The sequence below is a fragment of the Teichococcus coralli genome, from assembly GCF_009829925.1.
GTDB classification, from domain to species: Bacteria; Pseudomonadota; Alphaproteobacteria; order Acetobacterales; family Acetobacteraceae; genus Pseudoroseomonas; species Pseudoroseomonas coralli.
In genome coordinates this window covers 1-47,633 of record NZ_SNVJ01000027.1, presented here as the reverse complement: position 1 = coordinate 47,633, position 47,633 = coordinate 1, and the positions used below count along the sequence as shown (strand labels likewise).

Genomic DNA, 47,633 nt, shown 5'->3' with positions numbered 1-47,633 from the left:
AAAACACCTGAAACCCACAACGCACGGCGGCGCTTGGCAGGATTACGCGGAGGCGTTTACGCTGCGATGCAGCAAGACGCGCCCGTATCTTTCCCTGCCGAGATCTCCTGCCGCCGATGTCCAGGACCAGCCGCGCCCACACCGAGCTCCTTGCCCGCCGCTACCTCGCCAGCCGTGGCGCCGCCCCGATGGTGGAGGACCCGCTGCACCTCGCCCTGCCGCGCCTGCGCCAGGAAGTCGCGCTGGCGATGCGCCTCGCTCGGCTGGACCTCACCATCGCGGCCGGGCTGATCGTCTCGGGCATGACGGTGGCGGCCACCGCCTGGCTCGCGCCGTTGCATGGCGGCATTGTCATGGTTTTGCTCTACCTGCACCTGATGCCGCTGGCCGGCCTGGCCATGGCCATCTGGGCGGCCGTGGTGCTGGAGAAGTCCGGGCTGCGGCTATTCACCGCGCGGCGGATCACCCGCGCGTTGCAGGCCGGCGCCTGGATGGAGGCGCTGGACCTCGCCTTGCGAAGCCTGCCGGGGCCCGCCGCCGGCTGAAGGCGGCGGGCCGGGGCAGGGGCGCTGATATCCTGATCGCGAAGTCCTTCCGACCTCGGGACCAGGGCACCAGGGTTTTGCTTTCAGTCGCTTTCTGACCCCCTGCGTTCGTAGATAGGCCCACAAACGCAGCGATCAGGACGCCAGAGCGCTTTCCGTGCGCCTCAGCTCACTTCGAGCGCTCCAGCCTTCCGTTCAAAGAGCATCTTCACCCGGCCAGGTGGCTTCACCGGACCGGGATCTGCTCTAGATCCGCCCCATCAGCAGCAGCACCAGCAGCACAACCAGGATCAGGCCCAGCACGCCCGAGGGGCCGTAGCCCCAGGCGGAGCTGTACCCCCAGGTCGGCAGAGCGCCGATCAGCAGCAGCACAACAATAACAAGAAGGATCGTGCTCATCGCGTTCTCCAACGAGCGGGCGGCCCCACGGCCGCGGCAAAGGTTGAACGTGGCAACTGCCCGAAGTGTTGCGCTCAGGTTTCAGAGAGAGCTTGCGGCGGGTGGGCTGACACCGCCGCCCACCGGACCTAACTTTCCGGCACCACGAGGCCCGCCGCCACTGGCGGAGAGGCCCGAACCGGGAAGGAGCCCGTTCATGCTCGACGCCATCGCCAAGCTGCCCCTGAAGGACCCCGACCTGCTGCGGCAGGCCAACTACATCAACGGCGAGTGGGTGAAGGCCGACAGCGGCAAGACCCTGGAAGTCCGCAACCCCGCCACCGGCGAGCTGGTCGGCACCGTTCCCGCCATGGGCCAGGCCGAGACGCGCCGCGCCATCGAGGCCGCCAACGCCGCCTGGCCGGCCTGGCGCGCCATGCTGGCGAGCGAGCGCGCCGCCATCCTGAAGAAGCTGGCCGCCTCCATGCTGGCCAATGCGGAGGATCTGGCCGCCATCATGACAGCCGAGCAGGGCAAGCCGCTGGCCGAATCCCGCGGCGAGGTGATCTACTCGGCGAGCTTCATCGAGTGGTTCGCCGAGGAAGCGCGGCGGGTGGATGGCGAGATCATCCCGCAGAACGCCAAGGGCCGCCGCATCCTGGTGACCAAGGAGCCGGTCGGCGTCTTCGCCGCCATCACGCCCTGGAACTTCCCCTCCGCCATGATCACCCGCAAGGCCGGGCCGGGCTGGGCGGCGGGCTGCACCGGCGTGATCCGCCCGGCCAGCCAGACGCCCTTCTCGGCGCTGGCCATCGCCGTGCTGGCCGAGCGCGCGGGCATGCCGAAGGGCGTCTGCAACGTCATCACCGGCCCGTCCTCCGCCACCGGCAAGGAGCTGACCGGCAACCCGCTGGTGCGCAAGCTTTCCTTCACCGGCTCGACCGAGGTCGGCCGCATCCTGCTGGAGCAGTGCGCCGCCACCATCAAGAAGACCTCGATGGAGCTCGGCGGCAACGCGCCCTTCATCGTCTTTGACGACGCCGACCTGGACGCGGCGGTGCAGGGCGCCATCGCATCGAAGTACCGCAACACCGGGCAGACCTGCGTCTGCGCCAACCGCATCCTGGTGCAGGAGGGGGTCTATGACGCCTTCAGCCAGAAGCTGAAGGCGGCGGTGGAGAAGCTGAAGGTTGGCAACGGCATGGAGGAGGGGGTCACCCAGGGCCCGCTGATCAATGCCGACGCGGTGAAGAAGGTGCAGGACCACATCGCCGACGCCCTCTCCAAGGGTGCCAGCATCGTCACCGGCGGCAAGCCACACGACAAGGGCGGCAACTTCTTCCAGCCGACCGTGCTGGCCAACGTGCCGCATGACGCCGTGATCTTCCGCGAGGAAACCTTCGGCCCGGTGGCGCCGCTGTTCCGCTTCAAGACGGAGGAGGAGGCCATCCGGCTCGCGAACGACACCGAGTTCGGCCTCGCCGCCTATTTCTACGCGCGCGACGTCGGCCGGATCTTCCGCGTGGCCGAGGCGCTGGAATACGGCATCATCGGCATCAACGAGGGCATCATCTCCACGGCCGAGGCGCCGTTCGGCGGCTTCAAGCAGTCCGGCCTCGGCCGCGAAGGCAGCAGCCACGGCATCGAGGAATACCTGGAGACCAAGTACCTCGCCCTCGGCGGCATCGGCGGCTGACGGGAGGGGCCAGGGGAGGCGCCGCCTTCCCTGGCGTCCTCCTCTTGGCGTCCTCCTCCTGGCGTCCTCCTCCTGGCGTTCTCCCCTGGCGCGCCCCTGGGTGGCTTGACGGAAGCCTTGCAGCTGCCCTTCTTGCGCTGACCAGCCGCAGAAGGACGCCACGATGCCCGACCATGATTTCGACCTCTTCGTCATCGGCGGCGGCTCGGGCGGCGTCCGGTGCGGGCGCATCGCGGCGACCCACGGCGCGCGCGTCGGCGTCGCGGAGGAGCGCTTCTGGGGCGGCACCTGCGTCAATGTCGGCTGCGTGCCGAAGAAGATCATGGTCCAGGCCGCCGAATACGGGGAATGGGCGAAGGAGGCGCCGGCCTTCGGCTGGAGCGAGATGCAGGCCGGCCCGCATGACTGGGCGAGGCTCGCCGCCGCGCGCGACGCCGAGGTGGCGCGGCTGAACGGCATCTATGGCCGGCTGCTCGGCAATGCCGGCGTCACCACCTTCGAGGCGCGCGCCACCTTCATCGACGACCACACGCTTGATGTCGGCGGCCAGCGCGTCACCGCCGAGCGCATCGTCATCGCGGTTGGCGGCAAGCCGATCCGGCCGGAGATCCCGGGCGCCGAGCTGGGCCTGGTCTCGGACGACCTGTTCACCCTGGAGGCCTGCCCCGACCGCACCGTGGTGGTGGGCGGCGGCTACATCGCGCTGGAATTCGCCTGCCTCCTGCGGGGCCTCGGCGCCGAGGTGGACCTGGTCTACCGCCAGCAACTGCCGTTGCGGGGAATGGATGGCGACCTGCGGGAGGTCATGGCCGAGGCGCTTCTGAACCTCGGCATCAGGCTGCATCCCGGCCACACGCCGGCGCGGCTGGAGAAGCTGGCCGGCGGCCTGAAGGTGACCACCGACGGCGGCCTGGAGCTTGAGACCAGCCAGGTGATGTTCGCCACCGGCCGGGTGCCGAACACTGCCGGCCTGGGGCTGGAACGCCTGGGCATCTCGCTGGGCAGGTCCGGCTGCGTGCCGGTGACGGTCGAGCAGGCCACCACGCTGCCGCACATCTTCGCCATCGGCGACGTGACCGACCAGCTCAACCTGACCCCCGTGGCGACCGCCGTGGGCCATGCCCTGGCCGACAGCCTGTTCGGCGGCAACCCCCGCCGCGCCAGCTTCCAGAACGTGCCCACGGCGATCTTCACCTCGCCGCCCGCCGCCATGGTGGGCCTCACGGAGGAGGCGGCGGCGCAGCAGGGCCCCACCGACATCTACCTGGCCCGCTTCACCCCGATGCGGCACACGATCAGCAAGCAGCCGCGCAAGACGCTGATGAAGCTGGTGGTCTCCGCCCGCACGCGGCGGGTGCTCGGCGCCCATATGCTGGGGGAGGACGCGGCGGAGATCATGCAGGGCATCGCCGTGGCCGTCGTCGCCGGCGCCACCAAGGAGGATTTCGACCGCACCATCGGCATCCATCCGACGGCGGCGGAGGAGTTCGTCACCCTGCGGACGCTGACCCGCCGCGTCGGCTGAGGCGGGATGGACCCGCTGCTCCGCCTCGGCATCCTGATGTGGCGGCTGGTGCACCGGCCGCCCGCCCGCCCGGTGATGGTCGCCATGCTGGTGGCGCTGCTTCTCTCCGTGGCGCTGGTGCTGGTCGAGCGCTTCCTGGGCTGGCCGGAAGCGCTGCAAACCCATCCCGTCCCGCTGCGCCGGCTGGCGCTCTGAGGCCCGCCCGCCGTCCCGCGCCCGGCTGCCGGAGCAGCGTCGCGCGGGCTGGCCGCGGCGGGGGAGGAGGAAAGCCGCCCCGCGTCCCGGCGGGGCGTTAGCGGCCCGGCCCGCCGCCCGGGCTGGTGTCGGCGCCCAGGTTGCCGGCGCCGACCCGGCCGATGTTGCCGAACAGCGCCTGCAGCAGCGTCCGGTCGGTGCCCGGCACCGGGGTGGTGCGGCCGACCATGCCGACGCTGCGCATGTCGTCCTGACCGCGCTGCTCGACGTTCCGCAGCACCCCGTTCTCGTCGAAGTTCAGGGCCACCACCCGCTGGTCCTCGGAGGAGGGGTTGCTGGCCGGCTGCATGCGCGTGACCGAGCTGATGTAGTACCAGGCGTTCCGGTCAAAGGTGCCGGTCGCGGTGGGCGAGCCGAGCAGCGCCTCGACATCGGTCTTGGTCGAGACGCCGGGGGTGAGCTGCGCGACCACCTCCGCCTCGGCCCGGTTGCCGCGCTGGACGGGGGCGGCCTGGAAGAAGGAGCAGCCCGCCAGCGGCGCGGCGAGGGCCACGGCCAGGGCCACCAGCCCGGCGCGCGCGGCGCGGCGCGGTTGCGGGCAGGTCATGCTGCGGGTGGTGCGGCTGAAGCTCACGGGCGCCCCGATTCCTTGCTGGCGAATGTTTCCGCCCGGAACAGGAGCCGGCGCTCCTCGGATTGACCCGGGCGGGGTTGCGGTCCATCTGCACGGTCGATTGCCACCGCCCCGCACCGGGGTCAACCGGCGTGCTCGATCAGGCCGCCGAGGAGCCGCACCGACCATGGGCCTGTTTGGCCTGTTCCGCCGCAAGCCGCACGAGCGGCAGGGCTTCGAGCTGTACACCGCCGCCGTGCAGGCGGCGCGCCATCCGGCCTTCTTCGCCGGCCTCGGCGTGCCGGATACGCTGGATGGCCGCTTCGACCTGGTCGCGCTGCATGTCGGGCTGCTGATCCGCCGCCTCCACCGCGATGCCGATCCCCGTGGCCCCGCCCTGGCCCAGGCGGTCTTCGACGCCATGTTCGCGGACATGGACTTCAACCTGCGGGAGATGGGGGTAGGCGACATGTCCATCGCCCGGCGGGTAAAGAACATGTGGGAAGCCTTCCATGGCCGCGCCCAGGCCTACGAGGCGGCGCTGGCCGCCGGCGACCGCGCGGGGCTGGCCGCGGCGCTGGCCCGCAACGTCTGGCGCGGCGAGCAGCCGGCGGAGGCGCCCGCCCCCCGCCGCCTCGCCGATTTCGCCTTCACGGCCGACGCCGCCCTGGCCGCGCAGGGCCTCGAGGCCATGTCGCGCGGGGTGGCGCAGTTTCCCGCACCCGAGGAGGAGGCCGCATGACCGTCGCCCCTGAATTCTCCCGCACGCTCCCTTGGGCCGCGGTCGGCCAGGAGGGCCGCCGGCAGAGCCTGCGGGCCACGCCGGAGGAATGCGCCGCGCTTGCGGCCCGCTTCGGCATCCCCGCCATCGAGGCCTTCACCGCCGATCTGGAACTGCGCCTGGAAGGCGATGCCGCCATCCGGGCGCGCGGCCATCTTTCGGCCCGGGTTGTGCAGTCCTGCGTGGTGACGCTGGAGCCGGTGCCGCAAAGCGTGGAGGACGAGGTGGACCTGCGCTTCCTGGCGGCGGGCGAGGAGCCGGGCGACGATCCCGAGGGGCCGGACGAGATCCTGGCCGAGCGGGATGTTCTGGAACTGGGCGAGGCGCTGGCCGAGCAGCTTTCCCTGGCGCTCGACCCTTACCCCCGCGCCGTGGGCGCCGAGCTGCCTTCGGAGGTGCGGGAGGAGGTGGAGCCGCCGCGGCGCAACCCCTTCGGCGTGCTGAAGGGCGGCAAGGCCTGAGCTTCCCGGGCTTCCGCAGGACATGGACCTGCCGCAGGAACTGGGCTGCCGCAAAAACAACCCGTTCTGACGGGATGTAACAGCGGCATATCAACCCTGGCGGCTTCATGGTGCCGCCTGTAAGACGGGCCTCATGCGCCGGAGAGACCTGAACGCCCTTCTCCTTGCCGCAGCCCTGCCGCTGCCGGCCATGGCCGGCCCTGCGGAGGTGCCGCCCGTCGCGCGACCCTCGGCGGAGGCACTGCTGCGCCTCGCGGGCCGCCTCCGAGGCCTTGATGCGGATGGCCTGTCGCCGCGCCTCTACGACATCCCGGCCGATGCCCTGGCCGGAACCGATGCCGCCGCCCACGCCAGGGCGCTCCACGCGGCGGCCTCGGCGGCACTGACCGACCTCGTGCTCGGGCGCGTGGCCGAGCCGCCGGGCCGGCCGGACATCCGCCGCCTGCCCGCCGCGCAACGGCTGCCGCCATGGCTGGCCCTGCTGCGCGGCAGCGCCGAACCGGCTGAGGTGATCGAGCGCGCCGCTCTGCAGCACCCCGACATGCCCGCGCTTCGCCTGGCGCTGCAGAATGCGCGCGCCCGTGTCGAGGCCGGCGGCTGGGCCGCCATTCCGCCCGGCGACACGCTGGACCCCGGCATGGAGGACGCGCAGCGCGTGCCCGCCCTGCGCGCGCGCCTTCGCGGCCAGGACCCCGAGCTGGCGGCTGCCGAGGATGCCGGTCCGCTCTACGACCCGGCGCTGGAGGCGGCGGTGCGCCGCTGGCAGCTCGCCTGCGGGCTGGAGCCGGATGGGCGCGTCGGCCCGTCCACCCTGCGGCTGCTGAACCGCCCCGCCGCGGCCTGGATGAACCAGATCCGCGTGGCGATGGACATGCGCCGCGGCGCCGCCCCGGCGCCTGCCGGGCGGCGCGTGGAGGTCAACATCCCGGAATTCCGCCTCTGGGTGGTGGAGGGCACGCGGATCCTGCTGGACATGCCGGTGGCCGTCGGCAAGCCGGAGCGCCAGACGCCGCCGCTGGCGGTGAGGATGACGGCGGTGCAGTTGAACCCGCCCTGGGGCGTGCCCGAGCGCAACGCGCGCGAGGACCTGCTGCCGCGCTTCCGCCGCGACCCCCGCGCGATGATGGAGAAGGGGTTCCGGGTCTATCAGGTGATCGGCGGCGAGCGGGTCGAGATCGACCCCGTGACGGTCAACTGGGCCACGGTGGACCCCAAGCGCTTTCCCTTCCTCGTCCGGCAGGATGCCAGCGACGTCAGCGCCCTCGGCCGGCTGAAATTCGTGATGCCGAACGGCGACGACATCTACCTGCATGACACGCCGGACCGCCACCTGTTCAGCCGGGCCGGCCGCGCGCTCTCCTCCGGCTGCATCCGCCTGAGCCAGCCGATGGAACTGCTCGACCTCGTCCTCGCCACCATCCCGGGCTGGGACCGGGCGAGGGCGGAGAAGGCGCTGGACAGCCGGCAGACCGGCTTCGTCGGCCTGCCGCACGCGCTTCCGGTGCGGCTCGCCTACGAGACGGTGCTGGTCGATCGCGGGCAGGTGCGCATCCTGCCCGACATCTACGGGCTCGACAGCGCCTATCTGCAACTGCTCGACGCACGCCGGGCGCCGTCCCCGCCGCTGGCGCGCGGACCGGCGCCGCCGCCCTCCACCGCCGCGAGCCGCGGGGGCGCGGCGGTGCACACGGCGGCTCCCCAGCGCCCGATCCCGACCTCCTCCACCGCTTCGGTCCAGTGATGCCCTTCCGCTTCAAGTCCGCTTCCTGCCCCTGCTGCGATCCGGCCATGGCGAGCCGGCGCGAGGTGATCTCCGCCGGCCTCGGCCTGCTGGCCTGCGCCGCCGTGCCAGGCAAGGCGCGGGCCATGCCGCCGCTGCCGCCGGTCCGCACGCTGCGCGTCCAGCGCGTGCTGACGGAGGACAGTTTCGACGGCGTCTACTTCCGCGACGGCCGCTACGACCGCGAGGCGCTGCACAAGCTGGACTGGGTGTTCCGCGACCTTTCGGCGGCGGAGGTGACGCCGATGGACCCGCGCCTCTTCGACGTGCTGCACGCCGTGGCGCAGGGCCTGGGCAGCGAGGAGTTCTACCACATCTCCAGCGGCTACCGCACGCCTGAGCGCAACGGCGAGCTGCGCACCAGCCGCGTCTCGCCGGTCAGCCTGCACATGTCGGGCATGGCCGCCGATTTCCGGCTTCCCGGCTCCGACCCCTATGGCGTGGCCCGCCTCGCCGCGCGGATGCAGGTGGGTGGCGTCGGCCTCTACCGACGCGACGGCTTCGTCCATCTGGACTGCGGGCCGCCGCGCCGCTGGTGAGGCGAGGTTCCAGGGCCGGCGCGGCAGCGGGCGCTGAGCGCCCGGCTCAACCCCTCGCCAGGTCCACCAGGGTGGCGGCGAGCACCCGCGTGCCGGCCGCCAGCTGGTCCGGCCGCGAATACTCCGCCGGGTGGTGGCTGACGCCGTCGCGGCACGGCACGAAGATCATGCCCGTCGGGCAGACCGGCACCAGGAACTGCGCGTCGTGGAAGGCGCCGGAGGCCATCCGCAGCGCCTTCAGCCCCTGCGCGGCCGCCGCCCGCTCCACTGCCGCCGGCACCTCCGGCTGGAAGTCGGTGGGCATGGCGTGGAAGCGCTCGGTCACCGCCACCCGGCAGTCGCGCACCGCCGCCTGCACCACGCCGGCGATAGCGTCGCCGCGTGCCAGCAGCACCTCCTTCGCCGGGTGGCGCAGGTCGATGGTGAAGCGCACCCTGTCCGCGACGGTGTTGGAGGTGTTGGGCGAGACCTCGATCCGTCCGACGGTGAAGCGCAGCACGTCCTTGGGGTCGCGCGTCAGCAGGTTCAACGCGTTGATGGCGCGCACCATGTCCTGCACCGCATCGTGCCGCAGCGCCAGCGGCGTGGTGCCGGCATGGTCGGTCTTGCCGGTCAGCTCCACCACGAACCAGCGGCTGCCCTGGATGCCCGTGACGACGCCGATATCCAGCCCTTCCGCCTCCAGCCGCGGCCCCTGCTCGATGTGGCACTCGACATAGGCATGCGGCCTGCCGCCGAGCGGGCGGCGGGGGATGTCCGCCTCGGCCGCGAGATGCTGCTCCAGCGCGGCGCGGAAGGTGGTGCCCTCCGGGTCGATGACCATGTCCCAGGTATCCGGCGCGGCGTGGCCGGACCAGGCCATGCTGCCCATGCAGCCCGGTGCGAAGCGGCCACCTTCCTCATTGGTCCAGGCAACCACCTCGATCGGCCGCCGGGTGGCGATGCCGGCGGCGCGGATGGCCTGCACTGCCTCCAGCCCGGCTAGCACGCCCCAGATGCCGTCGAACCGGCCGCCATTGGGTTGGGTGTCCATGTGGCTGCCGGTCAGCACGGGCTCGGCGGAGGGCTCGGTGCCCTCGTGGCGCAGGAAAAGGTTGCCCATCGCGTCCACCGAGGCGGCGAGGCCGATTTCCGCGCCCCAGCCGATCAGCTTGCGCCGGGCGGCACGGTCGAGCGGCGTCAGGCAGGCCCGGTTGACGCCGGGCTCCTCCGGCGTCGGGCCCGGAATGGCGCCCAGCGCGGCCATTTCCATCAGCCGCGCCCAATGGCGCGCCTCGTCCACGGCGGAGATCAGGTTGGGTGCCACGCGGTCGCTCATCGGTCGCCAGTCCTGCCACTCGGGGAATGAGGACTCATTCCTGGACAGGGGCGGCCGCGAAAGCAACCGCCGGCACGGCTCAGCCGGCCAGCTTCAGGCCGATGATGCCCGCCGCGATCAGCCCGATGGGGATCATCCGCGCGAGGGTGACCGCCTCGCCGAACAGCAGGATGCCGAGCAGCGCCGTGCCCAGCGTGCCGATGCCGGTCCAGACCGCATAGGCCGTGCCGAGCGGAAGGGAGCGCAGCGCCAGCCCCAGCAGCCCAAGGCTGGCGGCCATGCTGGCCACCGTCAGCAGGGTGGCAAGCGGACGGGTGAAGCCGTGAGTGTATTTGAGCCCGACCGCCCAGCCGATCTCGAACAGTCCGGCAAGGAAAAGCACCAGCCACGCCATGGCGACCTCCTGTGATGTGCGAGGTCGTCCACGCGGCGGCCCCTGGCGAACGGAAGGGTCGTCCCTTCAGGGCGCAAGGGAGATGACGGATCGCGGCGCGGAGGGCAAGGGGGCGCATGGCCGCCCCACCCTTCGTGCCGCAGCCCATGGCGGCCAGTTCCAGCGGCCGCCGCGCCCTCAGTCGCGCTGCGGCTCGGCGCGCAGGAAGTCGAGGTCGCAGCCCTCGTCGGCCTGCAGCACCTGATCCTTGTAGAGCCGGGCATAGCCGCGCTTCGGCCGGGCCGGGCCGGGCTCGCCCATCTCGGTGCGCCGCCGCGCCAGCTCGGCATCCTCCACCAGCAGGTCGATGCGGCGGTTCCTCACCGACAGGCGGATGCGGTCGCCGTCGCGCACCAGGCCGAGCGGCCCGCCCGAGGCGGCATCCGGCGAGACGTGCAGCACGATGGTGCCATAGGCGGTGCCGGACATCCGCGCGTCGGAGATGCGCACCATGTCCTTCACCCCCGCCCGCGCCAGCTTGCCCGGGATCGGCAGGTAGCCGGCCTCGGGCATGCCGGAGGGCGAGAGCGGCCCGGCATTCTGCAGCACCAGGAAGTCGTCCGCGGTGACGTCGAGGTCGGGGCTGTCGATGCGCGCCGCGAGGTCCTCCAGCGAGGTGAAGACCACGGCGCGGGCCTCCTTCTCGAACAGCTTCGGGTCGGCGGCGGCGCGCTTCAGGATGGCGCCGCGCGGCGCCAGCGAGCCGAACAGCGCGACGAGGCCGCCCTCCGGCTGCAGCGGCTCCTCCAGCGTGCGGACGACGGCGCGGTCCACGAAGCCCGGCTCGGCGGCCAGCCGCTCGCCCAGCGTCTCGCCGGTGACGGTCAGGGCGTCGAGGTGCAGCAGCGGCTTCAGCTCGCGCAGCACCGCGCCGATGCCGCCCGCCACGTGCAGATCCTCCATGTAGAAGGGGCCGGTCGGCTTCAGGTCCACCAGCACCGGCGTGGTGTCGGAGAGCTCGTTCAGCCGGTTCAGGTCCACTTTGATGCCGGCGCGGCCGGCGATGGCGGTCAGGTGGATGATGGCGTTGGTCGAGCCGCCGATCGCCAGCAGCACGCGCAGCGCGTTCTCCACCGCCTTCTCGGTGATGATCTGATCGGGGCGGAGCTTCTTCGCCGCCAGCATCATCGCGGCGGCGCCGGAGGCCTCGGCAGCGCGGATGCGGTCGGCATGCACGGCGGGGATGGCGGCGGTGCCCGGCAGCATCATGCCCAGCGCCTCGGCCAGCGAGGCCATGGTGCTGGCGGTTCCCATCACCGCGCAGGTGCCGGCGGTGGTGGCCAGGTTGCCCTCGACCTCCTCGATGGTCTCGGCGTCGATCTCGCCGGCGCGGAACTTGGCCCAGAAGCGGCGGCAATCCGTGCAGGCGCCGAGCCGCTCGCCGCGCCAGCGCCCGGTCATCATCGGCCCGGTGACGACCTGGATGGCCGGCACATTGGCCGAGACGGCGCCCATCAGCTGCGCCGGCACCGTCTTGTCGCAGCCGCCGACCAGCACCACCGCGTCCATCGGCTGGCCGCGCACCATCTCCTCGGTGTCCATCGCCATCAGGTTGCGGAACACCAGGCTGGTCGGGTTCAGGAACACCTCGCCGAGCGAGATGGTGGGGAACTCCAGCGGCAGGCCGCCCGCTGCCAGCACGCCGCGCTTCACCGCGGCGACCAGCTCCGGCACCAGCCGGTGGCAGTTGTTGAACTCGGAATAGGTGGCGGCGATGCCCACCACCGGCTTCTTCAGCAGGCTGCCGGAAAGCCCCATGGAACGCGCCATGGAGAGGCGCAGGTAGCGCGCGAAGTCCATGTCGCCATAGTTGGTCAGGCCGCGGGTGAGGCCGTGCGGCTCTGGCTTGGTGTCGTCGTTCATGGCGGGGTTTCCTCCGGGATGCAGGGTATGGGCGGGCTCAGGCGAGAAACGGGCCCTGGGCGCGCAGATAGGCTTCCTTCGAGGGCAGCAGGTGCTCGCCGCAAAGGCGGACCAGCGCCGCGCGGTCGCCGCTCTCCAGGGCGGCCAGCATGGCATGGTGCTCCGCCCGCGCCTGGGCGAGGCGCCGCGGCTCGGTGAGGGACGCGAAGCGGATGCCATGCGCCCGCAGCGCCAGGTCCTCGATGACACCGGCCAGGAAGACGTTGCCGCAGCCGGCGAAGAGCGCGTGGTGGAAAGCGATGTTGGCGCGGAAGGCGGCGCGCGGATCGCCCGCCTCGACGGCGGCGTCGTGGCGCGCCTGGACCTGCCGCAGGGCCGCCAGCGCGGCCGGCGCCAGCGGCAGGGGGATCTGCTGCGCCGCCCGCGTCTCCAACAGGATGCGCAGCGCGTAAAGCTGCTCCACCTCGGCGAGGCTGTAGGCTTTCACCAGGGCGCCACGGTTCGGGATGCGCTCGATGAGCCCCATCCGCTCCAGCTCCGCCAGCGCCTGCCGCACGCTGTGCCGCGTGGCGCCGAACCGGGCGGTCAGCTCCTCCTCGATCAGCCGCTCGCGCGGGTGCAGGCGGCCGAAGACGATGTCCTCCTCCAGCGCCGCGACCATGGCGGGGAGCAGCGCGGCCGGAAGGTCGGTGCGGGCGGGCTCGGCCATGCCTCCGGTCCTCCTGCTGCGGGGCGGCGCCGTTCCGCCCGGGGATTGCTCCCGCAGCATAGGCCGGTTGCGCATTGTCGACAATCTTGTTGACTCAGTTGACGGTGGCAGAAACATTGCAAGCCGGAAACCCAATCATCGGAAACGTCCCATGTCCTGCATCCCCTCCGGCTCCGCCCAGATTTCGGGCGAAGGCGCCACGCCGCCGCGCGCGGCCGGCTTCGGCCGTCGTGCCTTCGCCGGGCTTGGCCTGTCCGGCGCCGCGCTGGCCCTGGGAGCGCGGCCCGCTCGCGCCGCCGCCTTTCCGGACCGCGCCATCTCCGTCATCGTTCCCTTCGCGCCGGGCGGCGCCACCGACCTCGCCGGCCGCCTGATGGCCGACCGCATCGGGCCGCATCTCGGCGGCGACGGCCGCGCGGTGGTGGAGAACAAGCCGGGCGCCGGCAGCGCCCTCGGCGCCGAATACGTCCGGCGCGCCAAGCCCGACGGCTACACGCTGCTGGTCGGCTCCGCCTCCACCCTGGCGGTGGCGCCGGCGGCGCAGCCCAAGGTGGCGCCCTACAACCCCGCGGAGGACTTCACGCCGATCGCCGTCATCGGCACCAGCGCCATGGGGCTGGTGGTGCCGGCGGCCTCCGGCATCCGCAGCGTGCCGGAACTGGTCGCCAAGCTGAAGAAGGGCGATGGCGCGGACGGCTACGCCAGCTCCGGCGTCGGCGGCGTCTCGCACCTGGCCTCGGCGCTGTTCTGCAACATGGCCGGGGCGCCGGCCAACCACATCCCCTACCGGGGCGGCAGCTCGGTGGCGGAGGCGCTGATCAAGCAGGAGGTGACCTTCGCCATCGACCAGATCGCCTCCATCGTCGGGCAGATCCGCGATGGCGCGCTGACCCTCCTCGCGGTGACGACCACCACGCGCGACCCGAACTTCCCCGACGTCCCGACCCTCTCCGAGGCGGGCGTGAAGGGCTACGAGCTTTCCACCTGGACCGCGATGGTGGCGCCCAAGGGCATCCCGCCGGAGGTGGCGGAGGCGCTGAACCGCGCCGTCAACGCCGCGCTGCAGGAACCGGCGGTACGCGAGCGCCTTTCCACCAGCGGCACCGACCCGAGCAGCGGCAGCACGCTGGCCTCGACGCGCCAGTTCCTCGCGGAGCAGTTCGCCCTGTTCCAGAAGGTGGTGGACCGCACCGGCCTGCGGATCGACTGAACGGGGAGGGCGCTTGCGGCGGCGGCCTGGCGCGCGGCATGCTGCGGGGTGGTTGTGCGAAGCAGCATGGCCGCCCTTCCGCCGCCTGGGAGCACACCCCGCCATGGCCACCGCCCTAGCCGAACTGGAGAACGAGGTCCGGCGGCAGCTCGCCCTGCTGGACTATCCCGCCCGCCCCTGGGTGCCGCCGCGCGGCGCGGGCGTGCTGGACGTCGCCATCCTCGGCGCCGGGCAGACGGGGCTGGCCACCGCCTTCGGGCTGCGCCGGCAGAAGGTGGAGAACGTCGCCGTCTTCGACCGCGCGCCGCCAGGCGGCACCGGCGTCTGGACCACCTTCGCCCGGATGCGCACGTTGCGCACGCCGAAGCACGTCACCGGGCCCGACCTCGGCGTGCCGGCGCTGACGCCGCGCGCCTTCTTCACCGCGCGCGACGGCGCCGAGGCCTGGGAACACCTGCACAAGATCGGCCGCGAGGACTGGCAGCGCTACCTCGACTGGTATGCGGCGGTGCTGACCCTTCCGGTCCGGCACGGGCACGAGCTGCTGGCCATCGAACAGGACGCCGCGAGCGGCCTGCTGGCGCTGCGCTTCGCCACCCCCGGCGGCGAGCAGGTGGTGCGCGCCCGCAAGCTGGTGCTGGCCACCGGCATGGATGGCTCCGGCGCCTGGCTGCTGCCGCCCCCCTTCGACACCCTGCCGGAAGGGCGCGTGCTGCACACCGCGCAGGCGATCGACTTCGCCGCGCTCGCCGGCAAGCGGCTGATCGTGGTGGGCGCCGGCGCCTCGGCCTTCGACAATCTCGCCGTGGCGCTGGAGGCCGGCGCCGCCGAGGCCACCATGCTGGTGCGCCGCCGCCGGATGCCGCGCGTGAACCCGTTCCGCTGGATGGAGCAGGCCGGCTATCTCGGCCAGTACCACGCGCTGCCGGACCTGCTGAAATGGCGCTTCACCCGGCACATCTTCGAGCTGAACCAGCCGCCGCCGCAGGAAAGCTGGAGCCGGGTGGCGGAGGACCCCCGCTTCCGCCTTGTGATGGGCGCGCCGGCCCAGGGCGCCCGCATGGCAGGGGACGAGGTGGAGATCGCCACCCCGCGCGGCGCCTTCCGCGCCGATGCGGTGATCCTCGGCACTGGCTTCACCTTCGACCTCGGCCTGCGGCCGGAACTGGCGCCCTTAGCGCCGCAGATCCGCCTCTGGCGCGACGCCTTCGCCCCGCCGCCGGGGGAGGAGAGCGCGCTCTGCGGTGCCTCGCCCTATCTGTCCGACGACTTCGCCTTCCAGGAGAAGACGCCCGGCGCGGCGCCGGCCCTGCGTCACATCCACTGCATGACCTACGCGGCCACCTTGTCCATGGGTCTCTCGGGCGCCAGTATCAGCGGCATGAAGTATGGCGTCCCGCGGCTGGTGGACGGGCTCTGCCGGGTTCTCTGGCGCGAGGATGCCGAGGCTCACCTGGCCGCGCTGCGGGCCTATGACGTGGCGGAACTGACTTCCACCATTCCGCAGGAACTGCTGGCCGACGCTGCGGAGTAACGCCATGAAGCCGGGCGCGCTGACCACCCACGTGCTGAACACCGCCGATGGCTGTCCCGCCGAAGGGGTGGCCGTCGAGCTCTGGCGCATGGCGCCGGCGCCCGAGCTCGTCACCCGCGCCCTGACCAATGCCGACGGCCGCACCGACGCGCCGCTCCTGGAGGCCGCGCGGTTCCAGCCCGGCCGCTACGAGCTGCGCTTCGCCATTGGCGACTACTTCGCCGCACGCGGGCTGACCGTGGAGGTCGCGCCCGCCGCGCCGGCCGCGGAGTTCCGGCTGCTCGACCCCTTGCCCGAGCCGCGCAGCGTGGAACCCGCTCCTGCCGAGCGGTTCCTTGATGTCGTCGTGCTGAATGTCGGCCTGGGCGAGGGCCAGGGGCACTACCACGTGCCGCTGCTCTGCTCGCCCTGGTCCTACAGCACCTATCGCGGCTCCTGACGCCGCGCCGCCTCAGTAGACCGGCGGGTCGTCCAGCCCGGGCGGCGGCTGCGCCTCCGGGTCGCGGGCGAGCAGCCCGGCGTCGTTCTCCGCCACCTTGCCCACCCGCGCCGCCACCGGCCAGGAGGCCAGCCAGTCCGGCGGGCAGGGGCGCAGCAGGGCCAGCAGCGCCTCAACCCCGGCCGGCGCCTCGCCCAGCCAGGCCGGCCAGTCTTCCCGCGCGAGCAGGACGGGCATCCGGTGATGCACCAGCGCCTGCTTGGCGTTCGCCTCGCCGGTGATGATGCTGAAGGTGCGCAGCCAGGTGCCGTCCGGCTGCTTCCAGCCCTCCCACAGCCCAGCCAGGGCCATCGGCTCGCCGCTGGCGAGCGCGACGGCATAGGGCTGCTTGCGCGCGCCCTCCTGCCGCCACTCGTAGAAGCCATCGGCCGGCACCAGGCAGCGGCGGCGCGCGAAGGCGTCGCGGAAGGAGGGCTTTTCCGCCACGCCCTCGGCCCGCGCGTTCATCAGCTTCGCCCCGCCGGAAGCGTCCTTGGCCCAGCGCGGCACCAGCCCCCAGCGCAGCGCGTCGAGATGGCGGGCGCCGGTTTCCGGATTGCGGCGAACCACCAGCGCGTCCTGCGTCGGCGCGACGTTCCAGGAGGGCGGATGGTTCGGCAGCGGGTTCTCCGTGCCGAAATACTCCGCCAGCCGAACCGGGTCACGCTGAAGGAAATAGCGCCCGCACATGCCCTCGCTTCCCTGCTGCCCACCGCACGCCCGCCGCGGCCGGCGGGTTCAGCTCCGCTGCACGCCCCAGAAATAGGCGGAACCGGTCGGGAAGTCCTTCAGGTTGGCGCGGCTGGCCTGCAGGCGACGGTAGGAGCCGAGCGGAATATAGGGCACGTCCCGGAACGCCTGGAGCTGGATCTCGCGCGCGGTCTCCTTCTGGGTCGCGAGGTCCTTGCCGGCGAACCACTCCTGGCGGAGTTCCTCCAGCTTCGGGCTGTCGGGCCAGCCGAACCAAGCCTTGGCGCCGTTGGCCCGCAGCCCGAGATGCCCGGCCGGGTCAAGCGTGGCGCTGAGCCCGGTGCAGAAGGCGCTCCAGCCGCCCTTGTCCAGCGGCTCGCGGTTGGAGCGGCGCTGGCTGATGGTGCCCCAGTCGCCGGTCTGCGTCTCCACGTTCATGCCGAGCTGCCGCATCACATGCGCCGAGACCTCGGCGAGGGCGCGCAGCGTCGGGTAGTCCTCCGCCTGCAGCATCACGACCTTCTCGCCGTTGTATCCGGCGGCGGCGAGGTCGCGCTTGACCTTCTCGTAGTCGCGCGGCCCGGTCAGCGCCTCCATTCCCGCGTCATTGGCCAGCGGCGATTCCGGGTTGAAGAAGCCGATGCCGGTCTTCCAGCCCTCCGGGTCGGTGCCGTAGCCCGCCTGCATCATCTCCTTCTGGTCGATGGCGCCGAGCAGGGCGCGGCGGATCGCCGGGTTGTTGAAGGGGGCGTGGAGCTGGTTGAAGCGCAGAATGGTGTCGTAATAGTCGTCGCCATAGCTGACCGTCACATCCCGGCTGCGCTGCAGCATGGGCGAGAGGTCGCTGCTGGTGCTCTCCACCCAGTCCACCTCGCCCGACATCAGCGCGCCGGCGGCGGTCGCCATGTCCGGGATGATGTTCCACTCGACGCGGTCGAAATGCGCCACCTTCGGCCCGGCGGTGCGGCTCGGCGTGCCGTCCGGGCGCGGCACGTAGTCCTCGAAGCGGGCATAGGCGACGCGGGCGCCGGCGAGGCGCTCGTTCGCCAGGAAGCGGTACGGGCCGCTGCCCACCATCTCCGTCACCTGCGTGGTGGGCGAGGTCTTGGCCAGCCGCTCCGGCATGATCACCGGCAGGTTGGAGCCGACCTTGCCCAGCGCCATCGGCAGGGTGGGGAAGGGGCGCTTGAGCCGGAAGCGGATGGTACGGTCGTCCGGCGCGGTGATCTCGTTGGCGACGGCGATCACTTCCTGCCCGTACATGTCGCGCGAGCCCCAGCGGCGGATGCTGGCCACCACGTCGCGCCCGCGCACCGGCTCGCCGTCATGGAACTTCAGCCCCTCCCGCAGGGTAATCACCCAGGTGAGGCCGTCATCCTCGACGGTGTGGCCGGCCACCATCTGCGGGTGCGCCTCGAAATCGTCGTCCAGGCCGTAGAGGGTGTCGAACACCATCATGGCGTGGTTGCTGGTCACCGTGGCGGTGGTGAAGATCGGGTCCAGCACCGCGAGGTCGGCCTGCGGCACGAAGCGCAGGACGCGTGGCCCTTCGGCGCGGCCGAGCCGGGGTGCCGCCAGCAGGGCGGCACCGGTGCCGAGCAGGGCGCGGCGGGAGAAGGCGGGGAGGGCTGCGGGCATGCCGTGTCCTTCCTTGAGTTCGTGGATGAGACCGTCTGGCTTTCCCGCCACGCAGCTTCGTGATCGCGGGCCGCGGCGTCAACCCACGGGGAGCTGCACCCGCGCGACCCCCTCCGAAATTTCCATCCGCGTGCCGAAGGGCGCGGAAAGCCTGGCGAAGCGTTCCAGGATCTCGGCCGCCTGCTCACCCTCCGCCGGGCGCGGGCGGCCGCGCAGATGCGCCTTCTCGCCCAGCCCGAGGCTGATCGGGTGGATCTCCAGCCCCGTGAGCCGCCCGTCCTCGAAGGAGCAGAACGGCACCACCGACTCCCAGAAGCGGCGGTCGGACGGAAAGCCCTTGGTGTCGTTGGTCGTGCGCTGGCGGTAGACGGCGGTGGGCGTCAGCTCCGGCGCGGCGCGGAAGCGGGCGTAGGAATCGGCGGGAATGCGCGGCACCAGCTCGTTCTGCCCGATGAAGTTGCCGAGGCTGTAGAAGATCGGCTTACCCCGGTGGATCTCCATGCCGCGCAGCAGGTGCGGTCCGTGGCCCACCACCAGGTCGGCGCCCTCGTCGATCATGCGGCGGGCGAAGGTGGGGATGAACTCGGCCGGCAGGTCCTTGTCGCCGCCCTGCTCATGCGCGTGCAGGCTGAGCAGCACGATGTCGCTCGCCAGCCGCGCCTCGCGCACCCAGCGGGCGATGTCCGCCACGTCCTTCTCGCGCGCCCTGGTGCGCAGCGCGGCCTTCTCGGCGGCGCGGAAGTTCATCTTGCCGAGCGGAAAGACACCCTCCTCCGGCGGGAAGCCGAAGCCGAGCTTGATGATCTGCTGCCGCTGCCGCTCCAGGCCGAGCTGCTCGGCGATCTCGCGCAGCGCGGCGAGCTGCGCCTCCGTCACCTCGTGCATGGTCTCGACATGCACGGGGTTGAGGCCGGGGCGGCCCTGCATGTCCGGGCGCTGAACGCCGGCCTCGTGGCCGCTGGCGAAGGTGGAGCAGCAGGAGAGCAGCGCCACGGTGCCCTGCGGGTGCGTCAGGTAGGCCGGGCGCCGCGCGTCCTCCAGGTTGCGGCCGGTGCCGGCATGGCAGAGGCCGCGCGCCTCCAGCGCCGCCATCGAGTGCAGCAGGCCGGAGATGCTGTAGTCCAGGCAGTGGTTGGTGGCGGTGGCGAAAAGGTCGAAGCCCGCCTCGCGCAGCTCGTCCAGCACCCAGGCATGCGCGCCGAAATGCGAGCCGCCGCTTTCCACCGCCGGGTCGCCGCGGAAGTCGTTCGCCAGCACCTCCAGGTTGGTGAACGCCAGGTCCGCCGCGCGGATGCGGTCGAACAGCGGCCGCACCACCGGGTCGGTGCGGCTGAGCAGCCGGCGCTGGAGGATGCTGTCGCCGGTGAGGGCGATGCGGAGCGAGCGACTCATGCGGTGATATCCCCGGATGCCAGGTCCGGGGACACTATGCGGGCGCGGCGCGGGCTTGTCTGCCTCGGCCCCCGCCCGAATCTGCCGCCCGGTCAGCCGCGCGGCAGCAGCTGCTCCGCCAGCGTGGCGAAGAAGCTGGCGCCGACCGGCAGGATCGCGTCGTTGAAGTCGTAGCGGGGATGATGCACCTGCGGGTCGTCCGTCCCGCGGCCGCCGCCGAGCATCAGGTAGGCGCCCGACTTCTCGTTCAGCATGAAGGCGAAGTCCTCGCCGCCCATGGTGGGCTTCGGCATCTCGCTGACGCGGTTCTCGCCGACCACGGCATTGGCGGCGCGGACGGCGAGCCCGGTGGCTTCCGCCTCGTTCACCGTTGCCGGGTACATGCGGGTGAACTTCACCGACGCCGCGGCGCCGAAGGCGGTGGCGATGCCGCTGGCCAGCTCCGTCACCTTCTTCTCCAGCATGTCGCCCACCTCGGGCTTGAACCAGCGCGCGGTGCCGTGCAGCCGCACGCTTTCGGGGATCACGTTGAAGGCATGCCCCCCCTGGATGCTGCCGATGGTGATGACGCCTGCCTCCACCGGCTCGATGTTGCGCGCCACGACGGACTGCAGCGCGGTGACGAGCTGCGCCGCGATCACCACCGGGTCGTTGCCCTGGTGCGGCATGGCGCCATGCGCGCCCCTGCCGGTGATGGTGATGTCGATGTCGGCCACCGCCGCCATCACCGGCCCGACGCGCCAGACGAACTCGCCCTCGGGCACGCTCGGCCAGTTGTGGATGCCGAAGACGCGGTCCATCGGAAAGCGCTCGAACAGCCCCTCCTTCACCATCACCTCGCCGCCGCCGCCGCTCTCCTCGGCGGGCTGGAAGATGACATGGACGGTGCCGGCGAAGTTGCGCGTCTCCGCCAGGTACTTCGCGGCGCCGAGCAGCATGGTGGTGTGCCCGTCATGCCCGCAGGCATGCATCTTGCCGGCCTCGGTGGAGGCATGGGGCACGCCGCTCTGCTCGTGGATCGGCAGCGCGTCCATGTCCGCGCGCAGCCCGATCGCCCCGCCCGGCGCGCTGCCGCGGATGACGCCGACCACGCCGGTCCTCGCGATGCCGGTGACAACCTCGTCCACGCCGAACTGGCGAAGCTTCTCGGCCACGATGCCGCTGGTGCGCACCTCCTCGAAAGCCAGTTCGGGGTGCCGGTGGAAGTCCTGCCGCCAGGCGGTCATCTCGTCATGGAAGTCGGCGATGCGGTTCAGCACGGGCATGGCGTCGGGTCCTGGAAGGCTTGGAGGCTCCGCAGCTTCGCGGCAGGCGGCGGCCTCGGCAAGGGGGAGGGTTCCGCCCGGGCCGCCCAGGGGCCATCTCGGCAGGCATGCTCCTTCGCGCCCTGCTTTCCTCACTGCCGCTGGTGCCCCTGGCCCTTGCGGCCCTCTACGTCACCGCTCTCTGGCGCCCGCCGCCGGCCTGGGATCCCCTGGCGCCGCTTGACTTCAGGGACACGCCCACGCTGGTGACGCACTGGAAGTTGTCCCGCATGGCCTGGCAGCCGGAAACCTGCCTTGCCGCCTTCGCCGCCTCCGGCCTAAAGGTGACGCCGCTGCCCGACCGCCCCTCGGAAGCCGGTTGCCCGCTGGAGAACACGGTGCGGCTCGCGGGCGAGGGGGCCAGTCTGGCGCCGGCCGGGCCTGTGGCGACCTGTCCGCTCGCCGCCGCCTGGGAAATGTTCGAGCGGTACGCCTTGCAGCCGGCGGCGGAGCGGCATTTCGGCAGCCGGGTGGCGCGGGTGCAGCATCTCGGCACCTTTGCCTGCCGCAACGTCTATGGCCGGACGGAGGGCCGCCGCAGCGAGCACGCCACCGCCAATGCGATCGACGTGGCCGGCTTCACCCTGGCGAACGGGCGCGAGCTCCGGCTGCCGCGCGACTGGGGCGAGGGTGAGGCCGGCGCTTTCCTGCGCGAGGTGCGGGACGGCGCCTGCCGCTTCTTCCGCGCGGTGCTGGGGCCGGACCACAACGCGGCGCACCGCGACCACTTCCACCTGGACCGCGGACCCTGGCCGCGCTGCAGCTGAACGCGGCGCCGCATTGACCCGGGCGCGGCGATCCACAAGAACCGGCACAGGGAGGGAGAAGGCCGACCGCGCATGCCATGGCCACCCGTGCCAGGCTGCGCCGCATCGCGGGCCGCGCCGGCCCGCAGGATCCCTGCCGATGCCCATTTCCGCTTCCCGACCTGACGCCTTCCCGCCCGCTGGCGCCTCCGGCCGGGGAGGGGGAGGCTAGGCCGCCGTGATGCGGAGAATCCTGCAAGGCCGGCCGCCCACGCTCCGGAGGCTGCCGGTCCCGCTCCGCTGGGCGGTGATGCTCGGCCTGTCCATCCTCTTCGTGGTGGTGCTGGAACTGTTGGGCCTGCCGGCGGCGCTGCTGCTCGGCGCCATGGTGGCGGGCATCCTGGTGGCAGTGATGGAGGGCGGGCTGCGCGTCGCGCCCTTGCCCTTCGCGCTCGCCCAGGGCCTGATCGGCTGCATGATCGCCCGCAGCATCAAGCCGGAGATCCTCGGTGAGTTGCTGGCGGACTGGCCGGTCTTCCTGGCGGGCGTGGGCTCGGTGCTGGCGGCGAGCAGCCTGCTGGGCTGGCTGCTGGCGCGGCGCCAGGTGTTGCCCGGCACCACCGCCATCTGGGGCTCGTCCCCCGGCGCCGCCTCGGCGATGATGCTGATGGCCGAGGCGCATGGCGCCGACGTCCGGCTCGTCGCCTTCATGCTCTACCTGCGTGTGGTGCTGGTGGCCACGGTTGCCTCGGTGGTGGCGCGGGTCTGGGTCGGCGTGCCGGCGGGCGCGGTGCAGAGCGCCCCGTGGTTTCCCCCGGTGGCCTGGCCGGCGCTGGGCGCCACGCTGTTGGTCGGCCTCGGCAGCGCCGTGCTGGCGCAACGGCTGCGCATTCCGGCCGGGCCGGTCCTGGCGCCGATGTTCGCCGCCGCCCTGCTGCAGGGCTTCGGGCTGCTGGCCATCGAACTGCCGCCCTGGCTGCTGGCGGTCAGCTATGCCGTGGTGGGCTGGAGCATCGGCCTGCGCTTCACCAGGCCGATCCTGGCCCATGCGGCACGCGCCCTGCCGCGCGTGGTGGCCTCCACCCTGGCGCTGATCGCCATCTGCGGCGTCTTCGCCGCGCTGCTGAGCCTGGTGCTGGGGATCGACCCGCTCACCGCCTACCTCGCCACCAGCCCGGGCGGCGCCGATTCCGTGGCCATCATCGCCGCCTCCAGCCAGGTGGACATCGCCTTCGTCATGGCCATGCAGATGGCCCGCTTCCTGATCGTCCTGGTCACCGGGCCAGCCATCGCGCGCTTCTTCGCACGCCGATTGCCGCCGTCTTCCGCGGCTCAGACAGCCGAGGTATCATGATACCACAGCATTTTCCCTTGACCCGGAGCGCCCTGGCGGCGATAAGCCCGGCACCCGATACCAGGACTTTACGAAGCGCATCATGCTGACCACGCAGACCCGCTCGCTGAAGCCGGCGGAGGTCAAGAAGGGCTGGGTGCTGATCGATGCGGACGGGCTCGTGCTCGGCCGCCTCGCGGCTCTCGTCGCCAATCGCCTCCGCGGCAAGCACAAGCCGCAGTTCACCCCGCATGTCGATTGCGGCGACCATGTCGTCATCATCAACGCCGACAAGGTGAAGGTGACCGGCAACAAGGCCGAGCAGTCGGTCTTCTACTGGCACACCGGCTACCCCGGCGGCATCAAGGGCCGCACCGTGCGCGAGCGGCTTGAGAGCCGCTTCCCGGAGCGCGTCATCGAGAAGGCCGTCGAGCGCATGATCACGCGCGGCCCACTCGGCCGCCGCCAGATGAAGAACCTGCATGTCTACGCCGGGGCCGAGCATCCGCATGCCGGTGCCCAGCCCGAGACGCTGGACATCGCCGCCCTGAACCGCAAGAACAAGGTGGCCTGAAGACCATGAGCGAGCAGACCACCGCCAATTCCCTGGCCGACCTGAAGAACCTGGTCGCCGGCACCCCGGCCGCCGGCGAGGCCGCCGCCGCGCCGCGCGAGCCGAAGCGTGACCAGTTCGGCCGCGCCTATGCCACCGGCCGCCGCAAGGACGCCGTGGCCCGCGTGTGGGTGAAGCCGGGCAAGGGCACCGTCGAGATCAACGGCAAGCCCGCCTCCAAGTACTTCGCCCGTCCGGTGCTGCGCATGCTGATCGCGCAGCCCTTCCTGGTGGCCGACCGCTACCAGCAGTTCGACGTGTACTGCACGGTCGCCGGCGGCGGCCTCTCCGGCCAGGCCGGCGCGGTGCGGCACGGCATCAGCCGCGCGCTGACCAACTTCGAGCCGGAGCTGCGCGGCATCCTGAAGAAGGCCGGCTTCCTGACCCGCGACCCGCGCGTCGTCGAGCGCAAGAAGTACGGCAAGGCGAAGGCCCGACGTTCCTTCCAGTTCAGCAAGCGCTGACGCTGGCGGGCCGGCGTTCGCGCCGGCCCTTCAAGGGCTGTTCATCGGAAAGGGCGGGTCCGCAGGGACCCGCCCTTTCTGCTTTCCTGCTATCCCTACCGACCCCCTCAAGGAGAGCCAGATGGCCAAGGGTGCAGTTCCCGCGATCTTCATCGACGGCGAGGCCGGAACGACGGGCCTCGGCATCCGTCAGCGCCTGGAGGCCCTGCCGGGCGTCGAGCTGCGTTCGATCGACCCGGCGCGCCGCAAGGACCCCGAGGCCAAGCGCGCCCTGATGGCCGAGGTGGACCTCGTGGTGCTCTGCCTGCCCGACGCCGCCGCCAAGGAGAGCGCGGCCATGGCCCTGTCGCTCGGTGGCGAGGCGCCCAAGTTGCTGGACGCCTCCACCGCGCACCGGGTGGACCCGGACTGGGTCTATGGCGTGCCTGAGCTGGCGCCGGACCAGGCGTCGAGGATCGCCGCCGCCCCACGCGTCGCCAATCCTGGCTGCTACCCCACAGGTGGCATCGCCCTGCTGCGCCCGCTGGTGGCCGCCGGGCTGATCCCGGCCGACCATCCCGTCACGGTGAACGCCGTTTCCGGCTATTCCGGCGGCGGCAAGGCGATGATCGAGGCCTACGAGACGCACGCCGCGCCCAGTTTCGAGCTCTACGGCCTCGGGCTGGAGCACAAGCACCTGCCGGAACTGCAGATGTATTCCGGCCTGACGCGGCGGCCGATTTTCGTGCCCAGCGTCGGCAATTTCCGCCAGGGAATGCTGGTCTCGGTGCCGCTTCACCTCGACACCCTGCCGGGCAGCCCGTCCCCGGCCGCGCTGGAGGCCGCGCTCGCCGCCTATTACGAGGGCTCGGAATGGGTGAGGGTCGTGCCCGCCCCGGAGAACGGCAAGCTGGAGCCCGAGGCGCTGAACAACACCAACATGCTGGAGCTGCGCGTCTTCGGGAACCCGAAGCGGCAGCAGGCGGTTCTGGTGGCGCGGCTGGACAACCTCGGCAAGGGCGCGTCCGGCGCGGCGGTGCAGAACATCGGCCTCATGCTGGGGCTGGCGCCGCAGGCCGCGAAGGCCCAGGCTGCCTGAGGCGCGGCGGCCGGCTTCGGCCGGCCGCCGCCCAGGAAGGAAGCAGCCGGACGGGGCGCCCCGCGTGTCCCGCTTCGCCGGGAGGAAGCCGAGACCGATGAGCCCGCTCTACCCCTTCGAAGGCCGCCTGCCGGCCATCGACCCGACCGCCTTTGTCGCGCCCAGCGCCGCCGTCATCGGCGACGTCGAGCTCGGGGCCGATGCCAGTGTCTGGTACCATTGCGTTCTGCGCGGGGACACCAACTTCATCCGCATCGGACCGCGCAGCAACATCCAGGACGGCACCATCGTGCACGTGAATGCCGGCAGGGAGCCCGCCATCATCGGCGCCGACGTGACGGTCGGCCATGCCTGCATCATTCACGCCTGCACGCTGAAGGACCGTGCCTTTGTCGGCATGGGCGCCACCGTGCTGGACGGCGCGGTGATCGAGGAGGGCGGCATGCTGGGCGCGGGTGGCCTGCTTGCGCCCGGCAAGGTCATCGGCCCGAACGAGCTTTGGCTTGGCGCCCCCGCGCGCAAGGTGCGCGTGATGGACGCCGAGGAACGGAAGAGGTGGGACCGGACGGCGGGGCATTACGTCGCGCTCGCCAAACGGCACCGGACCTCGCTTTCGGAGTAGGGCGGATGCAGCGCAGGGCGATCGTCGTGGGGCTGTTCCTGGCAACGGCCGGCTGTGCCGCCCCGCTGCCGCCCCTCCGCTTGCCGCCGGCGGCGACTGGGCAGTTCCGGGACCCGCTGGAGGCGGCGCTGCGTGGCGCCGCGGCGGCCTTTGCCTCGCCCTCCAGCCTGCGCGGCCAGCCGGCCCGGGCCGCGCTGGCCGTCGCGCAGCTTGAGTTCCTGGCCGTGGAGATCCCGGCCGGCCGCAGCTCGCGCGAGTTCGGCTCCCTGGTCGCCCCCGGCCTGCAGGCGGCGCGTTACGAGGTGCGCGGTACGCTGGGCATCCCTTCCGATGCGCCGCCTCAGGCCGTGATCGACGCGCTCACCGCCGCGGCCGCCGCTGCGGACCCGGAATCCCGGCTGCCTGCCACCCTGTTCCCGGCCGGCGGCGCCGGCACCTGGCGCCAGCTGGGCAGCCTGCCGCGGCTGCCGCAGGCCAATGCGGCGACGCAACGCGCCCTGCGCCAATGGGAGTTCGGCCCGCCGCAGGAGCTGATCGACACCGCCGACTGACGCCGGCCGGCCGCCGCCTTTTGCGCGGCGGCCGGACTGGGCCATGCTGCCCGCCAACCTCGCCGGGACCTGTCATGCGCCGATTCGCCTTCTCCCCCCTGCCGCTGCTGCTTGTCGCCGCCCTTGGGGGCTGCGCGGAGATGCGTACGCCGCCCTCGGCCTTCGCCGTGCCGCTGGACCTGATGCCGGGCGCGACCGACCCGCTGCGGAGCGCCGTGGACATGGCCGTGGCGGACTTCGCCGACCAGGGCGCCGCCCTTGCCGGCCGTCCCGTGCGCACCGCGCGCGCCGCCGCGCGGCTGGAATACCTGGCCGAGGTCCTCGCCGCCGACCCGCGCTACGCGGCGCTGCCGCCGGGCACGATCCTGGCCCTGCGCGGCGCCGTGGGCGAGGTGCGGCGGGCGCTCGGCCTTTCCGAGATCACGCCGCCGGAGCAGGCCGTCACCCTGCTGGCCGGCGCCGCGCGGGCGCTGGAGGCCGGGCGCCGTCCGCCGCTGCCCGAGGCCGTGTTTCCCGCCGGCCCCGAGGTCACGCTGCGGCGGCTGAACGAGCCGGGGCCGCTGCCCGAGGCCGCCATCGCCACCGGCCGCCTGCAGGAGACGGTGGCGGCGCTGGACGCCACGGCGGGCTGGAGCGCGCTGGGCGAGACCACGGATCCCGGAAAGGTGCTCACGCACTAGGGGAGGGCCGGGGCGGCATGGCGCCGCGCCAGGCCTTCTGCGCTTGGGCAGGATGTGCAGAATGCGCGCCTGGATAATGGACGGAACCTGGGAGAAGACCAATGCAACGACGTAGCTTCCTGGCGGGAACGGCCGGGCTTGCCGCCGCTGCCCATCTCGCTCGCCCGGCGCTCGCCCAGGGCGATGGCCAGCGGGTCCTCCGCTTCATCCCACAGGCGGATGTCAGCATCCTGGACCCGCTGAACACCACCGCCTACCCGACGCGCAACCACGGCCACATGTGCTGGGACACGCTCTACGGCATCGACGCGGACTCCCGCCCGCACCCGCAGCTCGCCGAGGGCCATGTGGTGGAGGACGACGGCAAGCGCTGGACCTTCACCCTGCGCGACGGCCCGACCTTCCACGACGGCGAGAAGATCCGCGCGCGGGACGCCGTGGCCTCCATCAAGCGCTGGATGCTGCGCGACACCCACGGCCAGACGCTGGCCACCCGCCTCGACGAGATCCGCGCCCTGGACGACCGGCGCTTCGAGATGCGCCTGAAGCAGCCCTTCGGCCCGATGCTGGATGCGTTGGCCAAGGCGTCGTCCTATCCCTGCTTCGTTTATCCCGAGCGCTTCGCCAGCCAGGATCCCGCCCGCGGCTTCACCGAGGTGGTGGGCTCCGGCCCATACCGCTTCGTGGCGGATGAGCGGGTTTCCGGCAGCCAGCTCGTCTACCGCAGGTTCGAGAACTACATTCCCGTCAAGGGAGGGCCGGTCAGCCTGATCGCCGGGCCGAAGATCGCCAACTTCGAGCGCATGGAGTGGAAGGTCATCCCCGACCCCGCCACCGCCGCCGCCGCGCTGCAGTCCGGCGAGGTGGACTGGTGGGAGCAGGTGGCGCCCGACCTGCGCCCGCTGCTGAAGGGGGCGCGCAACATCACCGTGGAACGGCTCGACCAGGGCGGCACGGTGGCCATGCTGCGCCCCAACCACCTGAACCCGCCCTTCGACAACCCGGCCGTGCGCCGCGCCCTGCTGCCGGCGATCAAGCAGTCCGACTACATGACGGCGATCATGGGCGACAACCAGGATCTCTGGCGCGAGGGCGTCGGCTGCTTCCCCGAGGGCAGCCCGCTCGCCTCCGACGCGGGGATGCAGGCGCTGACCTCGCCGCGCGACCTGGAGGCGGCGAAGAAGGCGCTGAAGCAGGCGGGCTACAAGGGCGAGAAGGTCGTCATGCTCCACCCGACGGACGTGGTGAACAACAACAACCTCACCGCCGTCGCCACCGACATGCTGCAGAAGTGCGGCATGAACGTGGAGAGCGCGACCTCCGACTGGGGCACCGTGCTGCAGCGCCGCGCCAACAAGAACCCGGTGGACCAGGGCGGCTGGAACGCGCTGATTGTGCTGTTCGGCGGCATGGACCTCGCCAATCCCGGCGGCCACCCGCTGCTGCGCGCCAACGGCAAGGACGCCTGGTTCGGCTGGCCCACCGCGCCGAAGCTGGAGGAGCTGCGCACCGCCTGGTTCGACGCCCCGGACCTCGACGCGCAGAAGCGCATCGGCCGGCAGATCCAGGAGCAGTTCTTCGTGGACCTGCCCTTCTACCCGCTCGGCCAGTACCTGATCGACAGCGCCTGGCGCAGCAACCTCACCGGCCAGCGCAAGGGCATGACGCTGCCGATCAACGTGAAGCGCGCCTGAACGCGTTCCCGCCGCGGGGAAGGGCGCTTTCCCCGCGGCGCCTGTCCGGCTGCCCTCAGCAGGCTTCCGGCAGGAAGGCGCGGCTGGGCGCCACGAACTCCTCCTGCGCCGCGACGGTCAGGATCTCGCGCGAGCCGGCCTCCGAGGTGCGGCGCAGCAGCCCGTAGATGGAGGATGCCGCCGCGCCGAGCGCCGCGCCGGACTGCCCGCTTTGCAGCCGGTGGAAGAGGAACAGCGCGGCGATTGCATCGCCCGCGCCGTTGACGGAGAGCGGCAGCATCGGCGTCCGGATGCGGTGGAACTGCCCGCCCTCGGCGGCGAGCATCTCGATCTGGTCCTCCGGCGTCTCGGCCACGCGCAGCGAGGTCACCAGCACGCAGCGCGGCCCGTCCGGCGCCATGGTGGCCTGCACCGCCGCGGCCGCCGCCTTGGCTTCCTCCAGCGTGGTCACGGGCCTGCCGGTGAGCCATTCCAGCTCGAACTGGTTGGGCGTGATGATGTCGGCCGCCGGCACCGCGCGGTCGCGCATGAAGTCCGGGATGCCCGGCCGGACGAAGATGCCGCGCCCCACATCGCCGATCACGGGATCGCAGCAGTAGAGCGCGCCGCGGCGCGCGGCCTTCACCCGCGCAACGGCGTCCAGGACCGCCTCGCCGATGGCGGCGTCGCCCATGTAGCCGGACAGCACGGCGTCGCAGCGGGGCAGGGCGCCACGATCCTCGATGCCCTGCACCAGGTCGCGCACCAGCTCGGCACCGAAGACCTGCCCGCGCCAGGTGCCATAACCCGTGTGGTTGGAGAACTGCACGGTGTTGACCGCCCAGACCTCGGCACCCAGCCGCTGCAGCGGGAACATGGCCGAGGCATTCCCGACATGGCCATAGGCGACCCAGGACTGGATGGAAAGGATGTTCATGCGGACTCCGCTGGCTGCCAGACGCGCGGAGACTAGGACAGCGGGGTGGCGGGCGAAATCACCCGGCGGAAACGCGCGACGCCGCCCGCCCGCGCGGCGCGGGCGCGGCAGCCGCTCCAAACTCCGTGATGCGCCGGCTCTCGTTGGCGTGGCGAAAGGTGTTGTGGCTTCGTGTGTGCGACTCTACCGTGATGCCAAGCCACGCGCCGAGCGAAAAGGCAGCGTGCTGAATGACTTGCAGGTGCAGGATTGTTACTGCAGAGCGTCTCGTGCGGGCATGTAGAGAATCCCGTTTTGCTTGCGGAGGCGGTCCTTGTCTGCACTCCGGTGCGAGTGCGCCCCATCCTCAGCGACGGGCGGCCCGGCGGGCGCGGAAATCGCGCTGCGCGAGGGCGGGAGCGCGGTCTGCCGAGGGGCGGCCTCCCGCACGCGGCGCCGGCCAGGCGCGCTTTCCCGCGTGGCCAGGGCGGCCGCCGGCACGCGCAGCGCCCCTTGTCTCCTGCCTCTGCGCCCGCAAGCGGCGATACGAGGACCAACCGGATGGTAGCCCGACGATGAGCTTTTCGCCGCACCTGCCTCCGAAGCATGGCCAGCCGGAAGAAGCCGCCAGCTCGCAGTCGGCCGGCTCCACGCGGCCGGACTTTCCCGACCGCCCGCGCAATCCCGGGCTGCTTCTCGCCGGCAGCCTGGCGGCCGTGGTCACCATGGGCTGGGTGAGCTTTCTTTATCTGCCCGCCCTGCTGGCGGAAGGCACCGGCGCCCCGCCCCGGGATCGCCCGCCAGCCCCCCGGGCGAATCCGGCCGGCCCGGCGCCCGTTGTGCCCTCGGCCCTGGCCGCGTCGGCGCCGGAGCCGCCGAAATCCGACAAGGTCGCGGCCCTCCAGGCGGAAATCGCCGAGCTGCTGGCGCAGGCCGATCAGATCGATGCGAGGCTGACGCGCATCCAGGCCGGCGTCGCCCTTCCTGCGACGGAGGCCGAGGCGGAGGAAAGCCCCTCGCTCGCCGAAGTCGACGCGCTCCTGCTCCAGGCCTCCACGCTGGCCGCCGCCATACCGTCCGTTCCGCTGGACGCCGCGCCGCCACCGGCCGCGCCTTCCCTCGCCGCCGTGGCCGAGCCGCAGCCGCCCCTGCGGTTGGCCCTGGCCGGCATGGCCGCCACGCGCAGGGACGGCACGGCCACCGCGGCTGGAAGCACGCCTGCGGCGCCGCTTCCGGCGCTGGAGGAGCGGCTTCTCGTCGCCGACTGGGCGGCGCGCCTGCCGGCCGGGCCGGAGCCTGACGCCGTGCCGGCGCGGACCGGCGCCCTGCCGGCAGCCGCGGCGCCGCGGCCGGAAACGCCGCTGCCCGCCGCGGACGCAGCCACTCAGGCTGCCGGACCGGACGAGGCGGCGGCGGAGATGCCGCCCGGCGCGGAACCTCGGCCATCCGCCCCGGCCGGGAAGGCCGGTCACGCCGAACCCGCCCCGGCGGAGGAGGCGCCGCAACCGCAGGCGCCCGTTGTCGCGCAGGGTGCCGCCGGTGCCGCGGCCGGACCCGGCGAAGCGGAGGCGGCGGCAGCGGCGGCCGAAGCCGGGGCGGAACCCCGGCCCGCCACGCCGGACGGCTTGGCTGCGGAAGCCGCCGACGCACCGAAGGCACCCGCCGCCCCCGCGCAGCCCGCCAACGCGCCCGAGCCCGGCCCGCAGCCTCTTGGCGAGCCCCGTGCGGCGGGCGAGGCGCCGCCGCCGGAGGGACCAGCGCAGGGCGGCACCACCCCCGCCGCTTCACCCGCACCGCCTGCACCCGCACCCGCGCCGGCGACACCCGCGGTGCCGGCCCCGGCTTCCGTCGCGCCCTCCGCGCCGGCCGAAACTGCGGTTCCGTCCGCGCCCGCCGCACCCCAAAGGGGCGCTGGCCCGCCTCAGGTCCTTTCGGCGGCGGCGCCCGACCCGGCCCCGTCCGCCGCGCCGGAGAACGCCGCGCCTTCGCTTTCCCGCGAGGCTCAGGCGGCCATCCTGCAACGTGCCGAGGAAAAGCTCGCCCTCGGCGACGTGGCCATGGCCCGCACGCTCTACCGGGAGGCCGCGCAGGGCGGCAGCAGCCGGGCGGCGGCGGCCCTGGGCCGCACCTATCAGGAGGACTTCCTGCGGGGAATCGGCGCCGCGGGCGTTGCCGCCGATCCCTTGCTGGCCTCGGTCTGGGCACGCCGGGCGGAGGCCCTCGCGGCCGCCGAGCCACCGCCGCCCGCCGGTTCGCCGCCGGCCGCGTCCGCCCGTCCGCAATCCGCCGGCGCGGCGACGCAGCCTTCCCCCGCTTCCGGGCCCGCTCAGGCCGCATCCGAGCCGGCGGCCGCTGTACCGCCGGCCGCCGCGCTTGCCAGCCCGGCCCCGCCGGCGCGCCCGGAGGCGGCCACCGCCTCCCCGCAGCCCTCGGTGCCGGAGCGGCCACCCGCCTCCACGCCTTCGCCTGCCGGCGCGGCCACCGCCGCCCCGCAGGCCGCCTCTCCGCCCGCTCCGCCGCCTGCTCCCCCGGCGGCTTCCCAGGCCGCTCCCGCGGTCGCGCCCCCCGCCGCCAGCGGCGCGGCACCCGGCCAGCCCGCCCCGCCACGCCGCGCGATGACGCCGGAGGAGCTGGAGGCGGTGATGCGGCGCGCAGACTCCATGCTCACCCTCCGGGATATTTCTGGCGCGCGGCTGCTCTATGCTTATGCCGCGGACTCCGGCAGCGGCCGCGCCGCCGCCGCGCTGGGCCGCACCTATGATCCGGCCTTCCTGGAAGGGATCGGCGCCCTGGGCATCCGCCCCGATCCCGCCCAGGCCGCGCATTGGTACCGGCGCGCGGTCGCGCTCGGCGAGGCGCAGGCCGCCACCGCCCTGTCGCGGCTGGAGCGACGCTGAGCAGCACGGCATCCATGGGAGAGGGGACGAGGATGAAGGAGCTTTCCATCGGCCGGCGCGGCGCCCTGCTGGCCGGCGCGGCGGGCCTGCTGGCCAGCCCTGTGGCCATGGCGCAGGGCGCCCGTCGCAGCATGGCGGACATGACGCGGGACGCGAATGCCGGCACGGTCGGCGTGATCTCCGGCGGCGTGGACGGCACCTATATCCGCATCGCCGCCGACCTCGCCGCGGTTCTCGACGAGGGCGACTACCTGCGCGTGCTGCCGGTGCTGGGCAAGGGATCGCTGCAGAACATCTCCGACCTGCTCTACCTGCGCGGGATCGACCTCGCCATCGTGCAGTCCGACGTGCTCGCCGCCGCGACGCGGGACCGGCTCTATCCCGGCGTCGGCCAGCTCGTGCAGTACGTCACCAAGCTCTATGACGAGGAGGTGCACGTTCTCGCCCGGCGCGACATCGAGCGCGTCGAGGACCTCGCCGGCAAGCCCGTCAACATGGACCTGCGCGGCAGCGGCACCGCGATGACGGCTTCGCTCATCTTCGAGGGCCTCGGGGTGCAGGTGCAGCCGGTCCATGCGCCGCAGGACACAGCGCTGGAGCGGCTGCGGCGGGGCGAGATCGCCGCGCTCGTCTATGTGGCGGGCAAGCCGGCCCGCCTGTTCTCCGGCGTCCGCGCCGAGGACAACCTCCACCTGCTGGCGCTGCCCCTCGTCCCCGCGCTGCTTGAGACCTACCTGCCCGCCACGATCAGGAACGCCGATTACCCCGCCCTGGTGTCGGAGAGCGGCGCCGTGCAGACCGTCGCGGTCGGCGCCGTGCTGGCCGTCTATGCCTGGAAGCCAGGCACCGAGCGATACGCCAAGGTGGTGCGCTTCCTGGAGCGCTTCCGGAGCAAGTTTCCCGCGCTGCTGCAGCCGCCACGCCACCCGAAGTGGCGGGAGGTCAACCTGACGGCGGAGGTGCCGGGCTGGACGCGCTTCGCCCCGGCCACCGAATAGCCCGCCACCACCGGCGCAGGCCCGCAGCCCCTGCCGGAGGCGTCGCCTTCCCGCCGCATGGTCCGGCGCCTGCCTCGCGGTTCGCAGCCGGGCGGGGAAGGGGGTTTGCCCTGCGAGCGGGGGCCGGGAGTGTGCAGGGGATCAGTTGTTGCGCCGCAGGCCCCCGGCGGCTAGAAGCGGCGCTTCCGTGCGGCCGGTCGGCATCGGCTGCTCCAGCAGAGAAAAGTGCGCCATGAAGCCCGACATCCACCCGGACTACCACGAGATCACCATCATCATGACGGATGGGACCACCTACAAGACCAAGTCCTGCATGGGCAAGGAAGGTGACACCCTGCGTCTGGACATTGATCCGAAGTCCCACCCGGCCTGGACCGGCCAGCAGCGCATCATCGACACCGGCGGGCAGATCGCCAAGTTCAACAAGAAGTTCGCCGGCATCGGCGCGCGCAAGAAGGCCTGACACCGGGCCGCGCGAAAGCCGAGCGCAGAGTGGGCGCCGCCCCCTTGAACAGGGGGGCGGCGCTTTCCATTTCAGGACACGCCAGCGGTGCCCGGACAGTCGGGGCCGCCGGTGTGGTCAGGTCGCGAAGGGTCGCCCAATCGGGGGCCCGCAGGCGCCGGGCCGCAGCACAATGGACCTTGCTTGCCCAAGGAGGCTCCTGGACTATGAACGCTATCGATCCGCTGTTCCGTTCCGCCATCGGCTTCGACCGCCTGACGCGGTTGATGGATACCGCCCGCTCCGCGGCGGACGGCCCCGCCTATCCTCCCTACAACATCGAGAAGACCGCCGAGGACTCCTACGTCCTGACCATGGCGGTGGCCGGCTTCGCGCCGGAGGACCTGGAGATCACCGCGCAGGACAACGTTCTGCTGGTGTCCGGCAAGGCCAGCCAGCAGCCCGAGCAGGAGCGCCGCTTCCTGTACCGCGGCATCGCCGGCCGCGCCTTCGAGCGCCGCTTCGTCCTGGCCGACCACATCCAGGTCGAGGGCGCCGAGCTTGCCAACGGTCTGCTGCACGTCGCGCTGAAGCGGCAGGTGCCCGAGGCCCTGAAGCCTCGCCGCATCGCCATCGCCAATGCGCAGCCGCGGCCGCAGCCGGTGCTGGAGGGCGAGAAGGACGCGCCGCTCGCCGCCTGACGGCCCGAGCCCCTGATGTTGAGCGGCCGGGGTGGCGACACCCCGGCCGTTTTTGCATTCGCGGGGCAGGGACGCGTGCACAACGTGCGTTCGCACTTGCGTCATGCCCGCCGGGCGCGCATATGAACGCGGCCGGTGCCCTTCTGGGCCGCCGGCCGCGCCCTGGTTGCGTGAAGGCGCGCCCCGCTCCGAAGCGGCGGCAGCCCTGCCAGGGCCCCGGGTGGCAATTCCCCCGGCTTTTCCCTGTGTTTCGGTACGACCCATCCACGCGGGGCGTCCTGAGCCCCTCAAACGGCGCGGCCGCATCGCCGGCGCCGAATCTTGGATGTGTTCCATGACCGATTTCAACGCCCTCGGCCTGGCCGAGCCGCTGCTGCGCGCGCTCGCCGACGAAGGCTACACCACCCCGACCCCGATCCAGGCCCAGGCGATTCCGCTGGTGCTGCAGGGGCGGGACCTGCTGGGCATCGCCCAGACCGGCACCGGCAAGACGGCCGCCTTCGCGCTGCCGCTGCTGCACCACCTGGCCGCCCGGAGGGCGCAGGCGCCGCGCGGCGGCTGCCGGGCGCTGATCCTGTCTCCGACGCGCGAGCTGGCGTCCCAGATCCATGACAACATCCGCGCCTATGGCCGCCACATGGGCCTGAGCTCCACCGTCGTTTTCGGCGGCGTCGGCGCGCGGCCGCAGATCCAGGCGCTGGCGCGCGGCGTGGACATCCTCGTCGCCACCCCGGGCCGGCTGCTCGACCACGTCCAGGCCGGTGTCGCCCGGCTCCAGACCGTCGAGGTGCTGGTGCTCGACGAGGCCGACCAGATGCTGGACCGCGGCTTCTGGCCCGCCATCCGCCGGCTCACCGGCATGATGTCGAAGAACCGTCAGACGCTGTTCTTCAGCGCCACCATGCCGGCCGAGATCGCCAAGATCGCGAACGAGCTGCTGCAGGACCCGGCCAAGGTCTCCGTCACGCCGGTGGCCTCCACCGCCGAGCGCGTCGAGCAGCGGCTGATCCACATCGACGCCAGCCGCAAGCGCGTGCTGCTCGCCGAGATGCTGCGCGACCCGGCGATCGGCCGCGCGCTGGTCTTCGCGCGCACCAAGCACGGCGCCGACCGCGTGGCCAAGCACCTAGTGGCCGAGGGCATCAACGCCCACGCGATCCATGGCGACCGCAGCCAGGGCCAGCGCGAGCGGGCGCTCGCCGAGTTCCGCAACGGCCGCGCGCCGATCCTGGTGGCGACCGACATCGCCTCCCGCGGCATCGACGTCGATGGCGTGACGCATGTCTTCCAGTTCGACCTGCCGGATACGCCGGAGGCCTATGTGCACCGCATCGGCCGCACCGCGCGCGCCGGGGCGAGCGGCGAGGCTGTCGCCTTCTGCGCGCCGGACGAGCTGGTGAAGCTGAAGGCGGTCGAGAAGCTGATCGCCATGCGCATTCCCGCCGAGGACCGTCGCAGCGAGGCGGCCCGCGCCGAGGCCGCCACCGCGGCGCCGAAGCCCGCGCCCCGGGGCCGGGGCGGCCGCCCGCAGGGGGCCGGCCGGCCGCAGGGCCAGGGGCCCGGGCGCCGGCAGGGTGCCGGGCGGGGCGGCATGCCGCAGCGCGGCGCGATGCCGGAAGGCAAGGACCGCAGCTGGCGCAACGCCGACTTCCGCGACGGCGGGCGCTAAAGCAGATCCCGATCGGGTGGAAACACCCAATCGGTAGCTAGAGCGTTTGAAGCGAGCCAAAGCGAGCGGAAACCGCGCTAGGCAGGCAAGGCCGGGAGAGGTGATCTCCCGGCCTTTGCCGTTTCAGTCGCTGGCCATGACCCGCACGTAGCTGCCTGGCGCGTCCTCGATCGCGGGCAGCGCGGCGCTGCCCGGCTGGCGCGCCGGCACCAGCGTCCTGTCGAGGCCGCTGACCCAGCGGTGCCAGTCCGGCCACCAGGAGCCGGCCATCTCCGTGGCGCCGGCGAACCAGGCCTCCGCTTCCGGCGGCGCCTCTTCCGAAACCCAGTGGCTGTACTTGCCGGAGTCCGGCGGGTTGGCGACGCCGGCGATATGCCCCGAGGCCGCCAGCACGAAGCGCACCGGCCCCTGGAAGAGCTGCGTCGCGCGGTAGGTGCTCTTCCAGGGCGCGATGTGGTCCTCCCGCGTCGAGAGGAAGTAGGACGGCACCTTGATCTTGCGCACGTCGAGCGGCACGCCGGCGAGCGTGACGGCGCCGGGCTTCACCAGGTCGTTCTGCTGGTACATGCGGCGCAGGTAGAAGCTGTGCATCGCCGCCGGCATGCGCGTGCTGTCGTCGTTCCAGTACAGCAGGTCGAAGGGGAAGGGTTCCTGCCCGAGAAGGTAGTTCTGCACCACGAAGGACCAGATCAGGTCGTTGGCGCGCAGCATGTTGAAGGTGGTGGCCATCTCATGCCCCTCGAGATAGCCGCGCCGCTGCATCCGCTCCTCGAGCGACCTCAGCTGCTCCTCGTCAATGAACACCGACAGCTCGCCCGCCTCGGCGAAGTCCACCATGGTGGTGAAGAAGGTGGCGGACTTGACGCGCGTGTCGCGCTTCGCCGCCATGTGCGCCAGCGTGCAGGCCAGCAGCGTGCCGCCCAGGCAGTAGCCGATGACATTGACACCCTTCTCGCCGGTCGCCTTCTGGATGGCGTCCAGCGCCGCGTAGGGGCCTTCGAGCATGTAGTCCTCGAAGCTCTTCTGCGCGAGCGTCTCGTCCGGGTTCACCCAGGAGACGACGAAGACGGTGTGGCCCTGCGCCACCGCCCAGCGGATGAAGCTGTTCTTCGGACGGAGGTCGAGGATGTAGAACTTGTTGATCCAGGGCGGGATGATCAGCAGCGGCCGCTTCAGCACCTTCTCGGTGGCGGGCGCGTACTGGATGAGCTGCATCAGCGCGTTCTGGTAGACCACCTTGCCTGGCGTGACGGCAATGTTCTCGCCGATGCGGAACTTGGTCTCGTCCGTCATGCGGATGCGCAGCTTGCCCTTGCCGCGCTCCAGGTCGGACAGCAGGTTCTGCAGCCCGCGCAGCAGGTTCTCGCCGCCGGTCTCGGCCGTCTTGCGCAGCACCTCGGGGTTGGTCATCAGGAAGTTCGAGGGGCTCATCGCGTCCACGAACTGCCGGGTGTAGAAGTCGACCTTCTGCGCCGTCTTGGGGTCGAGGTCCTCGGCGGCGCGCGCGACGTTGGTGAAGTAGCGCGCCGAAAGAAGGTAGGACTGCTTGATGAAGTCGAAGACCTCGTTCTCGCGCCAGGAATCGTCCTTGAAGCGGCGATCCTTCGGGTCCTCGGCGATGACGGGCTTCACTTCCTCGTCGCCCCACATGCGGCGCGCGGTGTTCTGCCAGAGCGTCAGGTAATCTTGCCAGAAGCCGAGCTGCGCCTCCACCAGCCGCGCCGGGTTGGCCATCAGCCGCGCGGCCATGTCCATGAAGGCGGTGCCGATCTGCATCGGGTCGGCGCCGGCGGGGCTGCCGTCCGGTCCGGTCTGGGCCTGGCGCTTCAGGAAGTCGGCCACGATGCGCTGCCCGCGCTCGGCCACGTCTGCCATGGTGCGGGAGACCAGGTTCGGGTCGGGCAGGCGGAATGCACCGGCATCCGGGGGCGTGTCGTCCGTGGTCATGCGTCCCTCCGCGCCTGCGGCGCCTGCTTGTTGCCCCCGAGCCGCACTGCCCGATCCGTGACGGCGACCTTCCGCCCGGCCCGGCTTTCGGGCTAATGCCCTGAGCGGGCGAGAGCCTGAGCGGGCGAGAAGAGGACGGACCATGGAACAGCGCGCCGGTCGAGGCACTCGACAAGGTAAAGCCCGGCCCTTGGGGCTTCAAGCCGAGGCGGCGCGTTGCGGCCTGGCGCTCGGCGCATTGTTTCTGCTGGCCGGCTGTGTCGGCGCGGCCGAGGCGCCGGGCCGTTTCCTCGACCGCGCCTTCGGCACGCCCCTGGATGGGCGCCCGCCGCCGCCGGGCTCCGGCGAGCCCTATCCCAACCTCGCCTCGGTGCCGCCGGCCCCGCCGCGGGGCTCTCCCTCCGAGCGGGAGGCGCTGACCAGCCGCCTCTCCGCCGCCCGCGCCGCCTCCCGGGAGCCGGTCACGCCCGGCGGGCCGCTGCCGGCGCCGCCGGCAGGCGTCGAGGGCGCGGGGAGGGTCCCCCTGCGGCCGCCTTCGGCCCCGCGCCTGGCCGCCGCGCCGCGGGTGCGCCCGGATGCGCCGCTTGCCGCCCCATCACCGGGACCGGCCGGCGAAGCGCCCGGTGCCGCGCCGGCGCTGCCCGCCGATCCGGGCGCCCCGCCCGCGCCGCCGCCCGCCGAATTCCTGGCGACACCGCCGCCGCGGCTGTAAGTCCGCTTCCGGCCGCCCGCCGTTCCGATTCCGCCGGCGGCCGATCTGCTCTATCGTCCCCGCGCCAGATTTTACGGACCTCCCGCCATGACCGAGGAATTCCACCGTATCCGCCGCCTGCCGCCCTATGTCTTCGCCGAGGTCAACCAGGCGAAGGCAAGGGCCCGCGCGGCGGCCGAGGACATCGTGGACCTTGGCATGGGCAACCCGGACAGCCCGACGCCGCCGCATATCGTGGCCAAGCTGATCGAGGCGGTGCAGAACCCCGACACCCACGGCTACTCCGCCAGCAAGGGCATCCCCGGCCTGCGCCGGGCGCTCGCCGGCTACTATGGCCGCCGCTTCGGGGTGCAGCTCGATCCGGAGACGGAGGTGGTGGCGACGCTGGGCTCGAAGGAGGGGCTGGCGAATCTGGCCGCCGCCATCACCTCGCCGGGCGACACCATCCTGGTGCCGAACCCGAGCTACCCGATCCACCAGTTCGGCTTCATCATCGCCGGCGCCTCGGTGCGCTCGGTGCCGCACGCGCCGGACGAGGAGATGCTGCGCGCGCTGGAGCGCGCCGTGCGCCATTCCGTGCCGAAGCCGACGGCGCTGATCGTCAACTACCCCTCCAACCCGACCGGGCTGATGGCCGACCTCGACTTCTACCGCGAGATCGTCGCCTTCGCCCGCCGGCACGAGATCTACGTGCTCTCCGACCTCGCCTATGCCGAGCTGTATTACGGCGACAAGGTGCCGCCCTCGATCCTGCAGGTGCCGGGCGCGAAGGAGGTGGCCGTCGAGTTCACCTCGATGTCCAAGACCTACAACATGGCCGGCTGGCGCATGGGCTTCGCGGCCGGCAACCCGAAGCTGATCGCGGCGCTGACGCGGGTGAAGTCCTACCTCGACTACGGCGCCTTCACGCCGATCCAGGTGGCCTCCGTCGCGGCGCTGAACGGCCCGCAGGACTGCATCGAGGCGATGCGCAAGCTCTACCGCGAGCGGCGGGACGTGCTGGTGAAGGGGCTGAAGCAGTCCGGCTGGGACGTGCCGGTGCCGGAGGCCGGCATGTTCGTCTGGGCGCCCATTCCGCCGCGCTTCCGCGACCTCGGCAGCGTCGAGTTCAGCAAGCTGCTGCTGGCCCGCGCGAAGGTGGCGGTGGCGCCGGGCATCGGCTTCGGCGAGCACGGCGATGGCCATGTGCGCATCGCCATGGTGGAGAACACCCAGCGCATCCGGCAGGCGCTGCGCGGCATCCGCAGCTTCCTCGCGACCGACAACGGTGGTCCGATTGGGGGCGGCCCGGCCAGCGAGCCGGCGCCGCACGCATCTGCTGAACTGGTGAAAGAATGACCCGTCCACTTTCCATCGCGGTCGCCGGCCTGGGTACGGTCGGCGCCGGCGTGCTGACCTTGCTGCGCGACAATGCCGAGCTGATCGCCGCCCGTGCCGGGCGGCCCATCATCGTCACCGCCGTCGCCGCGCGCGACCGCAACCGCGACCGCGGCGTCTCGCTGGAAGGGCTGCGCTGGTACGAGGACCCGGTGGCCATGGCCGCCGAGGCGCGGGCCGACGTGGTGGTGGAGCTGATCGGCGGCAGCGACGGCCCCGCGCGCCACGCGGTGGAGGCGGCGCTGAATGCCGGCCGCCCGGTGGTGACGGCCAACAAGGCGCTGCTCGCCCTGCACGGGGCGGCGCTGGCGCAGAAGGCCGAGGCGGCGGGCGTCACGCTGGCCTTCGAGGCGGCGGTGGCCGGCGGCATCCCCGCCATCAAGGCGCTTCGCGAGGGGCTGGCGGCCAACCGCATCGGCCGTGTCACCGGCATCCTGAACGGCACCTGCAACTACATCCTGACCTGCATGCGCGACCAGAAGCGCGAGTTCGGCGACGTGCTCGCCGAGGCGCAGCGCCTGGGCTATGCGGAAGCCGATCCCTCCTTCGACATCGACGGCGTGGACGCGGCGCACAAGCTCGCCATCCTCGCGGCGCTGGCCTTCGGCCGGCCGGTCGAGTTCGATGCGGTGCATGTGGAGGGCATCCGCAACATCACCGCCCTCGACATCGCGCTGGCCGAGGAGCTGGGCTTCCGCATCAAGCTGCTCGGCATCGCGCAGCAGGAGGAAGCGGGCGTCGCCGCCCGCGTGCATCCCTGCATGGTGCCGGCGAGCCACCCCATCGCCCGCGTGGACGGCGTGTTCAACGCCGTGGTGGCGGAAGGCGACTTCGTCGGCCGCGTGGTGCTGGAAGGCCGCGGGGCAGGGGCGGGACCGACCGCCAGCGCGGTGGTGGCCGACCTGATCGACATCGCCCGCGAGCGCCACACGCCCGTCTGGGGCGCCGACCACGCGGCGCTTTCCGCCGTGCCGGCCCTGCCGATGGCCAGCCACCACGGCGCCTACTACCTGCGCCTGATGGTGCTGGATCGGCCCGGCGTCATCGCGGACGTCACCGGCGTGCTGCGCGACCACGGCATCAGCCTGGAATCCATGATCCAGCGCGGCCGCGCGCCCGGGGAGGCGGTGCCGGTGGTGCTGACCACGCATGGCTGCCAGGAGGCGGCGATGCGCGACGCGCTGAAGCGGATCGCGGCGCTGGAGGCAGTGCTCGAACCGCCCGCGCTGATCCGCATCGAAACCCTCTGACGAGCGTTAGCGGGACGGTTTTCACCGCCTCCCGCACCCGGGAAGAACAGGAGCCTCTCATGCGTCGCGACACCACCCCCGTAGATCGCAACCTCGCCCTCGAACTGGTGCGCGTCACCGAGGCGGCGGCGCTGGCCGCCAGCAGCTGGATCGGCCGCGGCGACAAGAACGCCGCCGACGGCGCCGCGGTGGACGCCATGCGCAAGGCCTTCGACACCGTGGACATCAGCGGCACCGTCGTCATCGGCGAGGGCGAGATGGACGAGGCGCCGATGCTCTACATCGGCGAGAAGATCGGCGCCGGCGGGCCGGAAGTGGACATCGCCGTCGATCCGCTGGAGGGCACCAACATCTGCGCCACCGGCGGGCCGAACTCGATCGCCACGCTCGCCGTGGCGGAGAAGGGCGGCTTCCTGCACGCGCCCGACATCTACATGAACAAGATCGCCGTCGGCCCCGACCTGCCGGTCGGCGTGGTGGACCTCGACGCCACCCCGGGCGAGAACCTGCGCGAGCTGGCCAAGGCCAAGAAGGTGGAGATCAACGACCTTGTCGTCTGCATCCTCGGTCGCGACCGCCACAAGGACATCATCAAGGCCTGCCGCGAGGCCGGCGCGCGCATCATGCTGATCCCGGACGGCGACGTGGCCGGCGTCATCGCCGTGTCGCAGCCCAGCACGGGCGTGGACCTCTATCTCGGCTCCGGCGGCGCGCCGGAGGGCGTGCTGGCCGCCGCCGCGCTGCGCTGCATCGGCGGCCAGATGCAGGGCCGCCTGATGTACGAGGACGAGGCGCAGATCACCCGCGCCCGCGAGATGGGCCTCAGCGACCCGCACCGGAAGCTCGGCGTCGCGGACATGGCGAAGGGCGACGTGATGTTCGCCGCGACGGGCGTCACGGGCGGGCCCATGCTGCACGGCGTGCGCCGCCGCGCCACCACCGCCTATACCCATTCCATCATCATGCGCAGCAAGACCGGCACGGTGCGCTACATCGAGGGGCACCACAACTTCGCGCTGAAGCCGAGCGCCTTCCTTGCCTGAGGCGCTGGCAGCGGCCTTGCCGGAGCAGGCCGCGCCGGTCCTCGGCGTCGCCCGCTCCGCGCTGGGCCGCCGCTGGAGCTGGCGCCAGGCCGATGCGCGCACCGGCCTGGCCATCGCGCAGCGCCTGGCGCTGCCGGAACTGCTCGGGCAGCTGCTCGCCGCGCGCGGCGTTGCGCCGGAGCAGGCGCAGCTCTTCCTTGAGCCGACGCTGCGCGCCCTGCTGCCCGATCCCTCCGTGCTGGTGGACATGGACCGCGCGGCGGAGCGGCTGGCACAGGCGGTGCGCGACGGCGAGCAGGTGGCCGTCTTCGGCGACTACGACGTGGACGGCGCCTGCGCCGGCGCGTTGATGACGCGCTTCCTGCGCGATCTTGGCTGCCGCGTGCGCGCCTATGTGCCGGACCGCCTGAAGGAAGGCTACGGCCCCAACGCCACCGCCATCGCCGCGCTCTGCGCCGAAGGCGCGCGGCTGGTGGTCTGCGTGGACTGCGGCATCGCCGCGCATGAGGCGCTGAAGGCCGCCGAGGGCCGCGCCGATGTGGTGGTCCTCGACCACCACAAGGCGGAGGGCCCGGTGCCGGCGGTCGCCGCGGCGGTGAACCCCAACCGGCTCGACTGCGCCTCCGGCCTGCGCAACCTCTGCGCCGCGGCCGTGAGCTTCATGGCCGCCGTGGCGACGCTTCGGGTGCTGCGCCGCGCCGGCTTCTTCGCCGACCGTCCCGAGCCGAACCTGCTCGGCTTCCTGGACCTGGTGGCGCTGGCCACGGTCTGCGACGTCATGCCGCTGACCGGCCTGAACCGCGCCTTTGTCGCCCAGGGGCTGAAGGTGATGGGGCGCGGCGGCCGCGTCGGCATCGCGGCCCTGCTGGAGGTGGTGCAGGCGCGCGACGCGCCCTCGGCCTACACGCTGGGCTTCCTGCTCGGCCCGCGCATCAACGCCTCGGGACGCATCGGCGAGCCGGATCTTGGCCTGCGCCTGCTGACCTGCGACGACCCCATCGAGGCGCGCGCCATCGCCGAGCGGCTGGACCTGGTGAACCGCCGCCGGCAGGAGGTGGAGAGCGCGGTTCTCGCCGAGGCCTTCGCCCAGGCGCAGATGCAGTCCGAGGCCGGACATCCGGTGCTGCTGGTGTGCGGCGACGGCTGGCATCCCGGCGTGGTCGGCATCGTTGCGGGCCGCGTGAAGGAGCGCTTCAACCGCCCGGTCTGCGTCGCCGGGGTGGATGGCGGGCTGGCCAAGGGCTCCGGGCGCTCCGTGCCGGGCGTGGACCTCGGCGCGGCCATCATCGCCGCGCGCCAGGCCGGGCTGCTGCAGACCGGCGGCGGGCACCCGATGGCCGCCGGCTTCTCCTTCCGCCTGGAGAACCGCGAGGCCTGCCACGCCTTCCTCAACGAGCGCCTGGCCCATGCCGCCGCCCTGCCGGCCAGCGCCGAGCTGGTGCTGGACGGAACCCTGCTGGTGCCGGCCGCCACCGCCGAGTTGGCCTCGGAGATCGCGCGCCTCGGCCCCTTCGGCGCCGGCAACGAGGAGCCCGCCTTCGCCTTTCCCCGCGTGCGGATCGTCCGTGCCGACCGGGTGGGCAAGGAGGGCAACACGGTGCGCGCCTTTGTCGAGGGCGAGGCCGGCGGGCGGCTGAAGGCGGTCTGCTTCCGCGCCAAGGAAGGGCCGCTGGCCGAGTTGCTGCTGGGCAGCGGCGGCGCCCCGGTGCACCTGGCCGGAACCCTGCGCGCCGAAAGCTGGAACGGCAGCGTCACCCCCGGCCTGCACCTGCAGGACGCCGCGCGCGCCTGACCGCGCGGCGCCCGGCCGGGCGAGGGGAGGGGAGCTACAGCGGCTCGCCCGCCCCCGTGCCGGCATGGGGCGCCGGGATGCACCATCCTTTGCCGCGCGGGGTGCTGACGCATCCCGGCCAGCGCGGGTCCACCGGCGGGCCGAAGCCGGCCGGCAGCAGCGGCCCGATCCATCTCGGGAGGCCCACGCCGCCGCCGGCGCGCCGGGACCGCCTTTCGGCTTCGGCCGCTCTCGCGGCCGCAAGGGCTCGACCCAGCCCACAGGTCATCAGGAACGAGGAGCGCCATCACTCCCCAAGGCTTCAGAACAGGTTCTGTCCCGAGCCTTCAGGGCCATGAGGACCGCAGCCTGACATAGGGCGGGCGTCAAGTCCGGCGAGTCCTGGCTGGGACCGATGCCGGCCGGCTTGGGTGAAGTCATGTCGGGAGGTCCGGCCGCCATGGGCCGGGAAGGTCCGACGTCCGATGGCCAGTGCTTCACGTGCTAGCCGTACCGCCGACTTCGTCATCCCCCGCATCGAGGACCTCTCGCACCCAGATCTTCCATGCTCTTCCGGCGCATCCCCCACTCAGGAGGTTTCAACAGAGCACCCGCGCCTCCCAACGCGGGACCGCCTAGCGGGGCGCCGGTCGTCCTTCCTGCAGTCCTCGCTGATAGGCGGCCTGTTCGTCCTGCTTGTGCTGGTCGTAGAGGTAGCCTCCCGCCGCACCAACGCCGGCGCCGATCAGCGCGCCCCATCCGAAGTCGCCGGTCAGCGAGCCGATCACCGCGCCGCCGGCTGCACCGGCGCCGGCGCCGGACAGCGTGCGCCGGCTGGTGTCGCTCATCTCCGAACAGCCGCCGACGGTAAGTCCGATCCCCAGAACCGCCGCCGACAGCGTCTTCATGCTGATCATGGTTGGAACTCCGTTGCCTCAGGAGGGTCCTCAGCGAGCCTGCGACCGGCCTTGCCGCTGCGGTGCAGGGCACGGATAGGCGGCATGGGCCCAGCGTGCGAGCCCATCGACGGCGCGCTCGCCTCTGTGTTGCGGGTTGGCCTCGGCCCAGGCAACGAAGGCATTGGCTACCTGCGCCCGCGTGGGCGGTGGATTCGGCGCGCAGAAGACGGGCGCGTTTCCCGAGCCGGGCTGGCTTACGGCAGCATGATATTGCCCGGCGCCTTGCAGGAAGCCGTGACAGAAGGCGACGGCCGAAGTGTATTGCGCCGCCTGCGGAGACATGCCGCAAAGGGTTGCCAGATCGGCCACCGTGCGAGCCTCAAACGCAGCTTGCGGCGCCGCGCTGGTGATCGGCATCGCGCCGGGCTGCGCGGCCGCCGGCAGGGTGGCCACCGCCGAGAGCGCGGCGATGAATGCGGCCGGAGCCAGGAATTGGGTCATCCGTATGTTCCTCCCTTCTGGGCCGTCTCTCCGCCCAAGAGCGACTGGGCTTGCGGTCGCGGTGTTGAACTGGAGCGTTTCCGGACGCGCGGCGCGGCATGTCCGCCGCCACCCATCGTCGGTCTTTCCGCACTGCGCCGCATAACGGCGCCGAACGAAGGGGCGCGCCTGCTGGGACCCAAGACCTGCCCGGCTTGGTGGCGTCGAACGGCACGGGGCCGGCGAGCGTGTCCGATGAGTGAGAAAGCCGCCATGGCGCCTTTCCCCGCGGCCCGCATGTTCTTGTTCCGCGGACTGCCGCGGCCGCCCGAGCGTATTGCAAGGCTAAGGGATCGCCTGGCGCGCTGCGAAGGCATGAACGGTATCAAGAAACCACTACATGCCCGAGCCCTTCAGCGCGGCTGCGCGGCTGCGCGGCAGCGCCCTTCCGCGAGGAGACCGGCCTGCCCGCAACCTTGGCCACGACAGGCGGGCATGGCCGCGGGGCCCGTTCGGGCGATGGTAGGTGTCTGCCATGCATGGTGCTGTCCGGACCGACCATTTCCGTTGATTGTGAGGGGGTGTCTGCGTCCTGGCTTCCGTTCGCGGCGTTTTACACCCGTGTGACAGGGACTCTTGATGGCATGGCTGCGCCTAATATCCGGACGATCCGCTTCTCCGAACCGGATGCTTTGGCTTCCGCCCTGCGGGGCGGCAGCATTGCCATCACGCCCGTGACGGCGGGTCCGTTCGAAGCCAAGCTGACCGAGTTCGTTCTGGGAGACTTGGTGCTTCAGATCAGCTGCGGCACGCCGGCGATGATGCTTGGCGAAGTGGCCGCTGATACCGTCTGGATCCAGCTTCCGCTCAGTGGACACCAGGACCTGCTGCTGAACGGGCGGCAGGTCGCTCCCGGCGACTTTGCCGCGATTGCCCCGGGAGCCGGCCTTGACGCCGTCGCGCTCGCGGAATCCCGCTGGGCCCTCGTTGTGCTCTCCGCCGAGACGATCGCGGGGCTGCTGCCACCGCCGCGCCGCGCCGTGCTGCTCCGTCCGGGCATACCGAGGATGCTCCGCGCCAGCCCGCGAGCCTGGGAAGCTGCCATGTCCCTCATGGAGATGGCCACCGAGTCCGCTGTGAGGGATCCCGGCATTTTCGAGGTGGAGGAGGCCCGTCTGGGCTTGCGCGCCTCGGTGCTGGAGGTTCTGGTCGTGCTACTCGCCGGCCCCTGGGAAGACCGGCCGACCCGCGTGCTCCGCACGTCCCGCACCCGGTACCAGATCATCCGGGCCGTGGAGGAGCACCTCCGCGCGGCGCCGTGGCAGGCGTCCTGCCCGAGCGAGATCTGCGCCGCCTTGGGCCTCTCCCGCTGGCGGGTCGATGCGGCCTTCCGAGCGAGTTCCGCCATCAGCCTCCAGCGATACGTCCGGCTGCGCTGCCTGGCCATGGCGGGCGCCGCGCTCCGTTCCGGCCGGTTTCGCCACGCTTCCCTTGCCGAGATCGCGGCGGCCTTCGGCTTCCGGGATGAGGGACACTTCGCGCGCGAGTATCGCGAGATGTTCGGCGAGCCGCCGTCGATCACGCTCAGCCACGCCGGGCGGGAGGCGGCAGATGCAGGATAGCGGCGGGGAGGCGTGCCTCTCCTGGCCTGACTGACGTCGGTCGTGCCCCCGGGCGTGGTGTAGGAGC

At 72.2% G+C, this 47,633-nt stretch carries 45 protein-coding genes; 31 read left to right on the top strand and 14 right to left on the bottom strand.

The genetic code is table 11. The annotated features are described in order from the left end of the window. The first annotated feature begins 116 nt into the window (after positions 1–116). Complete coding sequence (locus E0493_RS20815; protein ID WP_160939189.1) at positions 117–545, top strand: hypothetical protein; 429 nt, start codon at positions 117–119, stop codon at positions 543–545. Between the two features lie 246 nt (positions 546–791). On the opposite strand, the gene E0493_RS20810 is transcribed toward E0493_RS20815, so the two are convergent. Further along, a complete protein-coding gene (locus E0493_RS20810; protein ID WP_160939188.1) occupies positions 792–944 on the bottom strand; it encodes a DUF3309 family protein in 153 nt (50 codons plus the stop codon). A 196-nt stretch (positions 945–1,140) separates the two neighbouring features. Between E0493_RS20810 and E0493_RS20805 the strand changes: the two genes are divergently transcribed. The 3 genes from E0493_RS20805 (at position 1,141) to E0493_RS20795 (ending at position 4,339) form a co-directional block, all read left to right on the top strand. Beyond that, positions 1,141–2,619: an NAD-dependent succinate-semialdehyde dehydrogenase gene (locus E0493_RS20805; RefSeq protein ID WP_160939187.1), complete on the top strand. Its 1,479-nt coding sequence runs from the start codon at positions 1,141–1,143 to the stop codon at positions 2,617–2,619. Between the two features lie 163 nt (positions 2,620–2,782). After that, a complete protein-coding gene (gorA, locus tag E0493_RS20800) occupies positions 2,783–4,144 on the top strand; it encodes a glutathione-disulfide reductase (RefSeq protein WP_160939186.1) in 1,362 nt (453 codons plus the stop codon). A 6-nt stretch (positions 4,145–4,150) separates the two neighbouring features. Then, complete coding sequence (locus tag E0493_RS20795; protein ID WP_160939185.1) at positions 4,151–4,339, top strand: hypothetical protein; 189 nt, start codon at positions 4,151–4,153, stop codon at positions 4,337–4,339. Between the two features lie 97 nt (positions 4,340–4,436). On the opposite strand, the gene E0493_RS20790 is transcribed toward E0493_RS20795, so the two are convergent. Next, entirely contained in the window at positions 4,437–4,973 is a 537-nt protein-coding gene (locus E0493_RS20790) for an outer membrane protein assembly factor BamE (protein ID WP_367614558.1), read from the bottom strand. 166 nt (positions 4,974–5,139) lie between these two features. Here E0493_RS20790 and E0493_RS20785 point away from each other — a divergent pair, with 166 nt between their 5' ends. The 4 genes from E0493_RS20785 to E0493_RS20770 all read left to right on the top strand — a co-directional run bounded on the left by E0493_RS20785 (position 5,140) and on the right by E0493_RS20770 (position 8,513). Continuing rightward, positions 5,140–5,694, top strand: a complete 555-nt coding sequence (locus E0493_RS20785) for a ubiquinol-cytochrome C chaperone family protein (RefSeq protein WP_160939184.1) — start codon at positions 5,140–5,142, stop codon at positions 5,692–5,694. Continuing rightward, positions 5,691–6,194: a YceD family protein gene (locus E0493_RS20780; protein ID WP_160939183.1), complete on the top strand. Its 504-nt coding sequence runs from the start codon at positions 5,691–5,693 to the stop codon at positions 6,192–6,194. The genes E0493_RS20785 and E0493_RS20780 overlap by 4 nt, the downstream gene beginning before the upstream one ends. Before the next feature lie 133 nt (positions 6,195–6,327). After that, the gene (locus tag E0493_RS20775; RefSeq protein ID WP_160939182.1) at positions 6,328–7,935 is read left to right on the top strand and encodes a L,D-transpeptidase family protein; all 1,608 of its coding nucleotides are present in this window, start codon (positions 6,328–6,330) and stop codon (positions 7,933–7,935) included. A gap of 47 nt (positions 7,936–7,982) precedes the next feature. Beyond that, positions 7,983–8,513: a YcbK family protein gene (locus E0493_RS20770; RefSeq protein ID WP_235913923.1), complete on the top strand. Its 531-nt coding sequence runs from the start codon at positions 7,983–7,985 to the stop codon at positions 8,511–8,513. A 46-nt stretch (positions 8,514–8,559) separates the two neighbouring features. Here the strand turns inward: E0493_RS20770 and E0493_RS20765 are convergent, their stop codons facing one another. From E0493_RS20765 to E0493_RS20750, 4 genes are all read right to left on the bottom strand, one after another. Next, positions 8,560–9,831 (bottom strand): M20 family metallo-hydrolase, encoded by a 1,272-nt coding sequence (locus tag E0493_RS20765; RefSeq protein WP_160939180.1) that lies wholly within the window; start codon positions 9,829–9,831, stop codon positions 8,560–8,562. Positions 9,832–9,910: 79 nt separating this feature from the next. Then, positions 9,911–10,225, bottom strand: a complete 315-nt coding sequence (gene sugE / locus E0493_RS20760; RefSeq protein WP_160939179.1) for a quaternary ammonium compound efflux SMR transporter SugE — start codon at positions 10,223–10,225, stop codon at positions 9,911–9,913. 177 nt (positions 10,226–10,402) lie between these two features. After that, entirely contained in the window at positions 10,403–12,127 is a 1,725-nt protein-coding gene (locus E0493_RS20755) for a dihydroxy-acid dehydratase (protein ID WP_160939178.1), read from the bottom strand. A gap of 37 nt (positions 12,128–12,164) precedes the next feature. Next, complete coding sequence (locus E0493_RS20750) at positions 12,165–12,836, bottom strand: GntR family transcriptional regulator (protein WP_160939177.1); 672 nt, start codon at positions 12,834–12,836, stop codon at positions 12,165–12,167. 151 nt (positions 12,837–12,987) lie between these two features. Here E0493_RS20750 and E0493_RS20745 point away from each other — a divergent pair, with 151 nt between their 5' ends. From E0493_RS20745 to E0493_RS20735, 3 genes are all read left to right on the top strand, one after another. Further along, positions 12,988–14,046, top strand: coding sequence for a Bug family tripartite tricarboxylate transporter substrate binding protein (locus E0493_RS20745; protein WP_160939176.1), 1,059 nt, complete (start codon positions 12,988–12,990; stop codon positions 14,044–14,046). A 103-nt stretch (positions 14,047–14,149) separates the two neighbouring features. Further along, on the top strand, positions 14,150–15,580 hold the full coding sequence (locus tag E0493_RS20740; protein WP_160939175.1) for a SidA/IucD/PvdA family monooxygenase: 1,431 nt from the start codon (positions 14,150–14,152) through the stop codon (positions 15,578–15,580). Positions 15,581–15,584: 4 nt separating this feature from the next. Next, positions 15,585–16,019 (top strand): hydroxyisourate hydrolase, encoded by a 435-nt coding sequence (locus tag E0493_RS20735; RefSeq protein WP_160939174.1) that lies wholly within the window; start codon positions 15,585–15,587, stop codon positions 16,017–16,019. 12 nt (positions 16,020–16,031) lie between these two features. On the opposite strand, the gene E0493_RS20730 is transcribed toward E0493_RS20735, so the two are convergent. From E0493_RS20730 to E0493_RS20715, 4 genes are all read right to left on the bottom strand, one after another. After that, a complete protein-coding gene (locus tag E0493_RS20730) occupies positions 16,032–16,748 on the bottom strand; it encodes an SOS response-associated peptidase (protein WP_160939173.1) in 717 nt (238 codons plus the stop codon). A gap of 48 nt (positions 16,749–16,796) precedes the next feature. Next, a complete protein-coding gene (locus E0493_RS20725) occupies positions 16,797–18,386 on the bottom strand; it encodes an ABC transporter substrate-binding protein (RefSeq protein WP_160939172.1) in 1,590 nt (529 codons plus the stop codon). A gap of 78 nt (positions 18,387–18,464) precedes the next feature. Next, a complete protein-coding gene (locus tag E0493_RS20720) occupies positions 18,465–19,778 on the bottom strand; it encodes a CapA family protein (protein ID WP_160939171.1) in 1,314 nt (437 codons plus the stop codon). 92 nt (positions 19,779–19,870) lie between these two features. Further along, positions 19,871–21,043 carry a M20 aminoacylase family protein gene (locus tag E0493_RS20715; RefSeq protein ID WP_160939170.1) on the bottom strand — a complete coding sequence of 391 codons (1,173 nt, stop codon included), beginning with the start codon at positions 21,041–21,043 and terminating at the stop codon, positions 19,871–19,873. A 107-nt stretch (positions 21,044–21,150) separates the two neighbouring features. Here E0493_RS20715 and E0493_RS20710 point away from each other — a divergent pair, with 107 nt between their 5' ends. The 9 genes from E0493_RS20710 to E0493_RS20670 all read left to right on the top strand — a co-directional run bounded on the left by E0493_RS20710 (position 21,151) and on the right by E0493_RS20670 (position 28,863). Next, positions 21,151–21,849 carry an extensin-like domain-containing protein gene (locus tag E0493_RS20710; RefSeq protein WP_160939169.1) on the top strand — a complete coding sequence of 233 codons (699 nt, stop codon included), beginning with the start codon at positions 21,151–21,153 and terminating at the stop codon, positions 21,847–21,849. 220 nt (positions 21,850–22,069) lie between these two features. Further along, entirely contained in the window at positions 22,070–23,182 is a 1,113-nt protein-coding gene (locus E0493_RS20705) for an AbrB family transcriptional regulator (RefSeq protein ID WP_160939192.1), read from the top strand. Between the two features lie 82 nt (positions 23,183–23,264). Beyond that, positions 23,265–23,735: a 50S ribosomal protein L13 gene (gene rplM, locus E0493_RS20700; RefSeq protein ID WP_160939168.1), complete on the top strand. Its 471-nt coding sequence runs from the start codon at positions 23,265–23,267 to the stop codon at positions 23,733–23,735. 5 nt (positions 23,736–23,740) lie between these two features. Beyond that, positions 23,741–24,238, top strand: coding sequence for a 30S ribosomal protein S9 (rpsI, locus tag E0493_RS20695; protein WP_160939167.1), 498 nt, complete (start codon positions 23,741–23,743; stop codon positions 24,236–24,238). A gap of 121 nt (positions 24,239–24,359) precedes the next feature. Further along, entirely contained in the window at positions 24,360–25,316 is a 957-nt protein-coding gene (gene argC / locus E0493_RS20690) for an N-acetyl-gamma-glutamyl-phosphate reductase (protein WP_160939166.1), read from the top strand. Between the two features lie 97 nt (positions 25,317–25,413). Continuing rightward, positions 25,414–25,938, top strand: coding sequence for a gamma carbonic anhydrase family protein (locus E0493_RS20685; protein ID WP_160939165.1), 525 nt, complete (start codon positions 25,414–25,416; stop codon positions 25,936–25,938). 5 nt (positions 25,939–25,943) lie between these two features. Beyond that, the gene (locus E0493_RS20680) at positions 25,944–26,489 is read left to right on the top strand and encodes a hypothetical protein (protein ID WP_160939164.1); all 546 of its coding nucleotides are present in this window, start codon (positions 25,944–25,946) and stop codon (positions 26,487–26,489) included. Positions 26,490–26,563: 74 nt separating this feature from the next. After that, a complete protein-coding gene (locus E0493_RS20675) occupies positions 26,564–27,169 on the top strand; it encodes a hypothetical protein (RefSeq protein ID WP_160939163.1) in 606 nt (201 codons plus the stop codon). 101 nt (positions 27,170–27,270) lie between these two features. Beyond that, positions 27,271–28,863 (top strand): ABC transporter substrate-binding protein, encoded by a 1,593-nt coding sequence (locus E0493_RS20670; protein WP_160939162.1) that lies wholly within the window; start codon positions 27,271–27,273, stop codon positions 28,861–28,863. Positions 28,864–28,918: 55 nt separating this feature from the next. Here the strand turns inward: E0493_RS20670 and pdxY are convergent, their stop codons facing one another. Next, the gene (gene pdxY / locus E0493_RS20665; RefSeq protein ID WP_160939161.1) at positions 28,919–29,779 is read right to left on the bottom strand and encodes a pyridoxal kinase PdxY; all 861 of its coding nucleotides are present in this window, start codon (positions 29,777–29,779) and stop codon (positions 28,919–28,921) included. A gap of 554 nt (positions 29,780–30,333) precedes the next feature. Between pdxY and E0493_RS20660 the strand changes: the two genes are divergently transcribed. The 5 genes from E0493_RS20660 (at position 30,334) to E0493_RS20640 (ending at position 36,465) form a co-directional block, all read left to right on the top strand. Next, entirely contained in the window at positions 30,334–32,655 is a 2,322-nt protein-coding gene (locus E0493_RS20660) for a sel1 repeat family protein (RefSeq protein ID WP_160939160.1), read from the top strand. 32 nt (positions 32,656–32,687) lie between these two features. Next, a complete protein-coding gene (locus E0493_RS20655; RefSeq protein WP_160939159.1) occupies positions 32,688–33,653 on the top strand; it encodes a TAXI family TRAP transporter solute-binding subunit in 966 nt (321 codons plus the stop codon). Positions 33,654–33,885: 232 nt separating this feature from the next. Continuing rightward, complete coding sequence (gene rpmE, locus E0493_RS20650; protein WP_160939158.1) at positions 33,886–34,116, top strand: 50S ribosomal protein L31; 231 nt, start codon at positions 33,886–33,888, stop codon at positions 34,114–34,116. Positions 34,117–34,322: 206 nt separating this feature from the next. Beyond that, positions 34,323–34,796, top strand: coding sequence for an Hsp20 family protein (locus E0493_RS20645; protein WP_160939157.1), 474 nt, complete (start codon positions 34,323–34,325; stop codon positions 34,794–34,796). 334 nt (positions 34,797–35,130) lie between these two features. Next, entirely contained in the window at positions 35,131–36,465 is a 1,335-nt protein-coding gene (locus E0493_RS20640) for a DEAD/DEAH box helicase (RefSeq protein ID WP_160939156.1), read from the top strand. Positions 36,466–36,588: 123 nt separating this feature from the next. Here the strand turns inward: E0493_RS20640 and E0493_RS20635 are convergent, their stop codons facing one another. After that, a complete protein-coding gene (locus tag E0493_RS20635) occupies positions 36,589–38,412 on the bottom strand; it encodes a PHA/PHB synthase family protein (protein WP_160939155.1) in 1,824 nt (607 codons plus the stop codon). Between the two features lie 190 nt (positions 38,413–38,602). On the opposite strand from E0493_RS20635, the gene E0493_RS20630 reads away from it, so the two are divergent. The 5 genes from E0493_RS20630 to recJ all read left to right on the top strand — a co-directional run bounded on the left by E0493_RS20630 (position 38,603) and on the right by recJ (position 44,586). Next, complete coding sequence (locus tag E0493_RS20630) at positions 38,603–39,124, top strand: hypothetical protein (RefSeq protein ID WP_160939154.1); 522 nt, start codon at positions 38,603–38,605, stop codon at positions 39,122–39,124. Between the two features lie 87 nt (positions 39,125–39,211). After that, positions 39,212–40,462 (top strand): LL-diaminopimelate aminotransferase, encoded by a 1,251-nt coding sequence (locus E0493_RS20625; protein ID WP_160939153.1) that lies wholly within the window; start codon positions 39,212–39,214, stop codon positions 40,460–40,462. Further along, entirely contained in the window at positions 40,459–41,751 is a 1,293-nt protein-coding gene (locus E0493_RS20620) for a homoserine dehydrogenase (RefSeq protein ID WP_160939152.1), read from the top strand. The genes E0493_RS20625 and E0493_RS20620 overlap by 4 nt, the downstream gene beginning before the upstream one ends. 59 nt (positions 41,752–41,810) lie before the next feature. Then, complete coding sequence (gene glpX / locus E0493_RS20615; protein ID WP_160939151.1) at positions 41,811–42,794, top strand: class II fructose-bisphosphatase; 984 nt, start codon at positions 41,811–41,813, stop codon at positions 42,792–42,794. After that, entirely contained in the window at positions 42,787–44,586 is a 1,800-nt protein-coding gene (recJ, locus tag E0493_RS20610) for a single-stranded-DNA-specific exonuclease RecJ (RefSeq protein ID WP_235913922.1), read from the top strand. Before glpX ends, recJ begins: the two co-directional genes overlap by 8 nt. 614 nt (positions 44,587–45,200) lie before the next feature. On the opposite strand, the gene E0493_RS20605 is transcribed toward recJ, so the two are convergent. Beyond that, a complete protein-coding gene (locus E0493_RS20605) occupies positions 45,201–45,482 on the bottom strand; it encodes a glycine zipper domain-containing protein (protein WP_235913921.1) in 282 nt (93 codons plus the stop codon). A 30-nt stretch (positions 45,483–45,512) separates the two neighbouring features. Beyond that, a complete protein-coding gene (locus E0493_RS20600; protein ID WP_160939150.1) occupies positions 45,513–45,965 on the bottom strand; it encodes a Rap1a/Tai family immunity protein in 453 nt (150 codons plus the stop codon). A 518-nt stretch (positions 45,966–46,483) separates the two neighbouring features. Here E0493_RS20600 and E0493_RS20595 point away from each other — a divergent pair. Next, entirely contained in the window at positions 46,484–47,566 is a 1,083-nt protein-coding gene (locus E0493_RS20595) for a helix-turn-helix transcriptional regulator (RefSeq protein WP_160939149.1), read from the top strand. Positions 47,567–47,633: the final 67 nt, after the last annotated feature.

Coding starts and splice junctions, on each gene's coding strand:
- E0493_RS20815 (WP_160939189.1), top strand. CDS start 117: ATGTCCAGGACCAGCCGCGCCCACACCGAGCTCCTTGCCCGCCGCTAC.
- E0493_RS20810 (WP_160939188.1), bottom strand. CDS start 944: ATGAGCACGATCCTTCTTGTTATTGTTGTGCTGCTGCTGATCGGCGCT.
- E0493_RS20805 (WP_160939187.1), top strand. CDS start 1,141: ATGCTCGACGCCATCGCCAAGCTGCCCCTGAAGGACCCCGACCTGCTG.
- gorA (WP_160939186.1), top strand. CDS start 2,783: ATGCCCGACCATGATTTCGACCTCTTCGTCATCGGCGGCGGCTCGGGC.
- E0493_RS20795 (WP_160939185.1), top strand. CDS start 4,151: ATGGACCCGCTGCTCCGCCTCGGCATCCTGATGTGGCGGCTGGTGCAC.
- E0493_RS20785 (WP_160939184.1), top strand. CDS start 5,140: ATGGGCCTGTTTGGCCTGTTCCGCCGCAAGCCGCACGAGCGGCAGGGC.
- E0493_RS20780 (WP_160939183.1), top strand. CDS start 5,691: ATGACCGTCGCCCCTGAATTCTCCCGCACGCTCCCTTGGGCCGCGGTC.
- E0493_RS20775 (WP_160939182.1), top strand. CDS start 6,328: ATGCGCCGGAGAGACCTGAACGCCCTTCTCCTTGCCGCAGCCCTGCCG.
- E0493_RS20770 (WP_235913923.1), top strand. CDS start 7,983: ATGGCGAGCCGGCGCGAGGTGATCTCCGCCGGCCTCGGCCTGCTGGCC.
- E0493_RS20765 (WP_160939180.1), bottom strand. CDS start 9,831: ATGAGCGACCGCGTGGCACCCAACCTGATCTCCGCCGTGGACGAGGCG.
- sugE (WP_160939179.1), bottom strand. CDS start 10,225: ATGGCGTGGCTGGTGCTTTTCCTTGCCGGACTGTTCGAGATCGGCTGG.
- E0493_RS20755 (WP_160939178.1), bottom strand. CDS start 12,127: ATGAACGACGACACCAAGCCAGAGCCGCACGGCCTCACCCGCGGCCTG.
- E0493_RS20750 (WP_160939177.1), bottom strand. CDS start 12,836: ATGGCCGAGCCCGCCCGCACCGACCTTCCGGCCGCGCTGCTCCCCGCC.
- E0493_RS20745 (WP_160939176.1), top strand. CDS start 12,988: ATGTCCTGCATCCCCTCCGGCTCCGCCCAGATTTCGGGCGAAGGCGCC.
- E0493_RS20740 (WP_160939175.1), top strand. CDS start 14,150: ATGGCCACCGCCCTAGCCGAACTGGAGAACGAGGTCCGGCGGCAGCTC.
- E0493_RS20735 (WP_160939174.1), top strand. CDS start 15,585: ATGAAGCCGGGCGCGCTGACCACCCACGTGCTGAACACCGCCGATGGC.
- E0493_RS20730 (WP_160939173.1), bottom strand. CDS start 16,748: ATGTGCGGGCGCTATTTCCTTCAGCGTGACCCGGTTCGGCTGGCGGAG.
- E0493_RS20725 (WP_160939172.1), bottom strand. CDS start 18,386: ATGCCCGCAGCCCTCCCCGCCTTCTCCCGCCGCGCCCTGCTCGGCACC.
- E0493_RS20720 (WP_160939171.1), bottom strand. CDS start 19,778: ATGAGTCGCTCGCTCCGCATCGCCCTCACCGGCGACAGCATCCTCCAG.
- E0493_RS20715 (WP_160939170.1), bottom strand. CDS start 21,043: ATGCCCGTGCTGAACCGCATCGCCGACTTCCATGACGAGATGACCGCC.
- E0493_RS20710 (WP_160939169.1), top strand. CDS start 21,151: ATGCTCCTTCGCGCCCTGCTTTCCTCACTGCCGCTGGTGCCCCTGGCC.
- E0493_RS20705 (WP_160939192.1), top strand. CDS start 22,070: ATGCGGAGAATCCTGCAAGGCCGGCCGCCCACGCTCCGGAGGCTGCCG.
- rplM (WP_160939168.1), top strand. CDS start 23,265: ATGCTGACCACGCAGACCCGCTCGCTGAAGCCGGCGGAGGTCAAGAAG.
- rpsI (WP_160939167.1), top strand. CDS start 23,741: ATGAGCGAGCAGACCACCGCCAATTCCCTGGCCGACCTGAAGAACCTG.
- argC (WP_160939166.1), top strand. CDS start 24,360: ATGGCCAAGGGTGCAGTTCCCGCGATCTTCATCGACGGCGAGGCCGGA.
- E0493_RS20685 (WP_160939165.1), top strand. CDS start 25,414: ATGAGCCCGCTCTACCCCTTCGAAGGCCGCCTGCCGGCCATCGACCCG.
- E0493_RS20680 (WP_160939164.1), top strand. CDS start 25,944: ATGCAGCGCAGGGCGATCGTCGTGGGGCTGTTCCTGGCAACGGCCGGC.
- E0493_RS20675 (WP_160939163.1), top strand. CDS start 26,564: ATGCGCCGATTCGCCTTCTCCCCCCTGCCGCTGCTGCTTGTCGCCGCC.
- E0493_RS20670 (WP_160939162.1), top strand. CDS start 27,271: ATGCAACGACGTAGCTTCCTGGCGGGAACGGCCGGGCTTGCCGCCGCT.
- pdxY (WP_160939161.1), bottom strand. CDS start 29,779: ATGAACATCCTTTCCATCCAGTCCTGGGTCGCCTATGGCCATGTCGGG.
- E0493_RS20660 (WP_160939160.1), top strand. CDS start 30,334: ATGAGCTTTTCGCCGCACCTGCCTCCGAAGCATGGCCAGCCGGAAGAA.
- E0493_RS20655 (WP_160939159.1), top strand. CDS start 32,688: ATGAAGGAGCTTTCCATCGGCCGGCGCGGCGCCCTGCTGGCCGGCGCG.
- rpmE (WP_160939158.1), top strand. CDS start 33,886: ATGAAGCCCGACATCCACCCGGACTACCACGAGATCACCATCATCATG.
- E0493_RS20645 (WP_160939157.1), top strand. CDS start 34,323: ATGAACGCTATCGATCCGCTGTTCCGTTCCGCCATCGGCTTCGACCGC.
- E0493_RS20640 (WP_160939156.1), top strand. CDS start 35,131: ATGACCGATTTCAACGCCCTCGGCCTGGCCGAGCCGCTGCTGCGCGCG.
- E0493_RS20635 (WP_160939155.1), bottom strand. CDS start 38,412: ATGACCACGGACGACACGCCCCCGGATGCCGGTGCATTCCGCCTGCCC.
- E0493_RS20625 (WP_160939153.1), top strand. CDS start 39,212: ATGACCGAGGAATTCCACCGTATCCGCCGCCTGCCGCCCTATGTCTTC.
- E0493_RS20620 (WP_160939152.1), top strand. CDS start 40,459: ATGACCCGTCCACTTTCCATCGCGGTCGCCGGCCTGGGTACGGTCGGC.
- glpX (WP_160939151.1), top strand. CDS start 41,811: ATGCGTCGCGACACCACCCCCGTAGATCGCAACCTCGCCCTCGAACTG.
- E0493_RS20605 (WP_235913921.1), bottom strand. CDS start 45,482: ATGATCAGCATGAAGACGCTGTCGGCGGCGGTTCTGGGGATCGGACTT.
- E0493_RS20600 (WP_160939150.1), bottom strand. CDS start 45,965: ATGACCCAATTCCTGGCTCCGGCCGCATTCATCGCCGCGCTCTCGGCG.
- E0493_RS20595 (WP_160939149.1), top strand. CDS start 46,484: ATGGTGCTGTCCGGACCGACCATTTCCGTTGATTGTGAGGGGGTGTCT.